This window comes from Streptomyces sp. A1136 (genome assembly GCF_004795055.1).
Taxonomy (GTDB): domain Bacteria; phylum Actinomycetota; class Actinomycetes; order Streptomycetales; family Streptomycetaceae; genus Streptomyces.
In genome coordinates this window covers 1-55717 of sequence record NZ_SSBJ01000034.1, presented here as the reverse complement: position 1 = coordinate 55717, position 55717 = coordinate 1, and the positions used below count along the sequence as shown (strand labels likewise).

The following is a 55717-nucleotide window of genomic DNA, read 5'->3' as shown; positions in this document are numbered from 1 at the left end:
GTCCCCGGTCGTCGCGCCACAGGGCGCGTTCGAGGGTGGCGGCGGCTCTTCCGAAGGCGGCCACGGGGTGCCCCCGGCGCGGATCACCGAAGATCCGGTCGCCGATCAGGCCCGCCGTGGCGCCGTACGCGAATACGCGATCGGCACGCATGGTGGCAGTTGTGTCCTCGCTCAGGGTCCGCGCCCTGGTTCGTGGTGTCCGGTGGCGAGAGTTCCTGGCTCCCGGGACGCACGGACCGCGTGCGCTCCCGGTGACAGTGGCGGGACCGCGCCGGATTCGCACCGGACTTCCTCTCCATGCCGCCGTATTGGCTCGGGCAGTCCACCACGCACCGCGAACGCCCGTCAACTTGCCGTTGACCTGCGGCGGGGGCGTGGGGCGGCCGGGGCCGGGGTATGCGAAAGCTCCCCACGGGCATCCCGCGGGGAGCTTTCGACGGCGGTCGCGTCAGCTGACGATCAGGTAGATCGCGTAGGCCACGGCGATGCCGCAGAGCGCGAAGCAGGCGTACGCGCCGCCGCGGGCCGCGGTGGCGGTCCCGCCCTGCTCGGTGGCGGCCTCGTGCCTGGAGAGGCCCACCAGGCCCAGGGTGAACAGGGCCACGAGGGCGACGGTGGCGGAGAGGCTGACCCCGAAGACGGAGCCGAGTGCTGCCCAGTCGATCTTCATACCGCTGATTCCTCTGTCGTTCTCGGGGTCAGACCGCCGCGGCCGGAGCCGCGGGTGCCGGGGCGGCCGCCGGGATGGTGGCCTTGAGGTCCTCGTCCGTCACCGCGGCGGTGGTACCGGCGGCGGCGATCGGCGGGACGGTGACGGCGGCCATGGCCGTGGTGACGACGCCGGGCGCCTCGGCCGGCTCGGCCTCCGTGACGTTGTGGTGGTCGACGACCTGGCGGCGCGAGATGAACCAGATCGCGGCGCATGAGGCGACCAGGAAGACCACGACGGCGGCGACGCCCACGTTGCCGGTGCGCATGACCATCTCGGCGCCCGCGCCGACCAGGGCGGCGGCGGGCAGGGTCAGGCCCCACGCGATGAACATGCGGGTGGCGGTGGACCAGCGGACCACACCGCCCTTGCGGCCCAGACCCGCGCCCATGACCGCGCCGGAGCAGGCGTGGGTGGTGGAGAGCGAGAAGCCGAGGGTGGAGGAGGCCAGGATGACGCTCGCGGCCGAGGTCTGGGCGGCGAAGCCCTGCTGCGGGTGGAGGTCGGTCAGGCCGCTGCCCATGGTGCGGATGATGCGCCAGCCGCCCAGGTAGGTGCCCGTCGCGATGGCCATGCCGGCGGAGACGATGACCCAGACCGGCGGGTTCGCACCGGAGTCCAGGGCGCCGCCCGCGACGAGCGCGAGCGTGATGATGCCCATCGTCTTCTGGGCGTCGTTGGTGCCGTGGGCGAGGGAGACGAGACCGGCCGAGGCGATCTGACCGGCGCGGTACCCCTTGGTGGCGGTCTTGCCGCCGACCTTGCCGCCGAGCTTGTACGTGAGCCGCGCGGCGAGCATCGCGGCCACACCGGCCACGATGGGAGCGGCGACCGCGGGGATGAGCACCTTGGTGACGACAACGCTGCCGTTGACCGCGCCGAGGCCGGCCGAGGCCACCGCCGCGCCGATCAGGCCGCCCATCAGGGCGTGGGAGGAGCTGGAGGGAAGCCCGACCAGCCAGGTGACGAGGTTCCAGAGGATCGCGCCGACCAGGGCGGCGAAGATCACTTCCGGCTGGATGCCCTCCTCGTTGACCAGGCCCTTGGAGATCGTCTTGGCGACCTCCACGGACATGAACGCGCCGACGAGGTTGAGTACGGCGGACATGGCCACCGCCGTCTTGGGCTTGAGAGCGCCGGTCGAGATGGTGGTCGCCATCGCGTTGGCTGTGTCGTGGAAACCGTTCGTGAAGTCGAACACGAGAGCGGTGATGATCACGATCCCGAGGAGAAGCGTTATGTGCTCCATTTACCCAGGCTTCTGTTTGGCGTCAGTGGTTAGGCGACCGTAGGCAACCTGAGTGAACGGAAGATGAACTGGGGGAGGTCGGGTGGTGTCCCACCCCGGGGCGTGATCGGCGCCTTCCTCCCGATTCAGCCCCAGATCCAGCGAAAAGTGCACGTCACGATGGGTGAACGGCTCTCACGGGGAGGTGTCCCGGGCGTCCCTGTGGTCCCTCGCGCCCCTCCCGACGAGACCCAGATCACGTTCGCCGGAAGCCGGCCGGAACTGTTACCGGCCGTTACCCCGCAATTGCGGAATGGCCGCCTCCGGTGGCCTCGGCGCCGTCGCGCCCCGACACTGGAGCGGTGCGTACCGCCACAGCGACGGCAGCGGCCGTCACCACGACCCTGATCGGTGCCGGCGCCGCCGTGGTCGCGGCCGGCCGGTACGCCGCCGACGCCGCCCTGCGGCCCGAACCCGGGCGCCCCCTGCCCGGCACCCCCCGGCTCACCGTCCACTCCACCGCGGCCGGCCGGGTCGCGCTGACCCTCCCCCGACCTTCGGCCGGGGGTGCCCCCGTGCTCGCCTCGCTGCGCCCCGGCAGGTACGGCCTGGACGCCCCCGGCGTGCACGCGGTGGTCGGCCCGGTCCTCGCCGACGTCCCGCACGGCCCCGACACCGTCGTGCGCCGGCTGCTTGCCGTCACCCACGGCAGCCTCGACCCCGGTACCCGGGTCGCGCTCACGCCGCAGGTCCACCTCGGAAACCCGCGCACGGCCCTCGGGCTCGACCACGCCGACATCGACCTCCCCGGCGAACTCGGCCCGCTGCCCGCCTGGTTCGTCCCGGCGGCCCGCGACACCTGGGTCATCACGGTGCACGGACTCGGCGGCACCCGCGAGCACCCGATGGTCGTCATGCCGTTCCTGCACCGTTACGGGCTGCCCGTCCTCGACCTCGCCTACCGCGGCGACGTCGGCGCACCCCGTTCCCCGGACGGTCTCGGCCACCTCGGCGAGTCGGAGTGGCGCGACGTGGACGCCGCGATCCGCTACGCCCTGCGCTACGGCGCCCGCCGCGTGATCCTGTACGGCTGGTCCACCGGCGCCACCATGGCCCTGCACGCCGCCGAGCGCTCGGCCCTGGCGGGCCGGATCTCCGGTCTGGTGCTGGACTCCCCGGTGCTCGACTGGCACACCACCCTGCGCGCCCTGGCCGCGGCCCGACGCACGCCGGCGCCGCTGATGCCGTTCGTGGTCCGGGCCGCCGAAGGCCGTGCGGGTCTGCGCGTCGACCGGCGCCCCCCGGGCGCGGACCCCGGCGCGCTGCGGATGCCCGTGCTGATCTTCCACGGGCCCGACGACACGATCGCCCCCTGGGGGCCCACCCGTCGGCTCGCCGAGGCCCGCCCGGACCTCGTCACCTTGAAGGCGGTCCGGGACGCACCGCACGGCGCGATGTGGAACGCGGCCCCGGAGGACTACGAGGAGACCCTGCGCCGCTTTTTGACCCCTCTTATGTGAAAGCCCTGTGGCAGACGGGAACACGTGGTGGTCTTGTCCCGAAATGCCTGCTCGATGATCGGTGGAAGCGGCCCGTTCCGTTTGGGCTTTCGGCCAGTGACGGGCGAGACTGCTTCCGTGACGTCCCGAAAGCCTGATGAGCAGTTGGCTCGCGACTCCAGACTCCGACTCGTCTCCCCGCGCTCCGTCGCCGCGGCCCGTAAGGCGGTGACCGACCGGCGGACGCGAACCACCCCCCGGCCCCCGGCGGGCACCCCCGCGACGGCCGATCTGGCGAACCGGGCCCGGGCCTCACTGGCCGACGCGGTACGGCTGGCCCGCTGGGCCGAGCGGCACCTCGGGGCCGGCGACGGAGGCAGGCCCGCCCCGGCGGGCGCGTTGCCCGCCACCGACGTCGAACGGGCCGCCGAGGACCTGCGCCTGACCCACGGCCAGATCCGGGTCGGCTGGGACCGGGCCCGCCTCTCCGGCCTGGTCGAGGTGCACGGCGGCCATGCCCGGCCCGGCTGGCGGCTGCGCGCCTGGGACCGCGACGACACCGCCGTCCTGCGCGGCTGGGTCGCCCTGTTCGACGCCTGGTCGCTCGTCCACCCGGCCCCCGCCGACATCGCCCCCGCCGCCGTCGCCGAGGTCGTCGAGGCCATGCCCCAACTCCTGTCCCTGCTCCAGCTGTCCGCGGGCCCGGTGACCGTCCCGGACCTGCTGGACCTGCTCGGCCAGCGGGTGACCGAACTGCGCGACGAGCGCTGCGAGGTCCCGTACGCCGCCTCCACCGCGGACCCCTCGGCCGCGGATCCCGCCGCCGAGGACCCCGCCACCGCCGGGGCATCCGCGCCCCCCGTCCCCCTCGCCCGCCTGTTGCGCTGGGCGCTCGGCGGCCTCGCCGCCGTGGACGCCGTCACCCTCGGACCCGCCCGGGCCACCCTCACCCCGCTCGGCAGTTGGGCCGTCTGGGTCAAGCTGGAGCAGATCTGCGTGGCCGCGCAGAGCCCGGCGGGGAACATCGAGCAGTCCGCCGCCGCCATGCTGCGCGGCTGCGCCCGGCTCACCCCCGGGCCCGCGCGCGCCGAGTACCGGGCCTGGCTCGCCGCCCGGCCCGTCGGACACGCCGTCAGCGAACTGCTGCAGGCCGCCCGGGGCGAGGACGCCCTGCTGCGCGGCCTCGCCTTCGAGGCCCTGCGCGTGGTCGGCGCCCCCGCCGAACCCGACGTACGCGCGGCCGTGCGCGATCCGGCGCTGCGCCCCTACGCCCTGCTCTGGCTCGCCGAACACGACGGGGTGGACCCCGACGAGGCGCAGGACGTCCTGACCGCCGAGGAGTCGACCTGGCTCTGGGTGGACACCGCGGCGGCCATCGCGGACCACGGAGAGGCCGAACTGCTCGCCCGTCACCTCGACTCGGCCGTGCGCACCACCGTGCCCCGGCTGCTGGACGAGGTCCGCGCGGTCGGCCACCCCCGCACCGTCCAGGTCCTGGTCGCCCTGGCCGCCGCCCACCCCGACCCGGCCCTGGCCAAGGCGGTCCGCCGGGCCGCGTTCCAGGTCCACACCGGCGGGGCGTAGCACCGCGCGGGCTCGGGGCACGTACGCACCGCCGGCGTCAAACCTGCGGCGCGTACGTCCCGAAGCTCCAGATGTTGCCCTCGGCGTCGCGGGCCATGTAGTCCCGCGAGCCGTAGTCCTGGTCGGTCGGCTCCATCACGATCTCCACGCCGTGCTCCGCCGCGCGGCGGTGGTGCGCGTCCACGTCGTCCACCACGACATAGACCCCGACCGGGCCGCCGTCCGCCATCGCCTTGTCGAAGACCCCGCCGCGGCCCTTGCTGCCGAGCATCACCGCGCCGTTCCCGTACGACAGCTCCGCGTGCATCACGGAGCCGCTCTCCCCCTCGTACACGGCGACCTGGGTGAACCCGAAGGCCTCGGTCAACTGCCGGATCGCGGCCTTTGCGTCGCGGTAGAGCAGCGTCGGAACGATGGACGGAACACCTGCCATGACGATCACTCCCTCTCGTGCGGTGCGCGTGTGCGGATCTGCGGCCCGTGACCGGCCGTACGGTCATGTGACCCGCACCACAGCATGGCAGGCGGCGCCGACAGTCAGCGGAAGGTGTCGCACTGGGCCATGTCGCCGGTCCGGTAGCCCTGGTAGAACCACTGCCGGCGCTGCTGCGCCGAGCCGTGCGTCCAGGTCTCCGGGGTCACCCGTCCCTGGAACTTCTCCTGGATCCGGTCGTCGCCCACCGCGGCCGCCGCGTCGAGACCGTCCTGGATGTCCTGGTCGGTGAGGCTGGTGATCAGCGGGCGACCGGTGGACTCGTCCGGGGTCCTGGTCGCGTTGTGGGCCCACACCCCCGCGTAACAGTCGGCCTGGAGCTCCACCCTCACCGAGTTGCTGTCGGCGCCCGCCCGTCCGTCCTGGGACTTGCGGAGCGTGCCCGTCAGGTTCTGGATGTGGTGCCCGTACTCGTGGGCGACCACGTACGCCTGGGCGAAGGGGCCGCCGTTCGCGCCGAACTTCGTCCGCAGTTCCTGGAAGAAGCCCAGGTCGAGATAGACCTTCCGGTCACCGGGGCAGTAGAAGGGGCCGACCGCCGAGGTGGCCGCGCCGCAGGCGGTGTCCACCTGGCCGGTGAAGAAGACCGTCGAGGCGGGGACGTACCGGGCGCCCCGGCGCCCGAACTCCTGCCGCCAGTAGTCCTGCGTGCTGTTCGTCACGGCGACGAGCCGGCAGTCCTCGCGGGTGTTGGCGTCGTGGCCGGTCCGGCAGGTCTGCTGCACCTGGGCGGCGGACGAGGGGCTCGTCACCGGCCGGGGGCTCCCGCCCGACAGCCCGAGCTGGTCCGGTCCCACCCCCAGCAGCAGCCCCAGGACCAGGGCGATCAGACCGACGAGCCCCCCGCCGATCGTGGCCCTGCCGCCCGGGACGCGGCTGCCGCGCTGGTCCGAGACCTCCGACGTGTCCAGATCGGCGTCGTCGTCGAACTGCATGCCGCACCGCCCTCGCTCCCACCTGACCGCACTCGCGGCGACCGTCAACGTCCTCGCCCTGATACGTGCCCCGGAAGACGCGGGAGATCCGTGCGCCGAACGGAGGACCGGGCGCGGACCCCTACCGGGCCGGACGACGCCCGGCCGGTGCCCGGCGGCGGGACGGGAAGCCGACCGGGCGCCCCGAAAAGTGGTTGCGCGCCCCCGGTAGAATGTCCTCATGGCAAATCTCCTCGCGGATTAGCGGCGTCGAAGCGCGCGTCCTGCCCCCCTTCCGCCGTCCCCACCGCCCTGGAGTATTTCCGTGATCACCGCCACCGGCATCGAGCTGCGCGCCGGCGCCCGCGTCCTCATCGAGTCCGCTTCCTTCCGTGTCGCCAAGGGCGACCGCATCGGCCTGGTCGGCCGCAACGGAGCGGGCAAGACCACCCTCACCAAGTGCCTCGCGGGCGAGGGCCAGCCCGCCGCCGGCTCCATCACCCGTTCGGGCGAGGTCGGCTACCTGCCGCAGGACCCGCGCACCGGCGACCTCGACGTACTCGCCCGCGACCGGATCCTCTCCGCGCGCGGGCTCGACGTACTGATCAAGAAGATGCGCATGAACGAGGAGCGCATCGCCACCGGCTCCGGCGGCACCCGTGACAAGGCGATGAAGCAGTACGAGCGTCAGGAGACGGAGTTCCTGACCAAGGGCGGGTACGCCGCCGAGGCGGAGGCCGCCACCATCTCGGCCGCCCTCGGCCTGCCCGACCGGGTGCTCGGCCAGCCGCTGCACACCCTCTCCGGCGGTCAGCGCCGCCGCGTCGAGCTCGCCCGGATCCTCTTCTCGGACGCCGACACCCTGCTCCTCGACGAGCCCACCAACCACCTCGACGCCGACTCGATCGTCTGGCTGCGCGACTACCTCAAGAACTACCGCGGCGGATTCATCGTGATCTCCCACGATGTCGACCTGGTCGAGACCGTCGTCAACAAGGTGTTCTACCTGGACGCCAACCGCGCCCAGATCGACGTCTACAACATGGGCTGGAAGCTCTACCAGCAGCAGCGCGAGGCCGACGAGAAGCGTCGCAAGCGCGAGCGCCAGAACGCCGAGAAGAAGGCCGCGGCCCTCAACTCGCAGGCCGACAAGATGCGCGCCAAGGCGACCAAGACGGTCGCCGCGCAGAACATGGCCAAGCGGGCCGAGCGGCTGTTGTCCGGCCTGGAGGCCGTCCGGGTCTCCGACAAGGTCGCCAAGCTGCGCTTCCCGGACCCGGCGCCCTGCGGCAAGACCCCGCTGACCGCGGAGGGCCTGTCCAAGTCGTACGGCTCGCTGGAGATCTTCACCGATGTCGACCTGGCCATCGACAAGGGCTCGCGCGTCGTCATCCTCGGTCTCAACGGCGCCGGCAAGACCACCCTGCTGCGGCTGCTCTCGGGCACCGAGAAGCCGGACACGGGCACCGTGACCCCCGGCCACGGCCTCAAGCTCGGGTACTACGCGCAGGAGCACGAGACGCTCGACCCGGAGCGCACGGTGCTGGAGAACATGCGCTCCTCCGCGCCCGACCTGGACCTCGTCGCCGTCCGCAAGACGCTCGGCTCCTTCCTGTTCTCCGGGGACGACGTGGACAAGCCGGCGGGCGTCCTGTCCGGCGGTGAGAAGACCCGTCTGGCCCTGGCCACGCTGGTCGTCTCCTCCGCGAACGTCCTGCTGCTCGACGAGCCCACCAACAACCTCGACCCGGCCAGCCGCGAGGAGATCCTGGGCGCGCTGCGCACGTACAAGGGCGCCGTCATCCTCGTCACGCACGACGAGGGCGCGGTGGAGGCCCTGGAACCGGAGCGGATCATCCTGCTGCCGGACGGCGTGGAGGACCTGTGGGGCCCGGACTACCGGGACCTCGTGGCGCTCGCCTGAGTCCCGAGGACCCCGGCGGACCCCGCGCGAGGTTGATCCAGTTGCTTATGGATCATTCGGCTCACGTGTGATCCATCATCTGAGTGAGGCGGTCTCATACCGTCGCACCGACACGACGGCCCCGGCCGTACCCGCGCGGGTACGCGACCGGGGCCCGTCCACTTTCCGGCGTCCGGGCCCTGACCTGGTGATTTCTTGCGCACAGGGGGAAGTGTGACGGAGGTCATGCGGCGGAAAGGGAGATTCCGTCCCGCTCTCGTGTCCACTCCGCGAGAAATGCCGCCGTACCGACCTTGCTGAATGGGTGGCCAGGATCGCGGGGAGGGGTGATCATGAGAAGTCCAGAGCGCACTTCCCATGAGGAGGCACGGGTGGCCGAGACTCTGAAGAAGGGCAGCCGGGTAACCGGCGCCGCGCGCGACAAGCTCGCGGCAGACCTGAAGAAGAAGTACGACTCCGGTGCGAGTATCCGGGCGCTGGCCGAGGAGACCGGCCGGTCCTACGGATTCGTCCACCGGATGCTCAGCGAGTCCGGAGTCGTGCTGCGCGGTCGCGGCGGCGCGACGCGCGGCAAGAAGGCGGCCTCGGCCTGACCCTGGCCGTCACGGACGGTTCTTCGGTGGCCCCCGGTCGGTTGTTTGGCCGACCGGGTGGTTACTGTGCAGTCACTTAGGCCGGGATTGCCGGCCGACTGCACACCGGAGGCACCGAGATGGCTCTGCTCGACAAGGACGGCGTACGGCTCACCGTGGACGACACGGTCGCCACGGTGACATTGACCAATCCGGCCAAGCGAAACGCTCAGTCCCCCGCGCTCTGGCGGGCTTTGGCGGAGGCCGGACGGTCGTTGCCGGGGAGCGTCCGGGTCGTCGTACTGCGCGGCGAAGGCAAGTCCTTCTCCGCCGGCCTCGACCGCCAGGCGTTCACGCCCGAGGGGTTCGAGGGTGAGCCGTCCTTCCTCGATCTCGCGCGCGGTTCGGACGAACTGCTCGACAGCACCATCGCCGAGTACCAGGAGGCGTTCACCTGGTGGCGGCGCAACGACATCATCTCCGTCGCCGCCGTGCAGGGGCACGCGATCGGCGCCGGCTTCCAGCTCGCGCTCGCGTGCGACCTTCGGGTGGTCGCGGACGATGTGCAGTTCGCCATGCGCGAGACCAGCCTCGGCCTGGTTCCCGACCTGACCGGAACCCAGCCGCTGACCTCGCTGGTGGGATACGCCCGTGCGCTCGAAATCTGCGCCACGGGCCGCTTCGTGCATGCCGAAGAGGCCGAACGGGTGGGACTCGCGAACCTCGTCGTCCCGGTGGACGAGCTCGACGCGGCCGTCCAGGACCTCGCCACGGCCCTGCTGGCCCCGCCGCGCGACGCGGTCATCGAGACGAAGGCACTGCTGCGCGGGGCGGTGTCCCGCCCGTACGACGAGCAGCGCGGCGCCGAGCGGGCCGCGCAGGCCCGGCGACTGCGCGACCTGGCCGGCCTCTCGGACTGACCGCCCCGGCCCGCCGCCCACCCCTCCGACCGGGTGGCCGGGTGCCGGGTCGCCCTGCGGGGGCGGCGGGACGCGCCCGCCCTGCGGGTGCACCTGGAACTGGAACCGCACGCCGTCCCCTCGGACACCCTGGCCGCCCTGGCGGGCCCGGTCCTGGAGCACGCCCGCGCCTCGACGGGGCTGACCCCGCTGCCCGCCGGGGCCCGCCTCGCGGTCACCTCCCACCCTGCGAGCCGGGTCACCTGACGGTCACCCCGCAAGGGTCCGGGAGCGCCGGGCCCGGCGCTCCCCCGGGCCCGGGTCGGGCCCGGGGGAGCGGTGGGGTCAGAAGCCGTGGCGGGCGCCGCCGTCGACGGGGAGCATGACGCCCGTCAGATACGACGCCGCCGGGGAGAGGAAGAACGCCGCCGTGCGGCCGAACTCCTCCGGCGTGCCGTAGCGCCGCAGCGGGATGCGCGATTCGTTCGCCGCGCGGGCGGCCGCCGCGTCACCGGACAGGCCGTCCAGCTCCCGCACCCGGTCCGTGTCGATGCGCGAGGGCAGCAGCCCGATGACCCGGATGCCCCGCGGGCCCAGGTCCACCGACAGGGACTTGGCGAAACCGGCGAGGCCCGGGCGCAGGCCGTTGGAGATGGTCAGGCCGGGGATCGGTTCGTGGACCGAGCCCGACAGCACGAAGCCGATGACCCCGCCCTCGCCCAGCTCGGCCGCCGCCGCCCGGGCCAGCCGGACCGCGCCCAGGAAGACCGACTCGAAGGCGGCCGTCCACTGCTCGTCCGTGTTGTCGGCCGCCGCGCCCGGAGCCGGGCCGCCGACGCTGATGAGGATGCCGTCGAGGCGGCCGAAGCGTTCCACGGCCGTCGCGACGAGCCGCGAGGCCGCCCCGGGGTCGGAGTTGTCCGCCCCGACGCCCACCGCGTCCGGGCCCAGTGAGGCGGCGGCGGCGTCCGCGCGCTCCTGGTCCCGGCCGGTGACGACCAGCTTCGCGCCCTCGGCGGCCAGTTCGCGCGCGGAGGCGTGACCGAGGCCGCGGGTGGCCCCGGTGACGATGTAGACACGGTCCTTCAATCCAAGATCCATGCCGGACACGCTACGCCGCGGCGGTCGCCATCTCCGATGCGGCCTTCGCCGCCGCCTCGTCGCGGTCCCGCTTCTCCCGGCGCACCAGGATCACCCACCCGACCGGCACGGCCGCGGCGAACAGCCACCACTGCACGGCGTACGCCATGTGCGGGCCGATCGAGTCGTGGTCGGGCTCGGCGACCGGCTCCGGGCTGCCGCCCGCGGGGACCGGCGCGGTGAGCTCCAGGTAGCCGCCGAGTACGGGCCTGCCCAGGTACGCCGCCTGCTGGGCGCTGTTGACCAGCATCACCTGGCGTTCCGGCAGGCCCTTGCGGTCCTTGATGCCGCTGTCGCCGCTCGTCTCGTCGGCCTTGAGCCGCCCGGTGACCGTCACCTCGCCCGTGGGCGCGGCCGGAACCGGCGGATACGCGCCGGAGTCCTCACCGCTCGGCACCCAACCGCGGTTGACGAGCACCACCCGGCCGTCGTCCAGCACCAGCGGGGTCACCACCTGGAAGCCGACCTTGCCGTCGTTCGAGGTCCGCATCCGTACGACCACCTCGTGCGCGGAGTCGTAGGTACCGGTGGCGGAGACCGCGCGCCAGTAGTCGGTCCTCGGGACGGTGTGTCCCGGTGAGGTGAGCTCGCTCACCGGGCGCGGCTTCCCGTACAGGTTCCGGGCGATCAGCTCGTTCTGCGCGACCCGGTGCTCGTGGCGGTGGTACTGCCAGAACCCCAGCTTGATCATCGCGGGGATGAGGGCGAGGGTGATGAGGGTGAGGCACACCCACTGCCGGGTCAGCACAAAGCGGTACACGCCCACGACGGTACCCCCACCCGCGCCGGCCCCGGTCGCCGGGTGGCGCCATCAGGACGCGCCGGCCGCGCTGCCCACCTTGTCGACGATCCCGGCCTTGCCCTCGGCGCGGGCGCAGTGCGCCCCGCAGTACCAGTGGCCGTCCGCCTCGACGCCCTGTCCGATGATCTGCACGCGGCAGTGTTCGCAGATGGGCGCCATCCGGTGGATGGCGCAGGAGAAGGAGTCGAACACGTGTCGAGCCCCGTCCTGGGTCTCCACGTAGAACGCCAGGTCGTAATCGTTTCCGCATACTTCGCAACGGGCCATGCGCCACAGGGTGGGACCGGACGGGCGGCTCGCGGAAGAGGGCGCGTGGCGAGTCGCGCGAGGGTCACCCGTCTGCCGGAGCCACGTCCCGCAGGAGTTGGGTGAAGGCGGCCTCGTCGACCACGGGCGTCCCGAAGGACTTCGCCTTGACGGTCTTCGAGGTCGCCGAGTCCGGGTCGTTGGTGACCAGGAGGCTGGTGAGCCGCGACACACTCGTCGCGACGTGCAGTCCCGCCTCGACCGCCCGGTCCTCCAGGAGGTCCCGGTCGACGGAGGTGTCCCCGGAGAACGCGATCCGCATGCCTTGCTTGAGCGGCTTGCCGTCCTCGAACCGGCCCGGGTTGGGGTGCGGGCACGGGGGCCGCTTGCGGGAGGGCCGCCAGCTCGTCGCGCCGAAGGGGCCCTGGTAGCCGACGCGCGGCGCGGCCGGCGAGTCCGACCACTCCGTCAACGGGCGGCATTCCAGCAGGGGCAGCCGGACGCCGTCCCGGGCGGCGGCGTGCAGTGAGGGACGGAAGGCCTCGGCCAGGACGCGGGCGTCGTCGAGCGCGTGGTGGGCGCGCTGCTGGACGACGCCGAAGTGCGCGGCGAGGGACTCCAGCTTGTGGTTGGGCAGCGGGAGGTTCAGCTCCTTCGACAGCGCGATGGTGCACAGCCGCTGACGGACCGGCGCCGCCGCGGCGGCCCGGGCGTACTCCCGGGCGATCATCTGCCAGTCGAAGATGGCGTTGTGCGCGACCAGCACCCGGTCCGCGAGGCGGTCGGCGAACTCCTCTGCGATGTCCTCGAAGAGCGGTGCGTCCTGAAGCATGTCGCTGGTCAGGCCGTGGATCCACACGGGCCCGGGGTCCCGGCGCGGGTTGACCAGGGTGTACCAGTGGTCCTCCACGTTGCCCTGAGCGTCGAGCCGGTAGACGGCGGCGGAGACTATCCGGTCGTCGCGCGCGAGCCCGGTGGTCTCCACGTCGACGACCGAGTACCCCTGGGGGTAGGCGGTCGGCCACTTCGTCTCTGCGGTCGTTCGGTCGTCGAGCATGGTCACAGAGGATATCGGCCCCCGCTGACACCCGTGTCCCGATGGGGGAGGGCCGGCCGGCGGAACCGGGGGGTCAGCCGGGGCCCGGGGGGTCGGGCGCCAGCAGCGCCCGCGTCAATGCCCTTACGGAGAGCAGGAACAGCCGTTCCGGGTCGGGCGGCCGGGTCAGGGCGCGCGAGAGCGCCGGGTCGTCCGGTGCCGCCGCCGGGTCCCAGAGCTCGCCCTCGGCGGGGGATTGGGCGGGGGAGCGTTCGCGATTGCGTTCCACGAGCAGGAAGCCCACGATCTGGAACTGGACGGCGCGCACCGCGTCGGCGGCCCGGGCCCCCCGCAGTCCGGCGCAGTGGACCTCGCGCACGAGGGCCTGCTGGGCGGGCAGGAACATCCGCTCGGTCAGCCCCCGTTCGTGGACCATCGCGATCAGGTGCGGCCGTTCGCGCAGTTCCCGCCGCAGCAGCCGGGCCACGGAGACGATCCGCTCGGCCGGGGTGCGGCCCGACGGTCTGATCTCGCCCATCTCCCGCACGGTCCGCTCCACGAGGGCGTCGAGCAGCGATTCCCGGTTGCCGACGTGCCAGTAGATGGAGGTCACGGCCGTACCGAGTTCCGTGGCGAGCGCCCGCATGGTGAGCGCCGCGGGGCCGCCCTGCCTGACCAGGGACGCGGCCGCGTCCAGCACCTCCTCGCGGGTCAGCGGGCTTCGCGCCATGGGTACGCCGCCGATCTGTCGGTCCGTCAGTTCCCCCGGTCGGGGGTCTTTACCCTTCATCGTCGGCGGTGTAACTGTGTTACAGAGCCTGCGGTCCGGGACGAGGACGACCCCAGTGAAGGGTGGTACACCCATGGCACGCGTACGGTACGGAGCGCGCACGGACGCCGAGATCGCGGCGTCCCGCGAGAAGAGCGCCCGACTGCCCGACATCTGGTCGACGGGTGTGGTGGCGGTCTGGGAGAGCGACCCGGAGGTGGTCGCGGCGGTCCTGCCGCCCCCGCTGAAGCCCGCCGAACGTCCCCTGGTGCGGGCCAACATCAGCAAGGTCGACCTGCCCGGATATCCGCTCGGCGCCGGCTCGGTGGCCGTCGCCGCCCGCCACGGCGACATCGACGGCTGGTACCCGCTGGTCATGCCGATGACCCACGAGCGCGCGTTGATCGGCGGCCGGGAGGTGTTCGGCGAACCGAAGAAGCTGGGCGAGGTCACCGTCGAGCGCGACGGCCTGGTCGTACGGGCCTCGCTCGCCCGCCACGGCATCGCCTTCGTCGAGGTGCGCGGGGCCGTCGACGGAGCCCTGCCCCTGCCCGGACCCACCACCAAAACCGACTTCTACTTCAAGTTCCTGCCCGGCGTCGAGGGCTCGGGCCTCGAATCCGACCCGGTGCTCGTGCACTGCACGCGCAACGAGAAGGTCCGCCGGCTGGAGCACCTCACCGGCGACGTGGTGCTGCGCGAGTCGATGTTCGACCCGGTGGCCGATCTCCCCGTACGCCGCGTCGTGGAACTCACCATCGGCGAGAAGACCACCGACCAGAAGGGTCGCGTCGCCGAACGCGTCAGCGCCCGGGACCTGCTCCCGTACATCCACCAGCGGTACGACGACCCGCTCCAGATCCTCGACGGGCCGCCCGAGGGGAGCGTGTGAGATGCGCCTCGAACCGGGACAGGTCGCCGTCGTCACCGGCGCGGCCGGTGGCATCGGGCTCGCCATGGCCCGCCGCTTCGCCGCCGAGGGACTGAAGGTCGTCCTCGCCGACGTCGAGGAGGACGCCCTGCGCGAGGCGACCGCCGAACTCTCGGCCGACGGCGCCGAGGTACTGGGCAGGCGGGTCGACGTCAGCGAACGCGACTCGGTCCTCGCCCTCGCGGACGCCGCCTACGACGCCTTCGGAGCCGTCCACGTCCTGTGCAACAACGCGGGCGTCGGCTCCGGCGCCGAGGGGCGGATGTGGGAGCACGAGCCCAACGACTGGAAATGGGCCTTCTCCGTCAACGTCTGGGGCGTCTTCCACGGCATCCAGGCCTTCGTCCCCCGCATGATCGCGAGCGGCGCCCCCGGCCATGTCGTCAACACCAGCTCCGGCGACGGCGGAATCGCCCCGCTGCCCACCGCCTCCGTGTACGCCGTCACCAAAGCCGCCGTGGTCACCATGACCGAGTCGCTCTACGCCCACCTCAAGGCCGAGGGCGCGGACGTCGGCGCCTCCGTCCTCTTCCCCGGACCGCACATGCTGCGCACCGGCCTGTGGGAGTCGCACCGCAACCGGCCCGACCGCTACGCCAAGCAGCGGCCGCGCAAGACGCCGTACCGCAGCCTCGACCAGTACGAGGCCGCGATGAAGCAGGCCGGCCACGAGGTGCGGTTCACCCCCGTCGAGGACGTCGCCGCGCACGTGATCGACGGCATCCGCGCCGACCGGTTCTGGATGCTCCCGGAGAGCGAGCACAGCGACCGGCAGATCCGCGCCCGTGCGCGGTCGATGCTCGACCGCGCCAACCCCGCCTACCTCGAAAGCTTCGTCCTCGACTGAGGAACAGAGGAGCCTGCCGTGAACGCGTACGAAGACCCGTACCTGATCATCTCCTCCGACTGCCACGCGGGACTGCCGACCGAGCGCTACCGCCCGTACCTCGACTCCCGATTCCACTCCCGGTTCGACGAGTTCCTCGGGCAGCAGGGCGCCCGCCGTGAGGAGGCCACCCGGCTCGGCGTCCGCAACGAGGCCTTCGCCGACAAGTGGTTCCACGACCACGAGGAGGGCCTCCGGGGCGGCTGGGACGTCGGACAGCGCCTGAAGGAACTCGATGGCGACGGGGTCGCCGCGGAAGTCGTCTTCCCCGACGCGGACGCCGTCGACAGCCGGACCGCCGCCCCCTTCGGGGTCGGCCTCGGCCTCTCCGGCGACCAGGACCCCGAACTGGGCATGGCCGGCGCCCGGGCCCACAACCGCTGGCTGGCCGAGTTCGTCTCCGAACACCCCGAACGGCACTGCGGGGTCGCCCTGCTCCCCATCACCGGCGAGCCGACGGAGGTCGTCGCGGAGATCCACCGGGCGAAGGAGTCCGGGCTCGGCGCGCTGATGATCCCCTCCATGTGGGTGGACCGGGCGCCCTACCACGACCGCCGCTACGACCCGATCTGGGCGGCGGCGGCCGAGACCTCGATGCCGGTCGTCACCCACTCCGGGGCCGCGCCCCGCCACGAGTACGGGGACCACCTCGGCATCTACGTCTCCGAGGTCACCTGGTGGCCGGCCCGCCCCCTGTGGTTTCTCCTGTGGTCGGGGGTCTTCGAGCGCCACCCGGGGCTCAGGTTCGGTGTCGCGGAGTCGGGCTGCTGGTGGCTGCCCAACCAGCTGTGGTTCATGGACCGGCTCTACCTCGGCGCGCACGGGGGCAAGAAGCTCTCCCCATTCGCGGAACTGAAACGGCCCCCGAGCGAGTACCTGGACCGCCAGGTCTTCATCTGTGCCACGAACACCAAGCGGCGCGAACTGGCCCAGCGCTACGAGATCGGCGTGGACAACATCCTGTGGGGCTCCGACTTCCCGCACCCCGAGGGCACCTGGCCCGAAACCCGCGACTGGCTGCGGAGGACCTTCCACGACGTCCCGGTCGGCGAGACCCGCCGGATGCTGGGCCTCGCGGCGGCCGACGTCTTCGGCTTCGACACCGCGAAGCTGGCCCCCCTCGCCCGGCGGATCGGCCCGACCCCGGCGGAACTCGGGCAGAGCGCCGACCAGGCGTCGGTGGAAGCCTCCTGGGCCGGCTCACGGGAGGTGGGTCGGCACTGGCTGACCGGCCACGACTTCCCGACGCTGGGGGTCTCGTCATGACGGGGGACCGCTACACGGTCATCTCGGCGGACTGCCACGCGGGAGCGGACCTGCTCGACTACAAGCCGTACCTGGAGAAGCGGTTCCACGACGAGTTCGACGCGTGGGCCGCCGCCTACGTCAACCCGTACGAGGACCTCCTGGCGGACAGCGCGGACCGCAACTGGAACTCGGCCCGACGCCTGTCCGAGCTCGAAGCGGACGGCATCGTCGCGGAGGTCGTCTTCCCCAACACCATCCCGCCGTTCTTCCCGAGCGCGGCCCTGATGGCGCCCCCGCCGACGGCGGCCGAGTTCACCCTGCGCTGGGCGGGGCTGCGGGCCCACAACCGCTGGCTGGCGGACTTCTGCGCGGACGCCCCGGGCCGCCGGGCGGGCGTGGTCCAGATCCTGCTGAACGACGTCGAGGAGGCGGTCGAGGAGATCCGTCGCACGAAGGAGGCCGGCCTGACGGGCGGTGTCCTGCTCCCCGGCGCCCCTCCAGGCTCCGGCGTCCCGGAGCTCTACTCCACGGCCTACGACCCGATCTGGGCGGTGTGCGACGAGCTGGACGTCCCGGTCAACCACCACGGCGGCTCGGCGTCCCCGCCCTTGGGCGACGAGCCCGCCGCCCGGGCGGTGTTCATGGTGGAGACCACTTGGTTCTCGCACCGGGCCCTGTGGCACCTGGTGTTCGGCGGGGCCTTCCGCCGCCACCCCGGCCTCAAGCTGGTCCTGACGGAGCAGGGTTCCGGCTGGATACCGGGCGTCCTGGACATGCTGGACTACTACCACGCCCGTCTGGTCGCCGCCTCGGCGACGGCGGAGGCCAAGTTCGGCGCGGGCCTCGCGGAGTCGATGGGCAAGGGCCCCGGCGAGGTGTGGCGGGACAACTGCTTCGTGGGAGCCAGCTTCATGCGCCCCCACGAGGTCCCGCTGAGGGAGCGGATCGGCCTCGACAAGATCATGTGGGGCAGCGACTACCCCCACGACGAGGGCACCGCCCCCTTCTCGCGCGAGGGCCTGCGCATCGCCTACGCGGGCCTGCCGAAGGAGGAGGTCGCCGCCATGGTCGGCGGCAACGCGGCCCGTGTCTACGGCTTCGACCTGTCCCGGCTGGACGCGGTGGCCGCCACCTGCGGTCCCCTCGTCTCGGAGATCGCGCGGCCCCTGACCGAGATCCCGCCCGAGGCGACGAGCCCGGCCTTCGCCCGCGGCGGCTCGGTGCGCGTCTGGTGAGAGCGGGCCACCCGTCGGAGCGGCTCAGTTGACGTAGACGAGCCGCTCCGGCGCGATCAGCTCGGCGCCGGTGAAGGCGGACCTGCGGTCCACCTCGATCCGCAGCCGGTGCAGCCCGGCCAGCGGGGCGAGGTCGACGACGCCGGCGGATTCGACGATCCGCAACCGCTTCAGCTCGGGCAGGTCCACCAGCGGCCCCAGACCCCCGGGGAACCCGCAGCGCAGCAACATCAGCTCGGTCAGCCGCCGGTAGGGGGCCAGCACACCCAGGTCCACCGACACCGTGTGCCGGATCTGGAGCGAGGTCAGACCGGTGAGCGGCTGCCTTTTCGCCAACTGACCGTACTGCCGCTCCCCGGCGATGGTGAGGTCGCGTATCGCAGGCCAGCCCTCCAGCCCGTCGAGGGTCAGGCCGCGGGCGCCCTGCCACAAGGTGAGCTTCACCAGTCCTTCGGCCGCGGGGACGTCCCCGATGGTCCGCTCCTTCGGCTCGAACCCGATCACCAGCGACCGCAGGGTCGGGATGCCGGCGAGCGGCGCCAGCGACAGCCCGTCGGGGACGTAGCCGAAGGCCAGGCTCTCCGGGGTCAGTCCGCCGATCGGCTCGATGCCGGACAGGCGCGGGCAGTCGAAGACCCCGAGGTGTTCCAGCGCGCGGTGTCCGTCGAGGGCCGCCAGGTCCCTCAGCTGTGGATTGCGCTGCATGACCAGCCACCGCAGGTCCCGCCGGGCGGTGATCTCCGGTGGCAGCGGCCCGTCCCAGGTGAGGTGCACCCGGTGGACGTGCGACAGCCCGCGGAAGGCCCTCAGCTGCTCGGGGGTGCGGATGTGCAGGTGGGCGACGTTCAGCGAGGCGCCGGCCAGGACCGCGTCCGCGTAGTCCCCGGTGGGGAAGCGGCCCCAGGACTCGGACAGCTCGTGGCCCACCTCGTAGCGGTCGTCGCGCCGGAAACCGGCGATCACCTGGAGCGCCCGGTCGCCACCGATCAGCGCGGCCGTGCGCACGGTCGCCGCGGCCTCCTCCTCGCTGAGGTCCACCGGCTCCGGGAGCAGCTCCAGCACCAGCTCGCCCGCCTTGGCCAGTTCCTCGGCCTGGGCCGCGCTGTGCGGCGGCAGCAGGCGCGCCGTGCGCGACTGCACCTCGGCCCGTACCTGCGGATCGAGCTCGGGCGCGTGCTCAAGACAGGCCGCGGCCAGCAGCACCAGCCGGCTGCGGTCCCGCTTCACCTTGTCCGCGCGCCGCAGCAACCGGGTGAGCATGCGGGCGCGTTCGTCGGGGCGGGCGTGACCGACGGCCATCCGGACCACGTCGTCCCAGGCGTCCTCGTGGGCGTTGCCGATCAGCACGCCGAAGTCGCGGGACTCCACCGCGGCTTTGGCGCCCAGGTAGTCCTGGAAGGTGCGGTGCACGAAGTGCACGGAGCCCGGAACGGGTTCGCGCAGCAGCCCGCTGCGGATCAACAGGTGCTTGAACACCCGCTCGGTGCTGCCCTGCGCCCGCACCTGCGGCATGGCGTCGAGCCACTCGTCCAGCATCTCCACGACGTCGTCGCGGGCCGCCTCCACCTGCCCGTTGCGGATCAGCCAGTACGCCAGCCGCTGGAGGAGCGCCGTCTGCTCGTCCCGGCTGAGGTAGACCCCTTCGACCCCCGATATGTCCCGCTCGGTGTCGCGGCGGACCAGCAGCATGTCCAGCGCCGCGTCGTACAGCTCCTTGCGGGCGCGGGGCAGCTGCATCCGCCGGTCCCGGTTCAGCGCGCACAGCAGCGCGCACATCAGCGGGTTCGTCGCCAGCCGCCCGAGGTCGCGCCGAGCGCCCACCGACTGGATCAGGGTCCGCTCGAAGGTGTCGAGCTGCGCCCGTTCCTCGGCGGAGTCGCACTCCTCGCGGGCGGAGTCGTGCCAGTGCGTGATGAACGCCCTCACGTCGTCCCGCTCCATCGACACCAGCGACAGCGGGGCGAAGCCCTGTCCCTTGAGCCAGTCCTCCGGCACCGCGGACGGGCGCGTGGTGACGACGTAACGCGCCTTGGGGAAGGCCGCGATCAGCGAGCGCAACCAGGCCTCGGTGCGGTTCCGCAGCCGTTGGGGCACCTCGTCGACCCCGTCCACCAGCACCAGGGCCCGGCCGCTCGCCAGGAGGCCCTCGGTCCAGCCGGCCGGAGCGGTCAACGGCACGCCGGAGGCGCGGAGCCAGTCCTCGGGGACGGGCAGGGCCTCGGAGGCGTGGAAGGAGCGCAGCCGAAGGACGAAGGGGACCAGGGTGTTCCAGTGGGCGGGCCGGCGCCGGAAGCTCTGGCGGGCCGCGTTCAGTGCCAGCCACTGGACCAGGGTGGACTTGCCGGAGCCGGCCGGGCCGCGCAGCAGCACCCGGTCCGAGCCCGCGATCGCCCGCTCGGCCTCGACCGTGGTCCGGTGGGAGCCCGGCTCCTCCAGGAACGGGTCGCCGGTCACCGCCAGGCTGATGTACGCCAGGTCCAGCGGCCATTCCCGGCGGCCCTGGCTGAGCGTCAGCCCGTAGAGCTGGAGGCGACCGTGGGCCTCGGCGATGTACTGGGTGTACTGCTGCTCGAAGTGGGCCTGCCTGGCGCCGGGTAGCTCCGCCGATTCCCCCGACTGCCGCACCGCGCGTTCCAGTCGACCGGTCCGGCGGATCAACTCCAGGTCGGCGTGGGGCCCGAAGTTGGGGAGGGTGGTGGCGTACTCGACCACGTGGAGGCAACACAGGGCGGCCAGCCGCAGGTAGAGGGCCTCGGCCGGTTCGCTGAGGCCCGGTGGGGGCGGGGGCAGGGACGCGGCCAGGGTCGCCGGGTCCAGGTCCACGGCGAAGAGCGCCTCCAGCCCCAGCGGCCCCAGCGAGGCGAAGGAGTCGGCGACCGCGTCCAGGGCGGCCAGCCGTTCGTGGTCGGGCAGTCCCGCGGCCGCCTCGCCCAGGCGGGCGGCCAGCGCGGTGGTCAGCGTCCGAATCTCCGTGTCGCCCAGTTCCGCCGGGCGGCGCCACCGCGCGGCCGGGGCAGCCGGGTCGGGCGTCGTGCCCGCCCCCGGGGCGCGCGTGAGGAGCGCCTTCGTCAGCGTGCTCGCCGCCGTGCCCGCCACCCGTAAGAGAACTGCCTCGAACCCGGTCACACGGCCCTCCCCTGCCTGGCCGACCAGTATGAGGGGTACCCGGGGTAACCCGGCCGGATACCGATCGGTAACAACCTCTAGCGGCGTCCCCGGGAGCGCCTCTATGGTGCGGGCATGCCGAACCTGCCCGATGTCGTGCTGTGGTCCATACCCGCCTTCGTGCTGCTCACCGTCATCGAGGTGGTGAGCTACCGACTCCATCCCGACGAGGACGCCACCGGGTACGACACGAAGGACGCGGTCACGAGCGTCACCATGGGGCTCGGCAGCATCGGGTTCGACCTGCTGTGGAAGATCCCGGTCGTCGCGGTCTTCACTGCGGTCTACGAACTGACCCCGCTGCGCGTGCCCTTCCTGTGGTGGACCGCCCTGCTGATGCTGCTCGCCCAGGACTTCCTCTACTACTGGCAGCACCGGCTCCACCACGTCATCCGCATCCTCTGGGCCTGTCACGTGGTCCACCACAGCAGCCGCAGGTTCAACCTCACCACGGCCCTGCGCCAGCCCTGGACCAGCGCGACCACCTGGTGGTTCTACCTGCCGATGGTCGCCCTCGGCGTCCACCCGGCCGCGATCCCCTTCTGCTACGGGATCAACCTCCTCTACCAGTTCTGGGTCCACACCGAGCGCATCGGAAAGCTGCCGCGGGCCTACGAGTACGTCTTCAACACCCCCTCGCACCACCGCGTCCACCACGCCTCCCAGGGCGGCTACCTCGACCGCAACTTCGGCGGCATCCTGATCGTCTGGGACCGGATGTTCGGGTCCTGGGTGGGGGAGACGGAGCGTCCCGTCTACGGGCTCACCAAGAACATCGACACCCACAACCCGCTTCGCGTCGCCACCCACGAATACGCCGCCATCGCCCGCGACGTCCGGGCCGCCCGCACCTGGCGCGAGCGGGCCGGACGGGTCTTCCGGGGCCCCGGCTGGCAGCCCGCCCCCGCGACCGCCGCCGAGCCCGCCAAGGCCCCGGCGGAGCAGGCCGCGTGAGCGCCACCGAGCCCCGCACGCCCTCCTGGGCGCGCCCGGTACCCGAGGACACCCGCGGCCGGGTGCTGCTCGTCGCGTTCGCCGCCGCCTGCGCGCTCGACCTCGCCGCGCTGCTCGCCGGCCTGCGCCTCGGCCACGTCCTCGCCAAACCACTGCTGATGCCGTTGCTCGTCGCGTACGTGGTCAGCCGCCGCCCCGCGGGCGCGGGAGGCGCCTCGGGGGCCCCGCGCCTGCTGATCGCGGCCCTCTTGTTCGGGTGGGGCGGGGACCTGGCGCTGCTCTTCGACGCCCCCGCCGCCTTCCTGATCGGCATGGGCTCCTTCGCCGCCGGGCACGTCTGCTACCTCCTGCTCTTCGGCAGGGGCAGGACGCACCCCGCGATCGGGGGCGCGTACGCCGCCGCGCTCGTCGGTACCGTCGCGCTGCTCTGGGGCGACCTCCCGGTCGGACTGCGGGTGCCCGTCGCCGGGTACAGCCTGCTGCTCACCGCGATGGCCTACCGCTCCGGTGCCCTCGGGACGCGTGCGGCGATCGGCGGGGCGCTGTTCCTGCTCTCCGACACCCTCATCGCCACAGGCGTCGCCGAGTGGCCGCAGCCGCCCCGGCCGGACTTCTGGATCATGGTCACGTACCTCGCGGCCCAGTACCTGCTGGCCACGGGGGCGCTCGCCCCCCGGCAGGCGTACGGTAGGTCAGTCATACAAGACTGAACCAATCCCCACCGGAGGGCTGCACCACCATGCGTGCCACCGTCATCCACGCCCCGCACGACATCCGCGTGGAGGAGGTGCCCGACGCTGCGATCCAGCGCCCCGAGGACGCCGTCGTCCGCGTCCTGCGTGCCTGTATCTGCGGCAGCGACCTTTGGGCCTACCGCGGCGAGGCCGCGCGTCAGCCCGGTCAGCGCATCGGCCACGAATTCCTCGGCGTCGTCGAGGAGACCGGCTCCGCCGTGTCCGGCCTGCGCGCCGGAGACCTCGTCGTGGCCCCCTTCATGTGGTCCGACGGCACCTGCGACTACTGCTCCGAGGGCCTGTACACCTCCTGCGTGCACGGCGGCTTCTGGGGCTCGGTCGGCTACGACGGCGGTCAGGGCGAGGCCGTCCGCGTGCCCCACGCCGACGGCACCCTCGTCAAGCTGCCCGCCGAGGCGGTCTCCGATGAGCACCTCCTGACCGGCCTGCTCGCGCTGTCCGACGTCATGGGCACCGGCCACCACGCCGCGGTGGGCGCGGGCGTCCGCAAGGGCTCCACGGTTGCCGTCGTGGGTGACGGCGCGGTCGGCCTGTGCGGCGTCCTCGCGGCCAAGCGGCTCGGCGCCGAGCGGATCATCGCCCTGGGCCGCCACAGCGCCCGTACGGACATCGCCAAGCTGTTCGGGGCCACCGACATCGTCGCCGAGCGGGGCGAGGCCGCCGAGGCGGCCGTGCGCGAGCTGACCGGCGGCCAGGGCGCCCACTGCGTCATCGAGGCGGTCGGCACCGAGCAGTCCATGCGCACCGCGGTGAACATCACCCGCGACGGCGGGGCCATCGGGTACGTCGGCGTCCCGCACGGCAGCGGCACGGGCCTCGACCTCGGCGTGATGTTCGACCGCAACATCACCCTGCGCGGTGGCGTCGCCCCGGTGCGCGCCTACATCCCGGAGCTGCTGGCGGACGTGCTGAGCGGCGCGATCGACCCGGCGCCCGTCTTCGACCGGGCCGTCAGCCTCGACGAGGTGCCGGACGGCTACCGCGCGATGGACGACCGCAGCGCGCTCAAGGTGCTGATCACGCCCTGACGGGTCCCGACCGGACCCGACGCGCGGGGACCGACCCGCGAGGGCCGTCCGGGGAACACGTCCCGGACGGCCCTCGCGCGCGTCCCGCGCTCCTCGGGGCGCCGCCGCGCGGCGTCCCGAGGAACGCCGCTACTTGACGGCCTTGAGCGCGTCCACCACGCCGTAGCCGTAGTAACCGGTCTGGCCCCACTTGCTCTGGCAGGTGGTGGCGTCGATCAGCGCGCCCGTGGCGTCGTAGATCTTGTCCGGGCAGGCCGTCTTCGTGGCCTGGGCCTTGAGCATCGCCTGCAACTGCGCGGGCGTGGCCGAGGGGTGGGCGCTCTTGAGGAGGGCCGCGACGCCCGCGACGTGCGGGCCGGCCATCGAGGTGCCCTGCTTGTAGCCGTACCCGCCGCCCGGGAGGGTGGACAGCACCCGGCCGTTGGCGTCCGGGGTGTTCGGTATCTGCCACTTGTCGCCGCCGGGCGCCGCCACGTCGATGACGCCGAGGCCGTAGCTGGAGTAATAGGAGCGCACGCCCTTGTCGCCGGTGGCGGAGACGGAGACCACGCCCGGCAACTGCGTCGGCAGGTCCAGGCAATCGTGCGGGTCGATCGTGCGCGGTGCGGGGGTCCCGTCGTCCGGGCTCGTGTCGTCGACGATCGAGTGGGACGCCAGGTCCCAGTTCTCGTTGCCCGCGGACGCCACGTTGAGCACGCCCTTGCGCTCCGCGTACTTGCTCGCCCGACCGAGGGCCTCCACCAGCGCCTTCTGGTCGTCGTCCGACTTGCAGTTGAAGTACCAGGGGTCGACGTAGTAGCTGTTGTTGGTCACCTCGATCCCCTTCTCGGCGGCGAACACGAAGCCGCAGACCACCGCTTCCGTGTAGAAGAGGCTGGTCCCGGGCTCGCTCACCTTGATCGCGGCGACCTTCGCGCCCGGCGCGACACCGCTGACGCCGATGCCGTTGCGCGCGGCCGCGATGGTGCCCGCCACGTGGGTGCCGTGGTCGCTGCCGTCCGGGTACGGACGCCACGCGCCGTCCGTGGTGTCGGCGACGCCGCCGACGCAGTTGGCCGACTGGCCCTTGGAGAAGTTCGGGGCGAGGTCCGGGTGGGTGTCGTCCACACCCGTGTCGATGACACCCACCGTGACGTCCGGGCTGCCGGCGTTGACGGCCTGCGCCTGGTCGGCCTTGATCGCCCGCAGGTCCCACTGGTCGGGCTCCAGCGGCTCCTGCCCCGGCTGCGCCGTGGCCGCCGCCTTGGCCGCGTCCGCGGCGTCGAGGCGCTGCGTGGTGCCCTCCTCGGTGGTCTGCACCGTCTTGAGGGGGGCCGTTCGGGTGGCGCCGACCGAGACGAACAGGCCGCGCTGGCCGCGGAGTTGCTTGGCGAAGTCGGGATTCTGGGAGTGGGCGACGATCACCCCGATCTGCTCGTACGAGGTCACCACCGTCCCGCCGGCCCGTTCGACGGCCTTCTCGGCCGCGGTCACGGTGGCGTAGGTGTTCAGGTTCGCCACGTACGACAGGTTCGGGCCGGAGGTGTCGGGCTTCGCGCCGGCCGCCACGTCCGCCGTCGTGCCGAGGGGCGCGGCCGAGGCCGCGACCGAGGGCAGGAAGGCGAGCGAGGCGGTGAGGGCCAGGGCGACCGGTACGGCGAGACGGCCGTGCCTCTTGGGGGATCGTGACCCCAGCTGAGCCATGGGTTCTCCACATCATCCGTGAAAGAGCCGTCCGCGCGCGGTCGCGCCGGACGACGGGTTCATGACAGGCGAACCTAGTGCCGACCCTTCCCCTGCGCCATCAGTTCGAGGAATCGGGGTGAAGAAGCTCCCGGAAACCGGTCGTGGAAACGGAACGCGTTGAACCGTCCCGTCGCGCGAGCCGTGCCGTTGTCAGGGGGACCGGCGTTACCACCCCCCACACGGAGGTCGTCTTGTCCGTACCCACCCCCTCGCACCCGCGCCACGAGGAGAGCCCCCGGTGACAACCCAAGCAGCAGCGCAGCCGCCCGGCGGCGTGGAACCGAGTCCGGCGGGCCCCACGGCCGAAGCGTTCGAACTCGTCCAACGGAGCCCGGAGTTCGCCGAACTGCGCCGCTCCCACCGCTCCTTCGCCTTCCCGCTCACCGTCGCGTTCATCGCCTGGTACCTGCTGTACGTCCTGCTCTCGAATTACGCGGGCGGCTTCATGGGGACCAAGCTCTTCGGCAACATCAACGTCGCCCTCGTCCTGGGCCTCGGCCAGTTCGCGACGACCTTCCTCATCGCCTGGCTGTACTCGCGCCACGCCGCCACCGAGCTCGACCCCAAGGCCGCGGCCATCAAGGCCCGGATGGAGGCCGGGGAATGAGCACTCCACTGCACCTGACGGTCGCCGCCGGAGCCACCGAGCACCGTCCGCTGATCATCACCCTGTTCGGGTTGTTCGTCGTCGCCACCCTGGTCATCACCATCCGGGCCGGCCGCCAGACGAAGGACGCCGTCGACTTCTACGCCGGCGGCCGCCAGTTCACCGGCTTCCAGAACGGCCTGGCCATCTCCGGCGACTACATGTCCGCCGCGTCCTTCCTCGGGATCGCGGGGGCCATCGCGCTCTTCGGCTACGACGGCTTCCTCTACTCCATCGGCTTCCTCGTCGCCTGGCTGGTGGCCCTGTTGCTCGTCGCCGAGCCGCTGCGCAACTCCGGCCGCTACACGATGGGCGACGTCCTCGCCTACCGGATGCGCCAACGCCCCGTCCGGACCGCCGCCGGCACCTCCACCATCGTCGTCTCGATCTTCTACCTGCTCGCCCAGATGGCCGGCGCGGGAGTGCTGGTCTCGCTCCTGCTGGGCATCACCAGCGACGGCGGCAAGGTGGCGGTCGTCGCCCTCGTCGGCGTCCTTATGATCCTCTACGTGACCATCGGCGGGATGAAGGGCACCACCTGGGTCCAGATGGTCAAGGCCGTCCTGCTCATCGCCGGCGCCCTGCTGGTCACCTTCCTGGTGCTGCTGAAGTTCCACTTCAACATCTCCGACCTGCTGGGCAAGGCCGCCGAGAACAGCGGCCAGGGCGACAAGTTCCTGAGGCCGGGCCTCAAATACGGCACCAACGGGACCACCAAGCTGGACTTCATCTCGCTGGGCATCGCCCTGGTCCTGGGCACCGCGGGGCTGCCGCACATCCTGATCCGCTTCTACACGGTCCCCACCGCCAAGGCCGCCCGTAAATCCGTGAACTGGGCCATCGGCATCATCGGCTGCTTCTACCTGATGACGATCGCCCTCGGCTTCGGCGCCGCGGCCCTGCTCGACCGCGACGCCATCACCCACTCCAACAAGGCGGGCAACACCGCGGCCCCACTGCTCGCCCAGGCGGTCGGCGGCGGCCCGGACTCCACCGGCGGCGCCGTCCTGCTCGCGGTGATCTCCGCGGTCGCCTTCGCCACCATCCTCGCCGTCGTCGCGGGCCTGACCCTGGCCTCCTCATCGTCCTTCGCCCACGACATCTACGTGAACGTCATCCGCAAGGGCAAGGCAACCGAGAAGGAGGAGGTCCGCGCGGCCCGCTGGTCGACGGTCGTGATCGGCGCCGTCGCCATCGGACTCGGCGCCCTCGCCCGCGACCTCAACGTCGCCGGCCTGGTCGCACTCGCCTTCGCCGTCGCCGCGTCGGCCAACCTGCCGACGATCCTCTACAGCCTGTTCTGGAAGCGCTTCACCACCCAGGGCGCGCTGTGGTCCATCTACGGCGGCCTGGTGTCCTCGGTCGTCCTGGTGTTGTTCTCCCCGGTGGTCTCCGGCAAGCCGACCTCGATGTTCAAGGACGCGGACTTCTACTGGTTCCCGTTGGAGAACCCCGGCATCGTCTCCATCCCGCTCGGCTTCCTCCTCGGATGGCTGGGAACCCTCCTGTCGAAGGAGAAGGCCGACCCCACGAAGTTCGCGGAACTCGAAGTCCGCTCCCTGACGGGAACAGGCGCCCACTGACATACTCCGGACATCCGTCGTGGCCGTGTCGTACTTCCCTACGACACGGCCACGCCACGTCTCGTTCGTTCGGGCGCCACAACCGGCCACAAGCGTCGCGTAGGCTCGAAAGAAGCGCACGCATGTCCCACCCGAGCTGCGCGACCTCTATGAACCGGACAGGGGAGGGGGCCCACAGTGCTTCTCGACACGTACGGCCGCGTAGCCACTGACCTGCGCGTCTCGCTCACCGACCGGTGCAATCTGCGCTGCACCTACTGCATGCCCGAAGAGGGACTGCAGTGGTTGCAGAAGACGGACCTGCTCAGCGACGACGAGATAGTCCGGCTGGTCCGCATCGCGGTCACCCGGCTCGGCGTCACCGAGGTCCGCTTCACCGGCGGCGAACCGTTGCTGCGGCCCGGCCTCGTCGGCATCGTCGAGCGGTGCGCCGCCCTGGAGCCGCGGCCCAAGATGTCGCTGACCACCAACGGGATCGGCCTCAAGCGCACCGCGCAGGCGCTCAAGGCCGCCGGCCTGGACCGGGTGAACGTTTCCCTGGACACCCTGCGGCCCGAGGTGTTCAAGACCCTCACCCGCCGCGACCGCCACCACGACGTCATCGACGGCATGGCCGCCGCCCACGAGGCCGGCCTCACCCCGGTGAAGATCAACGCCGTGCTGATGCCCGGCCTCAACGACGACGAGGCCCCCGACCTGCTCGCCTGGGCCGTGGAGAACGAGTACGAGCTCCGCTTCATCGAGCAGATGCCGCTCGACGCCCAGCACGGCTGGAAGCGCGACGGCATGATCACCGCCGGTGACATCCTGGCCTCGCTGCGCACCCGCTTCACCCTCACCGAGGAGGGCGCCGAGGAGCGCGGCTCCGCGCCCGCGGAGCGCTGGCTCGTGGACGGCGGCCCGGCCACGGTCGGGGTCATCGCCTCCGTCACCCGCCCGTTCTGCGGAGCCTGCGACCGCACCCGCCTCACGGCCGACGGCCAGGTCCGTACGTGCCTCTTCGCCACCGAGGAGTCGGACCTGCGGGGCGCGCTGCGCTCGGGCGCCCCGGACGAGGAGATCGCCCGCCTGTGGAAGGTGGCGATGTGGGGCAAGAAGGCCGGCTCCGGCCTGGACGACCCGGGCTTCCTCCAGCCCGACCGCCCGATGTCGGCGATCGGCGGCTAGACCGCCGGCACGACACGAGGCCCCGCCCGGCGACCGGACGGGGCCTCGTGCCGTTCCCGAGCACGGCTGCGGCGCTCCTCGTCCGACAAGTCCTTGGGTCGTGTCTTTCGGATCATGCCGGGCCCGCGGCGTGAGCCAAAAGACACGGCTCAGCGCTCGCGCTCCGAGCCCTCCGGCCGGACCCACTCCGCCAGCCTCACGACGTCCTTCAGGAACCCGCGGACATCCAGGAACCGGGAGAGGTGCTCGCGGTGCTCCTCGCACGCCAGCCACGTCTTGCGGCGCTCCGGCGTGTGCAGCTTCGGGTTGTTCCACGCCAGGACCCAGACCGCCGCGGTGCGGCAGCCCTTGGCGGAGCAGGTGGGATCGGTGCCGGGGGCGTCCGCGTCCGTGCCGGGGGAGTTCGCTTCAGGGGAGTTCACAGCCTCAACCCTACAAACGGAAGGGCGACGCCGAGCAGCCACGGGGGGAGCTGCCCGGCGTCGGTCCGTCGCTCCGACGGGGGATGCGGAGCGCGTAGGCAGTATGTCACGCAGGACCGGGCGCGGTGCACCGGAACTTCATGATTGATCTGAGGTTTTCTTGAGGTTTCCCGCCTCCAGTGCCGGGTGCACAGGAGTGGGCAGGAAGTGCGAGGGCAGCGAGGGCGCCGACTCGCGTCCCGCGTTGGCGATGACCACCGCGACGTAGGGCAGCAGAGCGCCCGCAACCAGCGTCACGATCGCCACAGGACGCTCCACGTTCCACAGGAAAACGGTCGCGAGGACCGACAGGGTCCTGATCGCCATGGAGATCACGTATCGGCGCTGCCTGCCCCGCACGTCCTCACTGAGGCCCATCCGCGCTCCGGTGATCCGGAAGACCTCGGCCCCGTTCCGCTTCGACCGTTCCACGTTCCACCACCCGATCCACCCGCCGGGCGCTCCCGGCCCGGACCCTTCCACCGTACGCCGCCACCGGCGGGGCGAGGAGAGGGGGTGTCCCCCGAATGGCGCTGTCGGGCATGCGGCCCCCGTGGGGCGGTCCCAGACTGGCCGCACCTGCGCACAAGGCGCCACGAGGAGGCTCGACATGCATTGGTTGTGGGCGATCATCGTCGGTTTGGTGCTGGGGCTGATTGCCAGGGCCATCCTGCCGGGCAAGCAGCACCAGCCGATCTGGCTGACCGTGATCTTCGGCATCATCGGAGGCGTCCTGGGCAACGCCGTGGCCACGTGGATCGGTGTGCACGACACCAAGGGCATCGACTGGATCCGGCACCTGCTCCAGCTCGCCGGGGCGGTCGTCGTCGTCGGACTCGGCGACATGATCTACATGTCCCTGCGGGGCGACCGGAGGCGTCAGACGACCTGACGCCCCCCCAGGGCACGCGACGAAGGGGCCGGTCCGGACGGACGTCCGGACCGGCCCCTTCGCGCACACCGAGGGTCAGCCGGTGACCTCCACCGCCGCCAGGTTCTTCTTCCCGCGGCGCAGCACGAGCCAGCGACCGTGCAGCAGGTCCTCGGGGGCCGCCGTCGCGTCCTCGGCGGTCACCTTCACGTTGTTCACGTAGGCGCCGCCCTCCTTCACGGTCCGGCGGCCCGCCGACTTGCTCGCGACCAGGCCCGTCTCCGCGAACAGGTCCACGACCGGGGGGAGCTCCGCGACCCGGACGTGCGGCAGCTCCGACAGGGCGGCGGCCAGCGTCGCCGGGTCCAGGTCCGCCAGCTCGCCCTGGCCGAACAGCGCCTTCGAGGCGGCGATCACGGCGGCGCACTGGTCGGCGCCGTGCACCAGAGTCGTCAGCTCCTCCGCCAGTGCCCGCTGCGCGGCGCGCGCCTGCGGTCGCTCGGCGGTCTGCTTCTCCAGCTCCTCCAGCTCCTCGCGGGACTTGAAGGAGAGGATGCGCATGTAGCCGGAGACGTCCCGGTCGTCCACGTTCAGCCAGAACTGGTAGAACGCGTACGGGGTGGTCATCTCCGGGTCGAGCCACACGGCCCCGCCCTCGGTCTTGCCGAACTTCGTACCGTCCGCCTTGACCATCAGCGGCGTGGCCAGCGCGTGGGCCTGGGCCTGCGGCTCCAGCTTGTGGATCAGGTCGAGACCGGCCACCAGGTTGCCCCACTGGTCCGAGCCGCCCTGCTGGAGGGTGCAGCCGTAGCGCCGGTACAGCTCCAGGAAGTCCATGCCCTGGAGCAGCTGGTAGCTGAACTCGGTGTAGCTGATGCCCTCCTGGGACTCCAGCCGGCGGGCCACGGAGTCCTTCGTCAGCATCTTGTTGACGCGGAAGTGCTTGCCGATGTCCCGCAGGAACTCGATGGCGGACAGCCCCGCCGTCCAGTCCAGGTTGTTCACCATGACCGCCGCGTTCTCGCCCTCGAAGGAGAGGAACGGCTCGATCTGCGTACGCAGCCGCGTCACCCAGTTCGCGACCGTCTCCGGGTCGTTCAGGGTGCGCTCGGCGGTCGGACGCGGGTCGCCGATCTGGCCGGTGGCCCCACCGACCAGCGCCAGCGGCCGGTGACCGGCCTGCTGGAGCCGGCGGACCGTGAGCACCTGCACCAGGTGGCCCACGTGCAGCGAGGCCGCCGTCGGGTCGAATCCGCAATAGAACGTGACAGGACCGTCCGCGAACGCCTTGCGCAGCGCTTCTTCGTCGGTGGACTGGGCGAACAGCCCGCGCCACTTCAGTTCGTCGACGATGTCCGTCACGGTCGTGACTCTCCTTGAACGAGATAACGAGATGAAAGAGGTGCTGAGGGGTTTCCCCGCCAGTCTAGGCGGGCGGAGCGGACCCCTCGGACGCCCTCGTCGCGCGGCGCCGGGCAGCTCAGACGCCCTTGCTGACCGAGCTCATGTTGAAGTCCGGGATGCGCAGGGCCGGCATCGCGGTGCGGGTGAACCAGTCGCTCCACTCGCGCGGCAGGGTCTTCTCGGTCCGACCGGCCTCCGTGGCCCGCGACAGCAGGTCCACGGGGGACTCGTTGAACCGGAAGTTGTTGACCTCGCCGATGACCTCGCCGTTCTCCACCAGGTACACGCCGTCCCGGGTCAGGCCGGTGAGCAGCAGCGTCGCCGGGTCCACCTCGCGGATGTACCAGAGGCAGGTCAGCAGCAGACCGCGCCCCCGGTGGCCGGTGCCCGCCACCATCTCCTCCAGGGACTTCTCGCCGCCCCCCTCCAGGATCAGGTTCCCGAAGCCGGGGGAGAGCGGGAGCCCGGTCAGCTCCGCGCTGTGCCGGGTCGTCGTCAGCCGGGCGAGCTCGCCGCCGCCGATCCACTCCGTCGCCGGGACCGGCAGGCCGTTGTCGAACACCGAGGCGTCGTCGCCGGAGCTGTGCGCGATCACGAACGGCGCGGACTCCAGGCCCGGCGCGTTCGGGTCGCTGCGCAGCGTCAGCGGCAGCCGGGACAGCCTGTCGCCGATCCGGGTGCCGCCGCCGGGCTTGGAGAAGACCGTCCGGCCCTCCACCGCGTCCCGGGCCGAGGCCGACCACATCTGGTAGATCAGCAGGTCCGCCACGGCCGTCGGCGGCAGCAGGGTCTCGTACCGCCCGGCCGGCAGGTCGAAGCGGCGCTCCGCCCAACCCAGGCGCACGGCGAGCTCGGCGTCCAGCGCGGTCGGGTCCACGTCCTTGAAGTCCCGCGTGGCCCGGCCGGCCCAGGCCGAGCGTTGCCGGTCCGGGGACTTCGCGTTCAGCTCCAGCGTGCCGTTCGGCTGGTCATGTCGCAGCCGCAGCCCGGTGGAGGTGCCGACGTAGGTGGAGACCAGCTCGTGGTTGGCGAAGCCGTACAGCTCCCGGCCGCCCGCGCGGGCCCGGGCGAAGGCCTCGCCGAGGGCGGGGGCGAAGTCCGTGAACACCGCCGAGGAGGTCTCGGCCGGGGCATCGGTGAAGTCCGGCGAGGCCGGGGTGCCGGTGATCAGGGGCTGGGCGTCCTCCGCCGGTGCCGCGTTCCGCGCGGCCGCCTCGGCGGCCCGCACCAGCGGCTCCAGGTCGTCCGCGGTGACGGCGGACCTCGACACGACCCCCGAGGCCGTGCCCTCCCTGCCGTCGACCGTGGCGATGACCGTCAGGTTCCGGCCGCGGGTGACGCCGTTGGTGGTGAGCGCGTTGCCCGCCCAGCGCAGGTTGGCCGTCGACTGCTCGTCCGCGATGACGACGCACCCGTCGGCGGTGGAGAGGTCCAGGGCCCGCTCGACGATCTCGTGGGGCTTGGTACGAACCGACATCAGCGTCCGGCCTCCTGGGTCGTGTTCAGGATGTTCACGTCACGGAACAGCGCGGACGGGCAGCCGTGGGACACGGCCGCGACCTGTCCCGGCTGCGCCTTGCCGCAGTTGAAGGCGCCGCCCAGCACGTACGTCTGGGGGCCGCCGACCTTCTCCATCGAGCCCCAGAACTCGGTTGTCGTCGCCTGGTACGCCACGTCGCGCAGCTGCCCCGCCAGCCGGCCGTTCTCGATGCGGAAGAACCGCTGCCCGGTGAACTGGAAGTTGTAGCGCTGCATGTCGATCGACCAGGAGCGGTCGCCGACCACGTAGATGCCGCGCTCCACCCCGCCGATCAGGTCCTCGGTGGACAGGCCGCCCGGATCGGGCCGCAGCGACACGTTCGCCATCCGCTGCACCGGCACGTGCCCCGGCGAATCGGCGAAGGCGCAGCCGTTGGAGCGCCCGAGCCCGGTCAGCTTCGCGATCCGGCGGTCCAGCTGGTAGCCGACCAGGGTCCCGTCCTTGACCAGGTCCCAGCTCTGCGCCTGCACCCCCTCGTCGTCGTAACCGACGGTGGCCAGACCGTGCTCCGCCGTGCGGTCACCGGTCACGTTCATGATCGACGACCCGTACTTCAGCTCGCCCAGCCGGTCGAAGGTGGCGAAGGAGGTACCCGCGTACGCCGCCTCGTACCCCAGGGCCCGGTCCAGCTCGGTGGCGTGCCCGATGGACTCGTGGATGGTCAGCCACAGGTTGGACGGGTCCACGACGAGGTCGTAGCGGCCGGCCTCCACGCTCGGCGCCCGCATCTTCTCGGCGAGCAGTCCCGGGATCTGTTCCAGCTCGGAGTCCCAGTCCCAGCCGGTGCCCGTCAGGTACTCCCAGCCGCGCCCGGCCGGCGGGGCGATGGTGCGCATCGAGTCGAACTCGCCGGTGGATGCATCGACGGCGACCGCCGTGAGCTGCGGGTGGACGCGTACCCGCTGCTGGGTGGTGGAGGTGCCGGCGGTGTCGGCGTAGAACTTGTTCTCGTGGACGGCGAGCAGCGAGGCGTCGACGTGCGTCACGCCGTCGGCCGCCAGCAGCCGCGCGCTCCACTCCGCCAGCAGCGCCGCCTTCTCCGCGTCCGGCACGTCGAAGGGGTTCACGTCGTAGGCGGAGATCCAGGTCCGGTCGGCGTGCACCGGCTCGGCGGCCAGTTCGACCCTCTCGTCGGAACCCGCCGCCTTCGACACCTGCGCCGACAGCTTGGCCATCGCCACGGCCTGCGAGGCCACCTTGGCGGCGCCGTCCATGGTCAGGTCCACGCCGGACGCGAAGCCCCAGCTGCCACCGTGCACCACGCGCACCGCGTAGCCGAGGTCGGTGGTGTCGGACGTCCCGGAGGGCTTGGCGTCCCGCAACCGCCACGAGGCGCTGCGAATCCGCTCCAACCGGAAGTCGGCGTGGTCGGAGCCCAGCGCGCGTGCCCGCGCGAGCGCCGCGTCGGCCAGCGCCCGCAAGGGCAGCGCGGTGAAGGCCGCGTCGATGGAATGGGGCACGGAATTCCTCCCGGGGTCGGGGCCGGTCGCCCCGATCATGTCGCGCCCGGGGCCGTTGTGCACACTTCTTTCTGTAGAGACTCCACAGAGGCTGCGGCAAGGCCCTGTCGGGCCCCGATTCTGCTTATGCAGGCCCGGACCGATAGGTTTTTGCCCATCACACAGCTAAGCGAAAGGGTGATCCGTTGAGCCGCTCGGTTCTCGTCACCGGAGGAAACCGGGGCATCGGCCTCGCCATCGCCCGAGTCTTCGTGGAGGCGGGCGACAAGGTCGCGATCACGTACCGGTCCGGCGAGCCGCCGCAGGAGCTTATCTCCCTGGGTGTCCTCGCGGTCCGCTGTGACATCACCGACTCGGAGCAGGTGGAGCAGGCCTACAAGGAGATCGAGGACAAGCACGGCGCGGTCGAGGTGCTGGTGGCCAACGCCGGCATCACCAAGGACACGCTGCTCATGCGGATGTCCGAGGAGGACTTCGCGTCGGTCGTCGACACGAACCTCACCGGCACCTTCCGGGTCGTCAAGCGGGCCAACCGCGGGATGCTGCGCGCCAAGAAGGGCCGCGTCGTCCTGATCTCCTCGGTCGTCGGCCTGCTCGGCGCGGCCGGCCAGGCCAACTACGCCGCCTCGAAGGCCGCCCTGGTGGGCTTCGCCCGCTCGCTCGCCCGTGAGCTCGGCTCCCGCAACATCACCTTCAACGTCGTCGCCCCCGGTTTCGTGGACACCGACATGACGAAGGTGCTCACCGACGAGCAGCGCGCGGTGATCATGCAGCAGGTGCCCCTCGGCCGCTACGCGCAGCCCGAGGAGATCGCGTCGGTCGTGAGCTTCCTGGCGTCGGACAACGCCGCGTACATCACCGGAGCCGTCATTCCCGTAGACGGCGGATTGGGCATGGGTCACTGATCACCATGAGTGGAATTCTCGAGGGCAAGCGCATCCTCATCACGGGAGTGCTGATGGAATCGTCCATCGCCTTCCACGCCGCGAAGCTGGCCCAGGAGCAGGGCGCCGAGGTCATCCTGACCGCCTTCCCGCGGCCGACGCTGACCGAGCGCATCGCCCGCAAGCTGCCGAAGCCCGCGAAGGTGATCGAGCTCGACGTCACCAACGAGGAGCACCTGGCCCGCCTGGAGCAGCTCGTCCGCGACGAGCTCGGCGGCCTGGACGGCGTCGTCCACTCCATCGGCTTCGCGCCGCAGGACGCCCTGGGCGGCAACTTCCTGAACACCCCGTTCGAGTCGGTCGCCACCGCCATGCACGTCTCGGCGTTCTCGCTGAAGTCGCTCACCATGGCGTGCAAGCCGCTGTTCCCGCACGAGGGCGCGGCCGTCGTCGGCCTGACCTTCGACGCGCAGTTCGCCTGGCCGCAGTACGACTGGATGGGCCCGGCCAAGGCCGCGCTGGAGGCCACCAGCCGCTACCTGGCCCGCGACCTGGGCAAGGAGAACATCCGCTGCAACCTGGTCTCGGCCGGTCCGATCGGCTCGATGGCCGCGAAGTCCATCCCGGGCTTCTCCGACCTGGCGGAGGTGTGGAACTCGCGCTCCATGCTGGAGTGGGACATGAGCGACCCGGAGCCGACGGGCCGGGCCATCGTGGCCCTGCTGTCCGACTGGTTCCCGAAGACGACGGGCGAGATCGTCCACGTGGACGGCGGCCTGCACGCCATGGGTGCCTGACCCCGCGAGTCGAGCCCGTTACGTCCGTACGGCGGTGGCCGCGCTTCCCTTCCGGGAGGCGCGGCCACCGGCCGTTTCGGGGCCGGGGGCGCGGGTTTCGCGGGGGGTGGGCGGCGCGGGGCGAGTGGATGTTCGTCCTCTGACCGGATCTTCCCGAGTCGAAAACCAGGACGTATGCCTGCAAACTGACCGGGCCGGGATCTTCCCTGGCTTTCGGGGAGGAGGTACGGGCGTGGGCGCGAGGCAGAGCCGAGCGGTGTCACTGCTGGTCACCTCGGTGGCCCTGGTCGCCCTCCTGGTCCCCGGGGCCGTCGCGCGGCCCGCGAGCGGGGGGAGCGCGCCGGAGGCGGGCGGCCCGAGCGCCGGCGGCCCGAGCGCCGGGGACCCGGCCGTCGTGGACCCGGCCGAGATCCCCGCCGAGCCGCCCGTGCCGTCCGAGCCGCCCGCCCGGGAGCTGTTCGGCGCGGACTGCGACACCGTGATCGACGCCTCACAGGTGACGGCGTACTGCCACAACAGCTTCCCCCGGACCGACCTGGTCCGGCTGCACATCGAGTGCGACCGGTGGTGGGACATCGACGGGGACGGCGCGGCCGTCGCCGTGGGGCCGGCCGGCCGGGTCGAGCTGAGCGGCCGGTGCTGGAAGGAGGTCCGCTCGGCCTGGGTGAGTCACGAACCCGGCTGATCCGACGGTTGCCGCTCACGACGGCAGGCGAACGGGTAGCCCGCGGCCTCCGACGCGGCCGTGTCCCCGTCCCCGCGCCGGATCGCCTCGATCAGCCGGGCGTGGTCCAGGTGCGTCTGCGGACTCAGTTCCGGGCCGACGTCCGTCCGAAGCCAATCCGCCACCAGGTCGCCCAGGTCCGCGTACAGGCCGACCAGTACCTCGTTGTGCGAGGCCGTCACCACCGCCATGTGGAGGCTGACGTCCGCCGCGACGAACAGCTCCGCGTCCCCGCTCCGCCAGGCCTCCTCGCGCCGGGCCAGCAGTGCCTCCAGTTGGGCGAGGTCCCGCTCCGTGCGGCGCTCCGCCGCCAGCCGGGCCGCCGAGGACTCCAGCGTCGAGCGCAGCTCCGCGATGTGCCGGGGGTCGGCCGAGGCGAAGCGCCGGTGCATCACCCCGGCCAGCTCGCTGGTCGCCAGTACGTACGTACCCGAACCCTGCCGGATGTCGAGGAGACCGTTGTGGGCCAGGGCCCGGACGGCCTCCCGGACCGTGTTGCGGGCCACACCCAGCAGCTCGACCAGCTCGGGTTCGGTGGGGATGCGCGCGCCCACGGGCCACTCACCGGAGGTGATCTGGTTCCTGAGCTGGGCGATCACCTGGTCGACGAGCGCGGATCGCCGGGGCGAGGTCAGCGGCATTGCGGTCGGGGTCCTCTCGGGACGTGGGACGCGAAGCATGCGCGCCGGGGTGGACAACCAATCATCCCATGATTCTATGATGGAGCAATGTCCGAGGATGAAGTCCAGACCGTGAACCGGCCCCAGATCGCCCGAACGGCCCCGCCGCGGCCCCGCACCGCCTCCGCCACCCCGGAGCCCGCCTGGCTCGGTCCCCTGCTCATCGTCGGCATCGTGTTCGCCGCCCTCAACCTGCGGCCCGCCATCACAAGCCTCGGCTCCCTCTTCGAGGAGACCCGTACCGGGCTCGGGATGAGCGGCACAGTCGCCGGACTGATCACCTCGGTCCCCGCCCTGTGTTTCGCGGTCTTCGGCGTCACCGCGCCCCGGCTCTCCCGCCGCTTCGGACCCGCCGCCGTCGTCTGCGCCGGCATGGCCGCCGTCGCCGCGGGCCTGCTGATCCGTCCCTTCGCCGACAACGCCGCCGGGTTCCTCGCCGCGAGCGCGCTGTCCCTGGCCGGCATAGCCCTGACCAACGTGCTGCTCCCGGTGATCATCAAGCGCTGGTTCCCGGACCGCGTCGGCACCATGACCGGCCTCTACTCCATGGCCCTGGCCGCCGGCACCTCCCTCGCCGCCGCCACGACCGTCCCCCTCACCTCCGCCCTCGGCGGCAGCTGGCGCACCGGACTGCTGATCTGGGCCGTCCTCGCCCTGGCCGCCGTCCTGCCCTGGCTGCCCATCGCCGCGGCGGCCCGCCGTGCCCGGGACGCCGCCCCCGCCGCGACGACCCCCGACACCGGTCCGCGCGTCGTGCGCAGCCGCACCGCCTGGGCCCTGGCCTGCTACTTCGGCCTCCAGGCCACCGGCGCCTACGTCACCATGGGCTGGCTCGCGCAGATCTTCCGCGACGCCGGTGTCTCCGCCTCCACGGCCGGTCTGCTGCTCGCCGTCACCATGTTCATGGGCGTCCCGCTCGCCTTCGTGATCCCGCGCCTCGCCGGCCGGATGCGCCACCAGGGCCCCATCGCCGTCGTCCTCGGCCTCTTCGGCTTCCTCGGGTACGCCGGCCTCTGGCTCGCCCCGGCCGGCGGCGCCTGGGCCTGGGCGCTCATGCTCGGCGTCTCCAACTGCGCCTTCCCGCTCGTCATCACGATGATCGGACTGCGGGCGAAGTCGCCCGCCGGGGTCGTCAAGCTCTCGGCCTTCGCCCAGAGCACCGGCTACCTGATCTCCATCCCCGGTCCGCTGCTCATCGGCGCGCTCTACCAGCACAGCGGGGGCTGGGACCTGCCCCTGGCCCTCATGGCGGGGCTGCTGGTCCCGCAGATCGTGCTCGGCGTGCTCGCCGGACGGGACCGCACGATCGAGGGCGAATGCGGCATGGGAGACTGAGCGGCATGTCGCCCGTACTCGAACCGAACCCCCAGAACGGCCACCGGAAGCTCGGCCTCGTGCTCGGCGCGATGCTCGTCGTGACCGTCGTCATCGCCGTCATCGCCACGATCGCCTCCCCCTGACCCCCCGCCTCCGCGGGGTACGGGGTAGGGACAACCCCCGGACCCCTAGGGGGTCAGGCTCAGGGTGATCTGGGGTGTGCCCCGGATGGGAGCCGCGGCGCCGGATCAATAGATTCGACATCGCGAGCCAGTCCCACCAGCACACCCACGGAGGCGGCCATGTCGGCCCCCACGCACACCCCGTCCGCCACCCGCCGTCGCACCCTGCCCGCCGGTACGGGCGCCGACGCCCGGCTGCACTGGTGGGCGCTGGCCTTGCCCGCGCTCGCCTTCTGCTTCCTGCTGCTGCTCCTCGCCGGATCGGGCGAGGCACACGCCGCGAGCGGCGAGGGCCCCTCCCTGGTCCACGTCACCGCACAGCTGTGGCGCGCCGTCGGCTGACCGGCGCACGCCGGGGCGCGCAGGGGGCGCAAGGGGGCGCCGTGCCCTGTTGTCGACCCCCTCAACACCCCGCGCCCCATGGCTCGTTTCATGCGAAGCTGGGCTCCATGAGCGCCGACACACCCCGCAGGATCGTCCTCCTCCGGCACGCCAAGGCCGAATGGTCGGACGGCACAGACCACGAACGCCCGCTGGCGGAACGCGGCCGACACGACGCACCGGCGGCCGGTCGGAAGCTGGCCCAGACCGGCATCGGCTTCGACCTGGCCCTCTGCTCGACCGCCGCCCGGACCCGCGAGACCTGGAAGCTCGCCGTCCAGGCACTGCCGCACCGGCCGAGGACCACGTACGAGGAGCGGCTCTACGACGCCTCGCTGGGCCGGCTCATCGCCCTGCTGAACGAGACCCCGGACGAGGTGGCCGACCTCCTGGTCATCGGCCACAACCCCGGGATGCACGCCCTCGCCGACGCGCTGTCCGGAACGGCCCAGGGCGACACGCTCCAGCGGATGAGCCGCAGCGGATTCCCGACCGCGGCCCTCGCCGTCGTCTCCTTCACCGGCACCTGGAAGTCCGTGGAGCACGGTGTGGGCACCCTGCTGGACTTCTGGACCCCCTCGGACCACTGAGGCCCGGACGACCGCCACACGGACCACCGATACCGGACGACCGTCCCGTGACGCCGTGACGCCATAAAGCCATAGCGTCGTGAGGCCCGGCCGCCTCGTCCGAGGCCCGAGCCTCACGACGTGCTGCTCAGCGCCCCGGACACCCCACGGGCGGCGCCGCGTCGCGCGCCTCCCACAGCTCCGCCTCCGCCTCGAACGGGCCCGTCAGGCCAGGTCCGCGGCCTCAACTTCCTCGCGGGTGATGCCGAGCAGGTACAGCACCGCGTCCAGGAACGGCACGTTCACCGCCGTGTCCGCGGCCTCGCGGACCACCGGCTTGGCGTTGAAGGCGACGCCCAGCCCGGCCGCGTTCAGCATGTCCAGGTCGTTGGCGCCGTCGCCGATCGCCACGGTCTGCGCCAGCGGCACGCCCGCCTCCGCCGCGAAGCGGCGCAGCAGCCGGGCCTTGCCCGCACGGTCCACGATTTCGCCCGTGACGCGGCCCGTCAGCTTCCCGTCGACGATCTCCAACTCGTTCGCCGAGGCGAAGTCCAGGCCGAGCCGCTCCCGGAGGTCGTCCGTGACCTGGGTGAAGCCTCCCGAGACCACCCCGACCTGGTAGCCCAGCATCTTGAGCGTCCGGATCAAGGTCCGGGCACCCGGGGTGAGGCGCACCTCGGCGCGCACCTTGTCCACGACGGAGGCGTCCAGGCCAGCGAGCAGCGCGACCCGCGCGTGCAGCGACTGCTCGAAGTCCAGTTCACCGCGCATCGCCCGTTCGGTGACCTCGGCGACCTCGGCCTCACAGCCGGCGTGCGCCGCGAACAGCTCGATGACCTCGTCCTGGATCAGGGTCGAGTCCACGTCCATCACGACCAGGCGCTGCGCCCGGCGGTGCAGCCCCGCGGACACCACCGCCACGTCGACGCCGATCTGGGCGGCGGCGGTCGCCAGCGCGGTCCGCAGCGGCTCCGTCGCGGCTCCGGAGACGGCGAATTCCACGGCCGTCACCGGATATTTCGCCAAGCGGAAGATGCGGTCGATGTTGCCGCCCGTGCCGGTGATCCTGGACGCTATGGCCGCCGTCGACTCGGCGGTCAGCGGGTGGCCCAGCACGGTCACGTGCGAGCGGCCACTGCCGCGCGGCCGGTTGTCACCGGTGCCGGAGAGGATCTCGGCCTGCATCTTGAGCGACTCGGCCCAACTGTGGACGGTGGCCCGCAGCTCGCCCTCCGTGCCGCCGACGGGCATGGTGACGAGGGCGCACAGGACGATGCGGCCCCGGGTGACGACCTGCTCGATGTCGACCACGTCGACGGAGTAGGCGGCGAGGGTGTCGAACAGCCCGGCGGTGATCCCGGGACGGTCCTTGCCGAAGATCTTGACGAGGAGGGTGGGGACGTCGGAGGTCTGCGAAGCGCTCATGGTCCTCTCACCGTATCTTGACCACTCCCGGACCAGGACCCCCGTCCCACCCAGCGGTCACAAGCTTCCCCGTACGTTCGCCCGCGCGCCATCCGGGCGTGGCGTCGGAGTGTCCCGGTGCGTCCTCGCGCACGGGGCTCCCCGGGTGGCTTTCGACCGGGTCTGCTCCCCTACGCGGGGGCTGGACAAGGCCCCGATTCCACATGTGGGCCCGGGCCTGAAATAGTTCCCCCGGATGTTCGCCATCCCTAGACTCCCTGACGTCGGACTCCCTGACGCCAGGGGGATTCTCGGGGGACTTAAGTGGGGCTGGAGTGCCGGAACTCGTACTGGAATTGAATGGCAGGACCTGGACGCTCGATCCGTCCAGGTCGTACTCGCTGGGGCGCGATCCCCAGGGGGACATGGTGATCGATGACGCCCGGGTGTCGTGGCGGCACGCCACCATCACCTGGAACGGCCGTGGTTGGAGCCTTGAGGACCACGGCAGCACCAACGGCACCTACGTGCACGGGAGTCGGGTCCAGCAGACCGAACTCGTGCCCGGTACGCCGGTACACCTCGGCAACGCGACCGACGGGCCGCGGCTGAATCCGAGCGGCGCCGTCGCGGCGGCCGCGGCGGCGCCCGCGTACCAGGGGCAGGTCCCCGCGTACGACGCCCCGCCCCAGCAGCCCCAGCAGCAGGCCTGGCAGCAGCAGGCCGCGCCCCAGCAGCAGGCGCCGCAGCACTTCCCGCAGCAGCAGGCACAGCAGCAGCCGGCGCAGGCGCACTTCCCGCAGCAGCAGCAGGGCGGCGGCGCCCCGCCCGCGCAGGGAGCGACCCCCGGCTACAGCGACCGCAGCCCGACGACCTTCCACCAGATCGCCGTCGGCCGCGTCATGCGCATCGGCCGCGCCCTGGAGAACGAGCTCGTCGTCTCGGACCTCCAAGTCTCGCGCCACCACGCGGAGTTCCGCTCCACCGGAGGCCGTTTCGAGATCCACGACCTCGGCAGCCACAACGGCACCTATGTCAACGGCCAGCCGCTGCCCAAGTCCGGCACGGCGCAGCTAGGCCCGAACGACGTCGTCGGCGTCGGCCACTCGACGTTCCGGATCGTCGGGGACCGGCTGGAGGAGTTCGTCGACACCGGCGAGGTCTCCTTCTCGGCCCGCCACCTCACCGTGACCGTCGACGGCGGCAAGCAGATCCTCAAGGACGTCACCTTCGGCGTCCCGGAGAAGTCGCTCATCGGCGTCATCGGCCCCTCCGGCTCCGGAAAGTCGACCCTGCTCAAGGCGCTGACCGGCTACCGGCCCGCCAACGAGGGCGACGTCCTCTACGACAACCGCAACCTGTACAAGCAGTTCGCGGAGCTCCGCCAGCGCATCGGCCTGGTCCCGCAGGACGACATCCTGCACAAGGAACTCAAGGTCAGCACGGCCCTCAAGTACGCTGCCAAGCTCCGCTTCCCCGGCGACACCGCCGAGTCCGAGCGCGCGGCCCGCATCGACGAGGTACTGCGCGAACTCAAGCTCGACATCCACAAGGACAAGAAGATCACCTCGCTCTCGGGTGGTCAGCGCAAGCGCGTGTCCGTCGCCCTGGAGCTGCTCACCAAGCCGTCCCTGATCTTCCTGGACGAGCCCACCTCCGGCCTCGACCCGGGCATGGACCGCGATGTCATGCAGCTCCTGCGCGGCCTCGCCGACGACGGCCGCACGGTCCTCGTCGTCACCCACTCGGTCGCCGAGCTGTCCATCTGCGACAAGCTCCTGGTCATGGCGCCGGGCGGCTCGGTCGCGTACTTCGGCCCGCCCGCCGAGGCGCTGAACTTCTTCGGCTACTCCACCTGGGCCGACGTGTTCTCCGCCTTCGAGAACTTCCGCGACTACGACTGGGCCGGCCGCTGGAAGGGCTCGCAGCACTACCAGCTGTACGCCGCCGACATCGACGCCGTGGCGCCGCAGTCCGTCGCCATGCCGCCCGCGCAGCAGATGCGCCCGACCAAGCCGCAGGGCTGGGGCTCGCAGCTGTGGACGCTGATCCGCCGCTACTGCGCGGTGATCGCCTCCGACAAGGGCTTCATCGGTCTGATGCTGATCCTGCCGGCGGTGCTGGGCGTGGTCTCCACGGTCATCCCGGCGAGCTTCGGCCTCGCGCCGCCCAAGCCGCCGTCGCGCTTCAACGGCGACGCGGGCACGATCATGCTGATCCTCTGTGTCGGCATGTGCTTCTCCGGCGCCGCCAACTCGGTCCGTGAACTGATCAAGGAACGCGTCATCTACGAGCGGGAACGCGCGACCGGCCTGTCCCGGTCCGCGTACCTGATGTCGAAGGTGATCGTCCTCGGTGTCATCACGGCCATCCAGGGCGTGATCATCTGCGTGATCGGCTTCACCCCGCGCGACCTGCCCACCGAGGGCCTGCTCATGCCGCCGGCCGTCGAGCTGTGCCTGTCCGTCACCGCGCTCGGCTTCACCTCGATGATGTTCGGCCTCGTCATCTCCTCGCTGGTGAAGACCGCCGAGAAGACCATGCCGCTGCTGGTCATGTTCGCGATCGTCCAGGTCGTCTTCACCGGCATCCTCTTCAAGGTCTACGACTCGATCGGCCTGGAGCAGGTCGCCTGGCTGATGCCGTCCCGCTGGGCCATCGCCGCCGCCGGCACGACGCTGAACCTCGGACAGCTCATGCCGCCGTGGGACCACGACAACCCGCTCAACACGGACCCGCTGTGGGACCACTCGATCGGCCAGTGGAGCCTGGACATCACCATCCTGCTGCTCATCGGCATCGCGTGCGGCTTCGCCGTGCAGCGCCTGCTGCGCCGCCACGAGCCCGAGGTCATGCGCGCCGGCAACTAGCGCCGGCGGGTCCTCCTCGTGGAGCCCGTGGAAAACGCCTCAGGGCGGCACCCGGAGAACCGGGGGCCGCCCTGAGGCGCATGGGGGGCTGCTCCGCCGCCAGAGGCCTAGTAGGCGCTGTTGACGTTGTCCATCGAGCCGTAGCGGTCGGCCGCGTAGTTGCAGGCGGCGACGATGTTCGCGACCGGGTCGTAGAGGTCGAACTTCGTGCCCTTGACGTGGTAGGCGGCGAAGGTCGGCTGGATGACCTGGAGGAGACCCTTGGACGGGATGCCGTTCTGGGCGTTGATGTCCCAGTTGTTGATCGCGCGCGGGTTACCGCTGGACTCACGCATGATGTTGCGGTGGATACCGGCGTAGGTGCCCGGGATGCCCTCGCGCTTCATGATGGACAGGGCCTGCTTGATCCAGCCGTCCAGGTTGTTCGCGAACACCGGGGTGCGGACCGCGGAACGGCTGGCGGCGGCCTTCGCCTCGCGCGCCTTCTTCGCGGCGGCGGCTGCCTTGGCCTTCGCGTTCTTGTCGGCTATGGCGAACTGCGTGCCGAGGTGCGCCTGCACGGTCTTCGTCTGGGCGCCGTCCACGACCTTCGTCCACGCCACGGGGGCGAGGGCGACCGTCGTCCCGCTCTTCTCGGCGGCGTTGGCCGGAACGAGGGAGAAGGCGAGCGCGGCGGCACCGAGGGTGGCGATGCCGGCGAAGGAGAGCTTCTGGGCCTTGGTCAGACGAAGGCTGTGGCCGGGGGTGCTGGTCTCGGACATGCGTGAGCAACCTCTTCGAATAGCGGGGGCCGCAGGAAAGCGCCGGGGGCCCGTGGGGACCGCGGCGCTGTGCGACGTCGACATTCTTAGCGGTGGCAAAAAGGCATGGCAAAGGTGTGACGTACGATCCCGCTTAGTGGATCACGTCTGCCCGATCAGGCCTGTTTTCGGGCATCGGAGCTAGGTGCACCAGTGCTGACACAGTCCCTACGGACGTACTACGCAGCTTCGTAAGTGACCTGCGTCCTATGCCCGGGCTCACATCGGGCGGGTAACGGTCTCACCGTGCGTTGCCGTTGCAATGCATTCGGTGAGGGGTGTCATCCTCAGGTCGCAGCCGAAGGCCCCCCGCCTCGTCCCCGAGACCGAGCCGACCCCGGCGAGCACCCGCCCGACTTCCTGACCTCCCGGAGGCCCGGAGGCCCGGAGGCCCGGAGGCCGTGCGGGCCCCCATACCCCCGTACTCGACCCGTATGCGCCGCCCGCCGGCGGTCGGCGCGCGCCCGGACCGGGCCCCGCGACCTACGCCCGAGGACCGATCCCGCAGGTCAGAGCCGCCGGTACGGTGAGCCCATGCACCCCAACGGACCCTGCACCGGACTGGCCGCCGTCAGTACCGCGCTGCTGGCCATGAGCCGCCGCCTGGAGGTCCACGACGTCCTGCGGACGATCGTCGTCTCCGCGCGAGAGCTCCTGGACGCCGAATACGCGGCCCTGGGCGTCCCCGACGACCACGGCGGCTTCGCCCAGTTCGTCGTGGACGGCGTCAGCGAGGAACAGTGGCGAAGGATCGGCCCGCTGCCCCGCCAGCACGGCATCCTCGCGGCGATGCTCCATGACGAGGGGGCCGAGCGACTCGCCGACGTGCGCGAGGACCCGCGCTTCGGCGGCTGGCCCCCCGCCCACCCGGAGATGTCGGACTTCCTCGGCATGCCCATCCGCGACGGCGAGGAGACCCTCGGCGCCCTCTTCCTCGCGAACAAGCGCCACACCGGCGACACGGGCGGCGCGGACGACGTCGGAGGGCCCGGCACCCGCGGATTCACCGACGAGGACGAGGAACTCCTCTCCCTCCTCGCGCAGCACGCCGCGATCGCCCTCACCAACGCCCGCCTCTACGAACGCAGCCGAGAGCTCACCATCGCCGAGGAGCGCTCCCGCCTCGCCCACGAGCTGCACGACGCCGTCAGCCAGAAGCTGTTCTCCCTGCGCCTCACCGCCCAGGCCGCCGCCACCCTCGTGGACCGCGACCCCGCCCGGGCCAAGGACGAACTCCAGCAGGTCGCCGCCCTCGCGGCCGAGGCCGCCGACGAACTGCGCGCCGCCGTCACCGAGCTCCGCCCCGCCGCCCTGGACGAGGACGGGCTCGCCGCGACCCTGCGCGATCACGTCCGCGTCCTGGACCGCGCCCACACCGCACACGTCACCTTCACCTGCGACGGGATACGGGCCCTCCCCGCGACCCAGGAGGAAGCCCTCCTGCGCGTCGCCCAGGAAGCCCTGCACAACGCCCTGCGCCACTCGGGCGCCGACCGCGTCGAGGTCGCCCTGACCCGGCACGCCGCCGGCGCGCTGCTGGCCGTACGGGACAACGGCCGCGGCTTCTCGCCCGACGCCGTCCGCACCGCCGGCCGCCACCTCGGCCTCGTCTCCATGCGGGACCGGGCCGGCGGGGTCGGAGGCCGGCTCGACGTCCGCTCCGAGCCCGGTGCGGGCACCACGATCGAGATGGAGGTCCCCGGTGGCTGACACACCCATCCGCGTCCTGCTGGTCGACGACCACCAGGTGGTCCGGCGGGGCCTGCGCACCTTCCTGGAAGTACAGGAGGACATCGAGGTCGTCGGCGAGGCCGCGGACGGCGAGGAGGGCATCGCCCGCGCGGAGGAGCTGCGCCCCGACGTGATCCTGATGGACGTCAAGATGCCGGGCACCGACGGGATCGAAGCCCTGCGGCGGCTGCGCGACCTCGCGAACCCCGCCCGGGTCCTGGTCGTCACCAGCTTCACGGAACAACGGACGGTGGTCCCCGCCCTGCGGGCCGGGGCCGCCGGATACCTCTACAAGGACATCGACCCCGACGCCCTGGCGGGGGCCATCCGCTCCGTCCACGCCGGCCACGTCCTGCTCCAGCCGGAGGTCGCCGAGGCCCTGCTCGCGCAGGAAGGCCAACCGTCGTCCCCTTCCCGCGCCGGCGCGCTGACCGACCGGGAGCGGGAGGTCCTCTCCCTCATCGCGGACGGCCGTGCGAACCGGGAGATCGCCCGCGCGCTCGTCCTCTCCGAGAAGACGGTCAAGACGCACGTCTCGAACATCCTGATGAAACTGGACCTATCCGACCGCACCCAGGCCGCCCTGTGGGCGGTCAGGCACGGGATCGTGGACGCCTAGGGTCGCCCCCCGACCCGGTTCGCCTCCGGTGTGAGATTCATACGGTCGGGTGTATGTCGCCCACATGGCGTATCCAGGCGGGGGGAGAGGCCGTTCTCCAGGCATGCCGCGGCGGCCGGCCGCGGCGGGACGTACTGGAGGAAAGAAGAAACGTGAAGAACTTCAAGAAGGCCACTGCCGTCACCATGATCGCGGGCGGCCTCCTGGCCGCCGGCGCCGGTGTCTCCTCGGCGCACGGCGGTGCGTCGGCGGCGGGCGAGGCCCAGAACTCGCCGGGCGTGGCCTCGGGGAACCTGGTCCAGGCACCCGTGAACGTCCCCGTCAACGTGGTGGGCAACTCGATCACCGTGATCGGCCTGCTGAACCCCGCCTTCGGCAACACGGGCGTCAACGCCTGACCCCTCCCGCCCCACCGGCCCCGCTTCCCCATCTCCCCGGAAGCGGGGCCGCGGTGCGTCCGGCCCCGACCCCTCAGTCCCGCCCCCGCTCCTCCACCGCCGCGTTGTACGCCGCGACCAGCGCCCGCCGCGCCACCCGCTCCACCGGCCGCAGGGCCTCCGCCCGCGCCGCCATCTCCGAGGCGGCCACCGCGCCCCCGTGCCCGTTCTCGTAGGCCAGCGACACCATCAGGTCCACCCGCTGGGCCAGCGACAGCACCCGCACCGCCCGCGCCGGATACCCCGGCGCCAGAACGTCCCGCCCGGCCTCCGCCCGCGCCCGGTACGCCGACAGCGCCGCGTCCGCCACCGGCCCCGACCCCGCCACATCCAGCCGGGTCAGCGCCCGGGTCGCCTCGCGCAGCGCCTCCGCGAGCTCCCGCTCCGCCTCACCGAGCGACGGCACGTCCGCCGGCGGGGCCTCCCGCACCGGCAGGCAGCGCCAGACGACCTCGACGTGCACGTCCCCGGCCGGCCCCGCCTCGGTCACCTCCGGCACCAGACCCATCGCCGCGCCCACCGCCACCACGGCCTCCTCGGCCTCCAACGCCCGCGCGTTGAACTCGGGCGGCCCACTGAGCCCCAGTGGATGCCCCGGCGCGGGCAGCGCCACCCGCAACCCGGTCACCCCCAGCGCCCGCATCCGACCCAGGGCCAGCGTCAGCCCCACCGGGCCCGACTCCCCGGGCAGCCCCGCCACCCGGTGCACGGCGTCCTCGCCCACGATCGACAGCACCGCCTCGTCGGGCGAGACCAGACCGGCCAACAACGCGTTCCCCCAGGCGGCCAGCCGCCCTGAGCGTGGTTCGAAAAGCATCCCCCCACTTTACGGATCGGGCCCGGGGACCGGCCTGGCGCCCGGACCCCTCCGCCAGTGGCGTAGGTTTTCCCCTGGGGCTGCGCCTACCGGTGCACAGACGAACCGAGACTGCAAGGGGAGACAACACGCTCATGAGCGATGTTCTGGAGCTGGTGGACGTATCCGTGGTCCGCGAGGGCCGGGCGCTGGTGGACCAGGTCTCCTGGTCGGTGAAGGAGGGGGAGCGCTGGGTGATCCTCGGCCCCAACGGCGCCGGGAAGACCACCCTGCTCAACGTCGCCTCCAGCTACCTCTTCCCCACCACGGGCGAGACCACCGTCCTCGGCAGCACCCTCGGCAAGGTCAACGTCTTCGACCTGCGCCCGCGCATCGGGGTCGCCGGCATCGCGATGGCCGACAAGCTCCCCAAGCGCCAGACCGTCCTGGAGACCGTCCTCACCGCCGCCTACGGCATGACGGCCACCTGGCAGGAGGAGTACGAGGACATCGACGAGCAGCGCGCCCGCGCGTTCCTCGACCGCCTCGGCATGACGGACTACCTCGACCGCAAGTTCGGCACCCTCTCCGAGGGCGAACGCAAGCGCACCCTGATCGCCCGCGCCCTGATGACCGACCCCGAGCTGCTGCTCCTCGACGAGCCCGCCGCCGGTCTCGACCTCGGTGGCCGCGAGGACCTCGTACGGCGCCTCGGCCGCCTCGCCCGCGACCCGCTCGCACCCTCCATGATCATGGTCACGCACCACGTCGAGGAGATCGCCCCCGGCTTCACCCACGTCCTGATGATCCGCCAGGGCAAGGTCGTCACCGCCGGTCCCATCGACCTGGAACTGACCTCCCGCAACCTCTCGCTCTGCTTCGGTCTCCCGCTGGTCGTGGAGCGCAACGACAGCGACCGCTGGACCGCCCAGGGCCTCCCGCTCCGCTAGGCGGGACCCGGGCCGTCCCGGAAGCCCGCACGCACCCTGTCCCGACCGCGCCCGCCAGACCTACCATGACCATGTGACCAACATCGACGCATGGGTGTGGTGGCTCATCGGCGCGGTCGGACTGGGAATTCCCCTCGTCCTCACGGCGATGCCGGAGTTCGGCATGTTCGCCGTCGGCGCGGCCCTCGCCGCAGTGGCGGCCGCGCTCGGCGCGGGAGTGGTGGCCCAGGTCCTGGTGTTCGTGATCGTGTCGATCGCGCTCATCGCCGTCGTCCGCCCCCTGGCCAATCGCCACCGCGACCAACGCCCCCAACACCTCAGCGGAATCGACGCGTTGAAGGGCAGAAGCGCCGTCGTCCTCGAACGCGTCGACGGTCGTGGCGGCCGCATCAAGCTCGCCGGTGAGATCTGGTCCGCGCGCACCCTCGACTCGGACACCGTTTTCGAACCCGGCGAGTCCGTCGACGTGGTGGACATCGACGGAGCGACCGCGGTCGTCATGTGAGAACCACCCGACTCGCGGCCCCCGGGTCTGCGAGACTCCGATCAACGGGGCAGCACAGACAGCCGGAAGGGCACGGGGAACCGCATGCAACCGATCATCATCGTCCTGATCATTCTGGTGGTTCTGGTCTTCATCGCACTGGTCAAGACGATCCAGGTGATCCCGCAGGCCAGCGCCGCCATCGTCGAGCGGTTCGGCCGCTACACCCGCACCCTCAACGCGGGCCTCAACATCGTCGTCCCGTTCATCGACTCGATCCGCAACCGGATCGACCTGCGTGAACAGGTCGTCCCCTTCCCGCCGCAGCCCGTCATCACCCAGGACAACCTGGTCGTCAACATCGACACCGTCATCTACTACCAGGTGACCGACGCCCGGGCCGCGACGTACGAAGTCGCCAGCTACATCCAGGCCATCGAGCAACTCACCGTCACCACCCTGCGCAACATCATCGGGGGCATGGACCTGGAGCGGACCCTCACCTCCCGCGAGGAGATCAACGCGGCCCTGCGCGGCGTCCTCGACGAGGCCACCGGCAAGTGGGGCATCCGCGTCAACCGCGTCGAACTCAAGGCGATCGAGCCGCCGACCTCCATCCAGGACTCGATGGAGAAGCAGATGCGCGCCGACCGCGACAAGCGCGCCGCGATCCTCCAGGCCGAAGGTGTCCGGCAGTCCGAGATCCTGCGCGCCGAAGGCGAGAAGCAGTCCTCCATCCTGCGCGCCGAAGGTGACGCCAAGGCGGCCGCCCTGCGGGCCGAGGGCGAGGCCCAGGCCATCCGTACGGTCTTCGAGTCCATCCACGCCGGCGACGCCGACCAGAAGCTCCTCGCCTACCAGTACCTCCAGATGCTCCCGAAGATCGCCGAAGGCGACGCCAACAAGCTCTGGATCGTGCCCAGCGAGATCGGCGACGCCCTCAAGGGCCTCTCCGGAGCCATGGGCAACTTCGGCCCCATGGGCGGCGGTTCCGGCTTCAACCCGCAGAACTCCGGCAAGGAGGGCGGCGGCATCCCCGCCGCCCGCGACAAGGACTCCGCGGACCGCCGCGAACAGCCCCCCATCGACTGACCGCCCATCGCCTCCTGCATGATCAGTGAGGCCCCCCGACCTTGATGGCGGGGAGGCGACCCACTCATGCGAAGGGGATGGCAATGTCCATGTCCACCTGGGAATCACTCGCGGTCCTCGCCGCAGGTGTCGGAGCCGGCACCATCAACACCATCGTCGGCTCCGGCACGCTCATCACCTTCCCCGTCCTGCTCGCCACGGGACTCCCGCCGGTCACCGCCAACGTGTCCAACACCCTCGGCCTGGTGCCCGGCTCCATCAGCGGCGCCATCGGCTACCGCAAGGAACTCAAGGGCCAGCGCTCCCGCGTACTGCGGCTCGGCGCGGTCTCCCTCGTCGGCGGACTCGGAGGCGCGATCCTGCTCCTCACCCTGCCGCCGGACTCCTTCAACACGATCGTGCCCGTCCTCATCGGACTGGCCCTCGTCCTCGTCGTCCTCCAGCCCCGCCTCGCCGCCGCCCTGCGCGCGCGCCAAGAGGCCGCGGGCGGTGACACCGGGCACCCCGACGGCGGGCCCGCCCTCCTGACCGGCATGCTCCTCGCCAGCGCGTACGGCGGTTACTTCGGCGCCGCCCAGGGCGTGCTCTACCTCGGCCTGATGGGCCTGCTGCTCCACGACGACCTGCAACGGATCAACGCCGTCAAGAACGTCCTCGCCGCCCTCGTCAACGGCATCGCGGCCGTGTTCTTCCTCTTCGTCGCCGACTTCGACTGGACGGCCGTGGTCCTCATCGCCGTCGGCTCCACCCTCGGCGGCCAGATCGGCGCGAAGGTCGGCCGCCGACTGCCCCCGACCGCGCTGCGCGCCGTCATCGTGGCAGTCGGCATCATCGCCATCGTCCAACTGCTGCTCCGCTGAACCACGTAGCGAACCTACGCAGGCCGCGGGGTCGCCTACGCCGACCTACCCGGCCGACGTACTACGCGGTACGCGCCAGCCACTCCGGCAGGACCTCACGCCCGCCGGAGCCCAGGGCGAGCAGCATCGCGTCCGCCGGCGACGGCACGAACGGCTTGCGGAGCAGCGGCATCCCCGCCTCCTCCGGAGTACGGGCCGCCTTGCGGTGGTTGTCCTCCGCACACGACGCCACCGTGTTCAGCCAGGTGTCCCCGCCCCCCTGGGCCCGCGGCAGCACGTGGTCCACGGTCGTCGCACGCTTCCCGCAGTACGCGCACCGGTGCTGGTCACGGGCCAGCACCCCCCGCCGCGACCACGGAGCATGTCTTCGGAACGGCACCCGGACGTACCGGCAGAGCCTGATCACCCGAGGCATCGGGAGCTCCATGGTGGCCGCCCGGACACGCAACTCGGGATGCGACTGTTCCACCACGGCCTTGTCCTGGAGCACCAACACCACAGCCCGGTTCAACGTCACCGTCGACAGCGGCTCGAAGCTCGCATTCAGCACCAGCGTGTCCCGCATCTCGCCCACCTCCCGTGTGCAGGCCCGCGACCTCCCTGGCGGCAAGGCCCGGAACCACTCTGGCCGCGCGCGCCACGCGGGACAACGCAATAAAAATGCCCGGTCCTGGCCGTCTTTAGACCAGGACCGGGCAAACGCTCGGGAAACGATCAGCCCGCCGGAGCCTCGTACTCACCGATCAGCTGGGCACGGCCCAACGTGTGGAACCTCAGGTTGAACCCGACGACCGCCGGCGAGACGTCCGAGCCGGGCCCGAGCTTCTCCTGATCCACCGCGTACACGGTGAACACGTACCGGTGCCGCTCGCCGGCCGGCGGGGCGGCCCCGCCGAAGTCCTTCGACCCGTAGTCGTTGCGCACGTGCACCGCCCCGGCCGGCAGTCCCTCGAACTTCCCGCTGCCCGCACCGGCCGGCAACTCGGTCACCGAGGCCGGGATGTCGAAGAGCACCCAGTGCCAGAACCCACTGCCCGTCGGGGCGTCCGGGTCGAAGCACGTCACGGCGAAACTCTTCGTCCCCTCCGGAAACCCCTCCCACCGCAGGTGCGGCGAGACGTTCCCGGCCGACTGGACCTGGGCCTCGGCCAGATCCGCGCCGGGAGCCAGGTCGTCGCTCACCACGGAGAAGGTGTGCACCTCGGGGTGGAAGTCGTGCGGAAGAGGGGCCCTGCGCTGCTCGGCCACTACTGAACCTCCTGATCGCTTACCAGTACCGCCCCGAGCCTAGACATCCCTCAGAACCAGTTGCGCTGCGAACCCACGGAGGCGATCCACTGGTTCAGATACGCCGCCCAGTCGGTCCCTTCGTACGAGTGCAGACCCACCTGGAAGCAGCGGTAGGTGTCGCTGCCCTCGGTGAAGAGACCGGGCTTCTTGTCCATCTCCAGCACGACGTCCATCTCGCGCCCGTCGGAGACGAAGGTCAGCTCCACCTGGTTCAGCCCCCGGTACTGCGACGGCGGCAGGAACTCGATCTCCTGGTAGAAGGGCAGCGTCTGCCGCGTCCCCCGGATGTGCCCGCGCTCCATGTCCGCCGAGCGGAACGAGAACCCGAGCCGACGGAACGCGTCGAGGATCGCCTGCTGCGCCGGCACCGGATGCACGTTGATCGGGTCCAGGTCACCGGCGTCCACGGCACGCGCGATCTCCAGCTCCGTGCTCACCCCGATGTTCATGCCCCGCAGGTGCTGTCCCTCGAAATGGGTGATCGGCGTCTCCCAGGGGATCTCCAGCCCGAACGGCACCACGTGCAGCGCACCCGGCTGCACCTCGAACGCGCCGCCCAGCCGCTGCTTCGCGAAGACGATGTCCTGCTTGTGCTCCTGCTCGCCGCCCTCCACCTCGACCCGCGCCTGGAGCCCGACCGACAACCCCTCGATCCGCTGCTCGACGGAGCCGCCCTGGATGCGGACCTCGCCCTGGACGATCCCGCCCGGAACGACGTTCGGCTCGGTGATGACGGTGTCCACCGAGGCACCACCGGCACCCAGCGCCGCGAACAGCTTCCTGAACCCCATGCTCTGACTCCCCTTGAAGCTTTGTGATGTGAAGGCTTCGGTACATGACCCCGACCTTCTGGTGCTTACCCCTACAAACGCGGAACCCCAGGCCCCGGTTGCAAGCGCGCGACCTCCAGTACGCTCGACCGGATGAGCGCGCGACCCGACCGTACGCCCCTGCCCCGGTCCTTCTTCGACCGCCCGGTCCTCACCGTGGCCCCCGACCTGCTCGGCCGCACCCTGGTCCGGCGCACATCCGAGGGCCCCCTCGAACTACGCATCACGGAAGTGGAGGCCTACGAGGGGGAGGCCGACCCGGGCTCCCACGCCTACCGCGGCCGTACCCGGCGCAACGCGTCGATGTTCGGGCCGCCCGGACACGCGTACGTCTACTTCATCTACGGCATGTGGTTCAGCCTCAACCTGGTGTGCGGACCGCCCGACCACGCGAGCGGCGTCCTCATTCGCGCCGGCGAGATCACCCTGGGTGCCGACCTGGCCCGCAAACGTCGACTTTCCGCCAGAAACGACAGGGAACTCGCCAAAGGCCCGGCCCGCCTGGCCACGGCCCTGGACATCGACCGCTCCCTGGACGGCACCGACCTCTGTGACGGCCCGGACTCCCCTCTGTCCCTTCTCACCGGTACGCCCACCACACCCGACCTGGTGAGCAGCGGCCCCCGGACGGGAGTGGGCGGAGCGGGCGCGGACCACCCGTACCGCTTCTGGGTCACCCATGACCCGACGGTCAGCCCTTATCGCGCCCACGCGCCACGCCGCCGCTCAACTTGACTCGGCCCTGGCGGACGCCTAACGTAGCCCGAGCCGCTTGAACGGGCCCTGCGTTCGCAGACCCCCGGAGCGGCGAAACCCACTACCTACGACTTGCCCCTGGCGGGGACGATTTCGGCATGCCCGAATTCGAATCCGACGGCCCGATTATGAGCCCCAAGGGAAAAGCGCTAACGTGGTGGAGCGCCGAAAGGCACAGGCCCCCAACGGCCACCGAATTCAAATCCGCAGACTGCGACTTTCGAGAAGCAGGGCGCGGAAATGATCTGGTAGAGTTGGAAACGAAGGAAGCGCCCGGAGGAAAACCCGCGAGGGTGAGTACGAAGGAAGCGTCCGTTCCTTGAGAACTCAACAGCGTGCCAAAAATCAACGCCAGAAGTTGATACCCCGTCCACTTCGGTGGATGAGGTT

At 71.5% G+C, this 55717-nt stretch carries 57 protein-coding genes and 1 riboswitch (1 of these 58 cut by a window edge); of the genes, 33 read left to right on the top strand and 24 right to left on the bottom strand.

The annotated features are described in order from the left end of the window. From E6R62_RS28370 to E6R62_RS28360, 3 genes are all read right to left on the bottom strand, one after another. On the bottom strand, window positions 1-151 hold the 5' portion of the coding sequence (locus E6R62_RS28370) for a cobalamin biosynthesis protein (RefSeq protein WP_136216333.1). 857 nt of this gene lie to the left of the window's left edge; the window shows 151 of its 1008 coding nt (coding positions 1-151); the start codon lies at window positions 149-151; its stop codon lies off the left edge, out of view. 58 nt (window positions 152-209) lie between these two features. Continuing rightward, window positions 210-295: riboswitch (cobalamin riboswitch) on the bottom strand. Between the two features lie 153 nt (window positions 296-448). Beyond that, window positions 449-670, bottom strand: coding sequence for a hypothetical protein (locus E6R62_RS28365; RefSeq protein WP_136216332.1), 222 nt, complete (start codon window positions 668-670; stop codon window positions 449-451). A 28-nt stretch (window positions 671-698) separates the two neighbouring features. After that, window positions 699-1958, bottom strand: a complete 1260-nt coding sequence (locus E6R62_RS28360) for an inorganic phosphate transporter (protein WP_136216331.1) — start codon at window positions 1956-1958, stop codon at window positions 699-701. A 341-nt stretch (window positions 1959-2299) separates the two neighbouring features. Here E6R62_RS28360 and E6R62_RS28355 point away from each other — a divergent pair, with 341 nt between their 5' ends. Together E6R62_RS28355 and E6R62_RS28350 are read left to right on the top strand one after the other, a co-directional pair. Further along, window positions 2300-3457 carry a S9 family peptidase gene (locus tag E6R62_RS28355; RefSeq protein ID WP_136216330.1) on the top strand — a complete coding sequence of 386 codons (1158 nt, stop codon included), beginning with the start codon at window positions 2300-2302 and terminating at the stop codon, window positions 3455-3457. Between the two features lie 207 nt (window positions 3458-3664). Beyond that, window positions 3665-5020, top strand: a complete 1356-nt coding sequence (locus E6R62_RS28350) for a hypothetical protein (RefSeq protein WP_136216353.1) — start codon at window positions 3665-3667, stop codon at window positions 5018-5020. Between the two features lie 37 nt (window positions 5021-5057). Here the strand turns inward: E6R62_RS28350 and E6R62_RS28345 are convergent, their stop codons facing one another. Together E6R62_RS28345 and E6R62_RS28340 are read right to left on the bottom strand one after the other, a co-directional pair. Then, entirely contained in the window at window positions 5058-5453 is a 396-nt protein-coding gene (locus E6R62_RS28345) for a VOC family protein (RefSeq protein ID WP_136216329.1), read from the bottom strand. Between the two features lie 104 nt (window positions 5454-5557). Then, window positions 5558-6448, bottom strand: coding sequence for a neutral zinc metallopeptidase (locus E6R62_RS28340; protein WP_136216328.1), 891 nt, complete (start codon window positions 6446-6448; stop codon window positions 5558-5560). 304 nt (window positions 6449-6752) lie between these two features. On the opposite strand from E6R62_RS28340, the gene E6R62_RS28335 reads away from it, so the two are divergent. The 4 genes from E6R62_RS28335 (at window position 6753) to E6R62_RS28320 (ending at window position 10089) form a co-directional block, all read left to right on the top strand. Then, window positions 6753-8351 carry an ABC-F family ATP-binding cassette domain-containing protein gene (locus E6R62_RS28335; RefSeq protein ID WP_136216327.1) on the top strand — a complete coding sequence of 533 codons (1599 nt, stop codon included), beginning with the start codon at window positions 6753-6755 and terminating at the stop codon, window positions 8349-8351. A gap of 371 nt (window positions 8352-8722) precedes the next feature. Next, window positions 8723-8944 carry a helix-turn-helix domain-containing protein gene (locus tag E6R62_RS28330; protein WP_005319113.1) on the top strand — a complete coding sequence of 74 codons (222 nt, stop codon included), beginning with the start codon at window positions 8723-8725 and terminating at the stop codon, window positions 8942-8944. A gap of 119 nt (window positions 8945-9063) precedes the next feature. Next, window positions 9064-9843, top strand: a complete 780-nt coding sequence (locus E6R62_RS28325; RefSeq protein ID WP_136216326.1) for an enoyl-CoA hydratase/isomerase family protein — start codon at window positions 9064-9066, stop codon at window positions 9841-9843. Window positions 9844-9876: 33 nt separating this feature from the next. Further along, window positions 9877-10089, top strand: coding sequence for a hypothetical protein (locus E6R62_RS28320; protein ID WP_136216325.1), 213 nt, complete (start codon window positions 9877-9879; stop codon window positions 10087-10089). A gap of 78 nt (window positions 10090-10167) precedes the next feature. On the opposite strand, the gene E6R62_RS28315 is transcribed toward E6R62_RS28320, so the two are convergent. The 5 genes from E6R62_RS28315 to E6R62_RS28295 all read right to left on the bottom strand — a co-directional run bounded on the left by E6R62_RS28315 (window position 10168) and on the right by E6R62_RS28295 (window position 13776). Continuing rightward, the gene (locus tag E6R62_RS28315; protein ID WP_136216324.1) at window positions 10168-10923 is read right to left on the bottom strand and encodes an SDR family oxidoreductase; all 756 of its coding nucleotides are present in this window, start codon (window positions 10921-10923) and stop codon (window positions 10168-10170) included. Window positions 10924-10933: 10 nt separating this feature from the next. Further along, window positions 10934-11722, bottom strand: coding sequence for an SURF1 family protein (locus E6R62_RS28310; RefSeq protein WP_136216323.1), 789 nt, complete (start codon window positions 11720-11722; stop codon window positions 10934-10936). A gap of 51 nt (window positions 11723-11773) precedes the next feature. After that, the gene (locus E6R62_RS28305; RefSeq protein ID WP_136216322.1) at window positions 11774-12031 is read right to left on the bottom strand and encodes a hypothetical protein; all 258 of its coding nucleotides are present in this window, start codon (window positions 12029-12031) and stop codon (window positions 11774-11776) included. 64 nt (window positions 12032-12095) lie between these two features. Beyond that, entirely contained in the window at window positions 12096-13073 is a 978-nt protein-coding gene (locus tag E6R62_RS28300; RefSeq protein WP_136216321.1) for a DEDDh family exonuclease, read from the bottom strand. A 67-nt stretch (window positions 13074-13140) separates the two neighbouring features. Beyond that, on the bottom strand, window positions 13141-13776 hold the full coding sequence (locus tag E6R62_RS28295) for a TetR/AcrR family transcriptional regulator (RefSeq protein WP_136216352.1): 636 nt from the start codon (window positions 13774-13776) through the stop codon (window positions 13141-13143). Window positions 13777-13909: 133 nt separating this feature from the next. Between E6R62_RS28295 and E6R62_RS28290 the strand changes: the two genes are divergently transcribed. The 4 genes from E6R62_RS28290 to E6R62_RS28275 are packed head-to-tail and all read left to right on the top strand — an operon-like array spanning window position 13910 to window position 18115. Continuing rightward, window positions 13910-14707: an acetoacetate decarboxylase family protein gene (locus E6R62_RS28290; protein WP_136216320.1), complete on the top strand. Its 798-nt coding sequence runs from the start codon at window positions 13910-13912 to the stop codon at window positions 14705-14707. Between the two features lies 1 nt (window position 14708). Beyond that, the gene (locus E6R62_RS28285) at window positions 14709-15593 is read left to right on the top strand and encodes an SDR family NAD(P)-dependent oxidoreductase (RefSeq protein ID WP_136216319.1); all 885 of its coding nucleotides are present in this window, start codon (window positions 14709-14711) and stop codon (window positions 15591-15593) included. A gap of 18 nt (window positions 15594-15611) precedes the next feature. Then, window positions 15612-16898, top strand: a complete 1287-nt coding sequence (locus tag E6R62_RS28280; protein WP_136216318.1) for an amidohydrolase family protein — start codon at window positions 15612-15614, stop codon at window positions 16896-16898. After that, window positions 16895-18115: an amidohydrolase family protein gene (locus E6R62_RS28275; RefSeq protein ID WP_136216317.1), complete on the top strand. Its 1221-nt coding sequence runs from the start codon at window positions 16895-16897 to the stop codon at window positions 18113-18115. Before E6R62_RS28280 ends, E6R62_RS28275 begins: the two co-directional genes overlap by 4 nt. 24 nt (window positions 18116-18139) lie before the next feature. On the opposite strand, the gene E6R62_RS28270 is transcribed toward E6R62_RS28275, so the two are convergent. Continuing rightward, window positions 18140-21241, bottom strand: a complete 3102-nt coding sequence (locus E6R62_RS28270) for an NACHT domain-containing NTPase (protein ID WP_136216316.1) — start codon at window positions 21239-21241, stop codon at window positions 18140-18142. A gap of 114 nt (window positions 21242-21355) precedes the next feature. Here E6R62_RS28270 and E6R62_RS28265 point away from each other — a divergent pair, with 114 nt between their 5' ends. The 3 genes from E6R62_RS28265 (at window position 21356) to E6R62_RS28255 (ending at window position 24017) form a co-directional block, all read left to right on the top strand. Next, entirely contained in the window at window positions 21356-22234 is an 879-nt protein-coding gene (locus E6R62_RS28265; RefSeq protein ID WP_136216315.1) for a sterol desaturase family protein, read from the top strand. 62 nt (window positions 22235-22296) lie between these two features. Next, window positions 22297-22944 carry a lysoplasmalogenase gene (locus tag E6R62_RS28260; protein ID WP_240801960.1) on the top strand — a complete coding sequence of 216 codons (648 nt, stop codon included), beginning with the start codon at window positions 22297-22299 and terminating at the stop codon, window positions 22942-22944. 29 nt (window positions 22945-22973) lie between these two features. Next, window positions 22974-24017 (top strand): zinc-dependent alcohol dehydrogenase family protein, encoded by a 1044-nt coding sequence (locus tag E6R62_RS28255; RefSeq protein ID WP_136216313.1) that lies wholly within the window; start codon window positions 22974-22976, stop codon window positions 24015-24017. 129 nt (window positions 24018-24146) lie between these two features. Here E6R62_RS28255 and E6R62_RS28250 read toward each other — a convergent pair whose 3' ends face one another. Continuing rightward, the gene (locus tag E6R62_RS28250) at window positions 24147-25700 is read right to left on the bottom strand and encodes a S8 family serine peptidase (RefSeq protein WP_136216312.1); all 1554 of its coding nucleotides are present in this window, start codon (window positions 25698-25700) and stop codon (window positions 24147-24149) included. Between the two features lie 280 nt (window positions 25701-25980). On the opposite strand from E6R62_RS28250, the gene E6R62_RS28245 reads away from it, so the two are divergent. From E6R62_RS28245 to moaA, 3 genes are all read left to right on the top strand, one after another. Continuing rightward, on the top strand, window positions 25981-26349 hold the full coding sequence (locus E6R62_RS28245) for a DUF485 domain-containing protein (protein WP_136216311.1): 369 nt from the start codon (window positions 25981-25983) through the stop codon (window positions 26347-26349). Then, complete coding sequence (locus E6R62_RS28240) at window positions 26346-27971, top strand: cation acetate symporter (RefSeq protein WP_136216310.1); 1626 nt, start codon at window positions 26346-26348, stop codon at window positions 27969-27971. Before E6R62_RS28245 ends, E6R62_RS28240 begins: the two co-directional genes overlap by 4 nt. A gap of 177 nt (window positions 27972-28148) precedes the next feature. Then, entirely contained in the window at window positions 28149-29138 is a 990-nt protein-coding gene (moaA, locus tag E6R62_RS28235) for a GTP 3',8-cyclase MoaA (RefSeq protein WP_136216309.1), read from the top strand. Window positions 29139-29287: 149 nt separating this feature from the next. Here the strand turns inward: moaA and E6R62_RS28230 are convergent, their stop codons facing one another. Together E6R62_RS28230 and E6R62_RS28225 are read right to left on the bottom strand one after the other, a co-directional pair. Continuing rightward, entirely contained in the window at window positions 29288-29560 is a 273-nt protein-coding gene (locus tag E6R62_RS28230) for a hypothetical protein (protein ID WP_136216308.1), read from the bottom strand. Between the two features lie 138 nt (window positions 29561-29698). Further along, complete coding sequence (locus E6R62_RS28225) at window positions 29699-30031, bottom strand: DUF3099 domain-containing protein (protein ID WP_136216307.1); 333 nt, start codon at window positions 30029-30031, stop codon at window positions 29699-29701. 178 nt (window positions 30032-30209) lie between these two features. On the opposite strand from E6R62_RS28225, the gene E6R62_RS28220 reads away from it, so the two are divergent. Further along, window positions 30210-30491 carry a GlsB/YeaQ/YmgE family stress response membrane protein gene (locus tag E6R62_RS28220; protein ID WP_136216306.1) on the top strand — a complete coding sequence of 94 codons (282 nt, stop codon included), beginning with the start codon at window positions 30210-30212 and terminating at the stop codon, window positions 30489-30491. 75 nt (window positions 30492-30566) lie between these two features. Here the strand turns inward: E6R62_RS28220 and tyrS are convergent, their stop codons facing one another. The 3 genes from tyrS to E6R62_RS28205 all read right to left on the bottom strand — a co-directional run bounded on the left by tyrS (window position 30567) and on the right by E6R62_RS28205 (window position 34874). After that, entirely contained in the window at window positions 30567-31832 is a 1266-nt protein-coding gene (gene tyrS / locus E6R62_RS28215; RefSeq protein WP_136216305.1) for a tyrosine--tRNA ligase, read from the bottom strand. Between the two features lie 118 nt (window positions 31833-31950). Beyond that, the gene (locus E6R62_RS28210; RefSeq protein WP_136216304.1) at window positions 31951-33351 is read right to left on the bottom strand and encodes a metallopeptidase TldD-related protein; all 1401 of its coding nucleotides are present in this window, start codon (window positions 33349-33351) and stop codon (window positions 31951-31953) included. Next, a complete protein-coding gene (locus E6R62_RS28205) occupies window positions 33351-34874 on the bottom strand; it encodes a TldD/PmbA family protein (RefSeq protein WP_136216303.1) in 1524 nt (507 codons plus the stop codon). Before E6R62_RS28205 ends, E6R62_RS28210 begins: the two co-directional genes overlap by 1 nt. Before the next feature lie 185 nt (window positions 34875-35059). Here E6R62_RS28205 and fabG point away from each other — a divergent pair, with 185 nt between their 5' ends. The 3 genes from fabG (at window position 35060) to E6R62_RS40340 (ending at window position 37240) form a co-directional block, all read left to right on the top strand. Further along, window positions 35060-35779 (top strand): 3-oxoacyl-[acyl-carrier-protein] reductase, encoded by a 720-nt coding sequence (fabG, locus tag E6R62_RS28200; RefSeq protein ID WP_136216302.1) that lies wholly within the window; start codon window positions 35060-35062, stop codon window positions 35777-35779. Window positions 35780-35784: 5 nt separating this feature from the next. Continuing rightward, window positions 35785-36555, top strand: a complete 771-nt coding sequence (fabI, locus tag E6R62_RS28195; protein WP_136216301.1) for an enoyl-ACP reductase FabI — start codon at window positions 35785-35787, stop codon at window positions 36553-36555. A gap of 232 nt (window positions 36556-36787) precedes the next feature. Beyond that, window positions 36788-37240 (top strand): hypothetical protein, encoded by a 453-nt coding sequence (locus tag E6R62_RS40340; RefSeq protein WP_206308868.1) that lies wholly within the window; start codon window positions 36788-36790, stop codon window positions 37238-37240. Here the strand turns inward: E6R62_RS40340 and E6R62_RS28185 are convergent. Further along, complete coding sequence (locus E6R62_RS28185) at window positions 37225-37920, bottom strand: FadR/GntR family transcriptional regulator (protein ID WP_136216300.1); 696 nt, start codon at window positions 37918-37920, stop codon at window positions 37225-37227. The two genes, E6R62_RS40340 and E6R62_RS28185, sit on opposite strands and share 16 nt — an antisense overlap. 87 nt (window positions 37921-38007) lie before the next feature. Here E6R62_RS28185 and E6R62_RS28180 point away from each other — a divergent pair, with 87 nt between their 5' ends. The 4 genes from E6R62_RS28180 (at window position 38008) to E6R62_RS28170 (ending at window position 40429) form a co-directional block, all read left to right on the top strand. After that, window positions 38008-39294: an MFS transporter gene (locus E6R62_RS28180; protein WP_136216299.1), complete on the top strand. Its 1287-nt coding sequence runs from the start codon at window positions 38008-38010 to the stop codon at window positions 39292-39294. A gap of 5 nt (window positions 39295-39299) precedes the next feature. Next, entirely contained in the window at window positions 39300-39419 is a 120-nt protein-coding gene (locus E6R62_RS41890; RefSeq protein WP_276615666.1) for an SGM_5486 family transporter-associated protein, read from the top strand. A 159-nt stretch (window positions 39420-39578) separates the two neighbouring features. Beyond that, window positions 39579-39800, top strand: coding sequence for a hypothetical protein (locus E6R62_RS28175; protein ID WP_136216298.1), 222 nt, complete (start codon window positions 39579-39581; stop codon window positions 39798-39800). Window positions 39801-39907: 107 nt separating this feature from the next. After that, on the top strand, window positions 39908-40429 hold the full coding sequence (locus E6R62_RS28170; RefSeq protein ID WP_136216297.1) for a histidine phosphatase family protein: 522 nt from the start codon (window positions 39908-39910) through the stop codon (window positions 40427-40429). A 204-nt stretch (window positions 40430-40633) separates the two neighbouring features. On the opposite strand, the gene serB is transcribed toward E6R62_RS28170, so the two are convergent. Next, the gene (serB, locus tag E6R62_RS28165; protein ID WP_136216296.1) at window positions 40634-41833 is read right to left on the bottom strand and encodes a phosphoserine phosphatase SerB; all 1200 of its coding nucleotides are present in this window, start codon (window positions 41831-41833) and stop codon (window positions 40634-40636) included. Window positions 41834-42147: 314 nt separating this feature from the next. Between serB and E6R62_RS28160 the strand changes: the two genes are divergently transcribed. Beyond that, on the top strand, window positions 42148-44682 hold the full coding sequence (locus E6R62_RS28160) for an FHA domain-containing protein (protein ID WP_136216295.1): 2535 nt from the start codon (window positions 42148-42150) through the stop codon (window positions 44680-44682). Window positions 44683-44789: 107 nt separating this feature from the next. On the opposite strand, the gene E6R62_RS28155 is transcribed toward E6R62_RS28160, so the two are convergent. Continuing rightward, entirely contained in the window at window positions 44790-45443 is a 654-nt protein-coding gene (locus E6R62_RS28155; protein WP_136216294.1) for a transglycosylase SLT domain-containing protein, read from the bottom strand. A gap of 573 nt (window positions 45444-46016) precedes the next feature. Between E6R62_RS28155 and E6R62_RS28150 the strand changes: the two genes are divergently transcribed. The 3 genes from E6R62_RS28150 (at window position 46017) to E6R62_RS28140 (ending at window position 48230) form a co-directional block, all read left to right on the top strand. After that, window positions 46017-47192, top strand: coding sequence for a GAF domain-containing sensor histidine kinase (locus E6R62_RS28150; protein WP_136216293.1), 1176 nt, complete (start codon window positions 46017-46019; stop codon window positions 47190-47192). Then, window positions 47185-47832 carry a response regulator transcription factor gene (locus E6R62_RS28145; RefSeq protein ID WP_136216292.1) on the top strand — a complete coding sequence of 216 codons (648 nt, stop codon included), beginning with the start codon at window positions 47185-47187 and terminating at the stop codon, window positions 47830-47832. Before E6R62_RS28150 ends, E6R62_RS28145 begins: the two co-directional genes overlap by 8 nt. 152 nt (window positions 47833-47984) lie before the next feature. Then, window positions 47985-48230 carry a chaplin gene (locus tag E6R62_RS28140; protein WP_136216351.1) on the top strand — a complete coding sequence of 82 codons (246 nt, stop codon included), beginning with the start codon at window positions 47985-47987 and terminating at the stop codon, window positions 48228-48230. 73 nt (window positions 48231-48303) lie between these two features. Here E6R62_RS28140 and E6R62_RS28135 read toward each other — a convergent pair whose 3' ends face one another. Continuing rightward, on the bottom strand, window positions 48304-49086 hold the full coding sequence (locus tag E6R62_RS28135; protein ID WP_136216291.1) for a hypothetical protein: 783 nt from the start codon (window positions 49084-49086) through the stop codon (window positions 48304-48306). A gap of 134 nt (window positions 49087-49220) precedes the next feature. On the opposite strand from E6R62_RS28135, the gene E6R62_RS28130 reads away from it, so the two are divergent. The 4 genes from E6R62_RS28130 to E6R62_RS28115 all read left to right on the top strand — a co-directional run bounded on the left by E6R62_RS28130 (window position 49221) and on the right by E6R62_RS28115 (window position 52451). Continuing rightward, entirely contained in the window at window positions 49221-50015 is a 795-nt protein-coding gene (locus tag E6R62_RS28130) for an ABC transporter ATP-binding protein (protein ID WP_136216290.1), read from the top strand. Between the two features lie 73 nt (window positions 50016-50088). Next, window positions 50089-50520, top strand: a complete 432-nt coding sequence (locus E6R62_RS28125) for an NfeD family protein (protein WP_136216289.1) — start codon at window positions 50089-50091, stop codon at window positions 50518-50520. Between the two features lie 84 nt (window positions 50521-50604). Beyond that, window positions 50605-51591 carry an SPFH domain-containing protein gene (locus E6R62_RS28120; protein ID WP_136216288.1) on the top strand — a complete coding sequence of 329 codons (987 nt, stop codon included), beginning with the start codon at window positions 50605-50607 and terminating at the stop codon, window positions 51589-51591. Between the two features lie 89 nt (window positions 51592-51680). Further along, window positions 51681-52451, top strand: coding sequence for a sulfite exporter TauE/SafE family protein (locus tag E6R62_RS28115; protein WP_136216350.1), 771 nt, complete (start codon window positions 51681-51683; stop codon window positions 52449-52451). Between the two features lie 61 nt (window positions 52452-52512). On the opposite strand, the gene E6R62_RS28110 is transcribed toward E6R62_RS28115, so the two are convergent. From E6R62_RS28110 to E6R62_RS28100, 3 genes are all read right to left on the bottom strand, one after another. Continuing rightward, window positions 52513-53016 carry an HNH endonuclease gene (locus tag E6R62_RS28110; protein WP_136216287.1) on the bottom strand — a complete coding sequence of 168 codons (504 nt, stop codon included), beginning with the start codon at window positions 53014-53016 and terminating at the stop codon, window positions 52513-52515. A 149-nt stretch (window positions 53017-53165) separates the two neighbouring features. Then, the gene (locus E6R62_RS28105) at window positions 53166-53699 is read right to left on the bottom strand and encodes a YbhB/YbcL family Raf kinase inhibitor-like protein (protein WP_136216286.1); all 534 of its coding nucleotides are present in this window, start codon (window positions 53697-53699) and stop codon (window positions 53166-53168) included. A 50-nt stretch (window positions 53700-53749) separates the two neighbouring features. Then, complete coding sequence (locus tag E6R62_RS28100) at window positions 53750-54532, bottom strand: sporulation protein (protein ID WP_136216285.1); 783 nt, start codon at window positions 54530-54532, stop codon at window positions 53750-53752. Between the two features lie 132 nt (window positions 54533-54664). On the opposite strand from E6R62_RS28100, the gene E6R62_RS28095 reads away from it, so the two are divergent. Further along, entirely contained in the window at window positions 54665-55306 is a 642-nt protein-coding gene (locus E6R62_RS28095; RefSeq protein WP_136216284.1) for a DNA-3-methyladenine glycosylase, read from the top strand. Window positions 55307-55717: the final 411 nt, after the last annotated feature.

Bases quoted from the DNA above. Each gene is read 5' to 3' on its own strand.
- E6R62_RS28365 (WP_136216332.1), bottom strand. From the start codon at position 670: ATGAAGATCGACTGGGCAGCACTCGGCTCCGTCTTCGGGGTCAGCCTC.
- E6R62_RS28360 (WP_136216331.1), bottom strand. From the start codon at position 1,958: ATGGAGCACATAACGCTTCTCCTCGGGATCGTGATCATCACCGCTCTC.
- E6R62_RS28345 (WP_136216329.1), bottom strand. From the start codon at position 5,453: ATGGCAGGTGTTCCGTCCATCGTTCCGACGCTGCTCTACCGCGACGCA.
- E6R62_RS28340 (WP_136216328.1), bottom strand. From the start codon at position 6,448: ATGCAGTTCGACGACGACGCCGATCTGGACACGTCGGAGGTCTCGGAC.
- E6R62_RS28325 (WP_136216326.1), top strand. From the start codon at position 9,064: ATGGCTCTGCTCGACAAGGACGGCGTACGGCTCACCGTGGACGACACG.
- E6R62_RS28315 (WP_136216324.1), bottom strand. From the start codon at position 10,923: ATGGATCTTGGATTGAAGGACCGTGTCTACATCGTCACCGGGGCCACC.
- E6R62_RS28305 (WP_136216322.1), bottom strand. From the start codon at position 12,031: ATGGCCCGTTGCGAAGTATGCGGAAACGATTACGACCTGGCGTTCTAC.
- E6R62_RS28295 (WP_136216352.1), bottom strand. From the start codon at position 13,776: ATGGCGCGAAGCCCGCTGACCCGCGAGGAGGTGCTGGACGCGGCCGCG.
- E6R62_RS28290 (WP_136216320.1), top strand. From the start codon at position 13,910: ATGGCACGCGTACGGTACGGAGCGCGCACGGACGCCGAGATCGCGGCG.
- E6R62_RS28285 (WP_136216319.1), top strand. From the start codon at position 14,709: ATGCGCCTCGAACCGGGACAGGTCGCCGTCGTCACCGGCGCGGCCGGT.
- E6R62_RS28275 (WP_136216317.1), top strand. From the start codon at position 16,895: ATGACGGGGGACCGCTACACGGTCATCTCGGCGGACTGCCACGCGGGA.
- E6R62_RS28265 (WP_136216315.1), top strand. From the start codon at position 21,356: ATGCCGAACCTGCCCGATGTCGTGCTGTGGTCCATACCCGCCTTCGTG.
- E6R62_RS28255 (WP_136216313.1), top strand. From the start codon at position 22,974: ATGCGTGCCACCGTCATCCACGCCCCGCACGACATCCGCGTGGAGGAG.
- E6R62_RS28250 (WP_136216312.1), bottom strand. From the start codon at position 25,700: ATGGCTCAGCTGGGGTCACGATCCCCCAAGAGGCACGGCCGTCTCGCC.
- E6R62_RS28240 (WP_136216310.1), top strand. From the start codon at position 26,346: ATGAGCACTCCACTGCACCTGACGGTCGCCGCCGGAGCCACCGAGCAC.
- E6R62_RS28220 (WP_136216306.1), top strand. From the start codon at position 30,210: ATGCATTGGTTGTGGGCGATCATCGTCGGTTTGGTGCTGGGGCTGATT.
- E6R62_RS28210 (WP_136216304.1), bottom strand. From the start codon at position 33,351: ATGTCGGTTCGTACCAAGCCCCACGAGATCGTCGAGCGGGCCCTGGAC.
- fabI (WP_136216301.1), top strand. From the start codon at position 35,785: ATGAGTGGAATTCTCGAGGGCAAGCGCATCCTCATCACGGGAGTGCTG.
- E6R62_RS28185 (WP_136216300.1), bottom strand. From the start codon at position 37,920: ATGCCGCTGACCTCGCCCCGGCGATCCGCGCTCGTCGACCAGGTGATC.
- E6R62_RS28180 (WP_136216299.1), top strand. From the start codon at position 38,008: ATGTCCGAGGATGAAGTCCAGACCGTGAACCGGCCCCAGATCGCCCGA.
- E6R62_RS41890 (WP_276615666.1), top strand. From the start codon at position 39,300: ATGTCGCCCGTACTCGAACCGAACCCCCAGAACGGCCACCGGAAGCTC.
- E6R62_RS28175 (WP_136216298.1), top strand. From the start codon at position 39,579: ATGTCGGCCCCCACGCACACCCCGTCCGCCACCCGCCGTCGCACCCTG.
- E6R62_RS28170 (WP_136216297.1), top strand. From the start codon at position 39,908: ATGAGCGCCGACACACCCCGCAGGATCGTCCTCCTCCGGCACGCCAAG.
- serB (WP_136216296.1), bottom strand. From the start codon at position 41,833: ATGAGCGCTTCGCAGACCTCCGACGTCCCCACCCTCCTCGTCAAGATC.
- E6R62_RS28155 (WP_136216294.1), bottom strand. From the start codon at position 45,443: ATGTCCGAGACCAGCACCCCCGGCCACAGCCTTCGTCTGACCAAGGCC.
- E6R62_RS28150 (WP_136216293.1), top strand. From the start codon at position 46,017: ATGCACCCCAACGGACCCTGCACCGGACTGGCCGCCGTCAGTACCGCG.
- E6R62_RS28135 (WP_136216291.1), bottom strand. From the start codon at position 49,086: ATGCTTTTCGAACCACGCTCAGGGCGGCTGGCCGCCTGGGGGAACGCG.
- E6R62_RS28130 (WP_136216290.1), top strand. From the start codon at position 49,221: ATGAGCGATGTTCTGGAGCTGGTGGACGTATCCGTGGTCCGCGAGGGC.
- E6R62_RS28120 (WP_136216288.1), top strand. From the start codon at position 50,605: ATGCAACCGATCATCATCGTCCTGATCATTCTGGTGGTTCTGGTCTTC.
- E6R62_RS28115 (WP_136216350.1), top strand. From the start codon at position 51,681: ATGTCCACCTGGGAATCACTCGCGGTCCTCGCCGCAGGTGTCGGAGCC.
- E6R62_RS28110 (WP_136216287.1), bottom strand. From the start codon at position 53,016: ATGCGGGACACGCTGGTGCTGAATGCGAGCTTCGAGCCGCTGTCGACG.
- E6R62_RS28100 (WP_136216285.1), bottom strand. From the start codon at position 54,532: ATGGGGTTCAGGAAGCTGTTCGCGGCGCTGGGTGCCGGTGGTGCCTCG.
- E6R62_RS28095 (WP_136216284.1), top strand. From the start codon at position 54,665: ATGAGCGCGCGACCCGACCGTACGCCCCTGCCCCGGTCCTTCTTCGAC.